Annotated in this window: 55 protein-coding genes and 1 pseudogene (2 of these 56 only partly in view); 40 read left to right on the top strand and 16 right to left on the bottom strand. The window is 66.6% G+C overall.

Annotation, left to right across the window (positions count from 1 at the left end; all coding sequences use genetic code 11):
• A protein-coding gene (locus tag ACFC0O_RS37195; RefSeq protein WP_375966652.1) for a serine hydrolase domain-containing protein crosses the window boundary here: on the bottom strand, nt 1–410 show its start. The gene continues 748 nt to the left of window position 1, outside the view; 410 of the gene's 1,158 nt are visible here — the first part of the coding sequence; its start codon is at nt 408–410; the stop codon falls past the left edge of the window.
• 148 nt (nt 411–558) lie between these two features.
• Complete coding sequence (locus ACFC0O_RS37190) at nt 559–1,884, bottom strand: DUF2786 domain-containing protein (protein WP_375966650.1); 1,326 nt, start codon at nt 1,882–1,884, stop codon at nt 559–561.
• A gap of 156 nt (nt 1,885–2,040) precedes the next feature.
• Here ACFC0O_RS37190 and ACFC0O_RS37185 point away from each other — a divergent pair, with 156 nt between their 5' ends.
• The 8 genes from ACFC0O_RS37185 (at nt 2,041) to ACFC0O_RS37150 (ending at nt 10,160) form a co-directional block, all read left to right on the top strand.
• Nucleotides 2,041–2,943: a ketopantoate reductase family protein gene (locus ACFC0O_RS37185; RefSeq protein ID WP_375966648.1), complete on the top strand. Its 903-nt coding sequence runs from the start codon at nt 2,041–2,043 to the stop codon at nt 2,941–2,943.
• A gap of 235 nt (nt 2,944–3,178) precedes the next feature.
• Nucleotides 3,179–3,394: a heavy metal-associated domain-containing protein gene (locus ACFC0O_RS37180; protein ID WP_364633053.1), complete on the top strand. Its 216-nt coding sequence runs from the start codon at nt 3,179–3,181 to the stop codon at nt 3,392–3,394.
• Nucleotides 3,395–3,443: 49 nt separating this feature from the next.
• Nucleotides 3,444–4,817, top strand: coding sequence for an MFS transporter (locus ACFC0O_RS37175; RefSeq protein WP_375966647.1), 1,374 nt, complete (start codon nt 3,444–3,446; stop codon nt 4,815–4,817).
• A 248-nt stretch (nt 4,818–5,065) separates the two neighbouring features.
• Nucleotides 5,066–5,800 (top strand): helix-turn-helix domain-containing protein, encoded by a 735-nt coding sequence (locus ACFC0O_RS37170; RefSeq protein WP_375966646.1) that lies wholly within the window; start codon nt 5,066–5,068, stop codon nt 5,798–5,800.
• Between the two features lie 88 nt (nt 5,801–5,888).
• Complete coding sequence (locus ACFC0O_RS37165) at nt 5,889–7,241, top strand: glutamine synthetase family protein (protein ID WP_375966645.1); 1,353 nt, start codon at nt 5,889–5,891, stop codon at nt 7,239–7,241.
• A complete protein-coding gene (locus ACFC0O_RS37160) occupies nt 7,222–8,025 on the top strand; it encodes a gamma-glutamyl-gamma-aminobutyrate hydrolase family protein (protein ID WP_375966644.1) in 804 nt (267 codons plus the stop codon). Before ACFC0O_RS37165 ends, ACFC0O_RS37160 begins: the two co-directional genes overlap by 20 nt.
• Complete coding sequence (locus ACFC0O_RS37155) at nt 8,022–9,386, top strand: aldehyde dehydrogenase family protein (RefSeq protein ID WP_375966642.1); 1,365 nt, start codon at nt 8,022–8,024, stop codon at nt 9,384–9,386. Before ACFC0O_RS37160 ends, ACFC0O_RS37155 begins: the two co-directional genes overlap by 4 nt.
• A gap of 9 nt (nt 9,387–9,395) precedes the next feature.
• Nucleotides 9,396–10,160 (top strand): 3-oxoacyl-ACP reductase, encoded by a 765-nt coding sequence (locus tag ACFC0O_RS37150; protein WP_364633045.1) that lies wholly within the window; start codon nt 9,396–9,398, stop codon nt 10,158–10,160.
• 7 nt (nt 10,161–10,167) lie between these two features.
• On the opposite strand, the gene ACFC0O_RS37145 is transcribed toward ACFC0O_RS37150, so the two are convergent.
• Together ACFC0O_RS37145 and ACFC0O_RS37140 are read right to left on the bottom strand one after the other, a co-directional pair.
• Entirely contained in the window at nt 10,168–11,718 is a 1,551-nt protein-coding gene (locus tag ACFC0O_RS37145) for an amino acid permease (RefSeq protein WP_375966641.1), read from the bottom strand.
• A gap of 101 nt (nt 11,719–11,819) precedes the next feature.
• The gene (locus tag ACFC0O_RS37140) at nt 11,820–12,578 is read right to left on the bottom strand and encodes an IclR family transcriptional regulator (RefSeq protein ID WP_364633041.1); all 759 of its coding nucleotides are present in this window, start codon (nt 12,576–12,578) and stop codon (nt 11,820–11,822) included.
• A 180-nt stretch (nt 12,579–12,758) separates the two neighbouring features.
• Between ACFC0O_RS37140 and ACFC0O_RS37135 the strand changes: the two genes are divergently transcribed.
• The 10 genes from ACFC0O_RS37135 (at nt 12,759) to ACFC0O_RS37090 (ending at nt 22,528) form a co-directional block, all read left to right on the top strand.
• Nucleotides 12,759–13,790 carry an NrtA/SsuA/CpmA family ABC transporter substrate-binding protein gene (locus ACFC0O_RS37135; RefSeq protein WP_375966640.1) on the top strand — a complete coding sequence of 344 codons (1,032 nt, stop codon included), beginning with the start codon at nt 12,759–12,761 and terminating at the stop codon, nt 13,788–13,790.
• Nucleotide 13,791: 1 nt separating this feature from the next.
• Nucleotides 13,792–14,643: an ABC transporter permease gene (locus ACFC0O_RS37130; RefSeq protein WP_375966638.1), complete on the top strand. Its 852-nt coding sequence runs from the start codon at nt 13,792–13,794 to the stop codon at nt 14,641–14,643.
• Nucleotides 14,640–15,350, top strand: coding sequence for an ABC transporter ATP-binding protein (locus tag ACFC0O_RS37125; protein WP_375966636.1), 711 nt, complete (start codon nt 14,640–14,642; stop codon nt 15,348–15,350). Before ACFC0O_RS37130 ends, ACFC0O_RS37125 begins: the two co-directional genes overlap by 4 nt.
• 20 nt (nt 15,351–15,370) lie before the next feature.
• A complete protein-coding gene (locus tag ACFC0O_RS37120; protein ID WP_375966634.1) occupies nt 15,371–16,396 on the top strand; it encodes an ABC transporter substrate-binding protein in 1,026 nt (341 codons plus the stop codon).
• Nucleotides 16,393–17,487: an LLM class flavin-dependent oxidoreductase gene (locus ACFC0O_RS37115; protein ID WP_375966632.1), complete on the top strand. Its 1,095-nt coding sequence runs from the start codon at nt 16,393–16,395 to the stop codon at nt 17,485–17,487. The genes ACFC0O_RS37120 and ACFC0O_RS37115 overlap by 4 nt, the downstream gene beginning before the upstream one ends.
• Nucleotides 17,484–18,653, top strand: coding sequence for an LLM class flavin-dependent oxidoreductase (locus tag ACFC0O_RS37110; RefSeq protein WP_375966631.1), 1,170 nt, complete (start codon nt 17,484–17,486; stop codon nt 18,651–18,653). The genes ACFC0O_RS37115 and ACFC0O_RS37110 overlap by 4 nt, the downstream gene beginning before the upstream one ends.
• Before the next feature lie 32 nt (nt 18,654–18,685).
• Nucleotides 18,686–19,633: an ABC transporter substrate-binding protein gene (locus tag ACFC0O_RS37105; RefSeq protein ID WP_375966629.1), complete on the top strand. Its 948-nt coding sequence runs from the start codon at nt 18,686–18,688 to the stop codon at nt 19,631–19,633.
• Nucleotides 19,634–19,750: 117 nt separating this feature from the next.
• Nucleotides 19,751–20,512 carry an ATP-binding cassette domain-containing protein gene (locus ACFC0O_RS37100; RefSeq protein WP_375966627.1) on the top strand — a complete coding sequence of 254 codons (762 nt, stop codon included), beginning with the start codon at nt 19,751–19,753 and terminating at the stop codon, nt 20,510–20,512.
• Entirely contained in the window at nt 20,509–21,528 is a 1,020-nt protein-coding gene (locus ACFC0O_RS37095) for an ABC transporter permease (protein WP_375966625.1), read from the top strand. The genes ACFC0O_RS37100 and ACFC0O_RS37095 overlap by 4 nt, the downstream gene beginning before the upstream one ends.
• A gap of 28 nt (nt 21,529–21,556) precedes the next feature.
• Complete coding sequence (locus ACFC0O_RS37090; RefSeq protein WP_375966624.1) at nt 21,557–22,528, top strand: ABC transporter substrate-binding protein; 972 nt, start codon at nt 21,557–21,559, stop codon at nt 22,526–22,528.
• Between the two features lie 21 nt (nt 22,529–22,549).
• Here ACFC0O_RS37090 and ACFC0O_RS37085 read toward each other — a convergent pair whose 3' ends face one another.
• Nucleotides 22,550–22,798, bottom strand: a complete 249-nt coding sequence (locus ACFC0O_RS37085; protein WP_375966622.1) for a hypothetical protein — start codon at nt 22,796–22,798, stop codon at nt 22,550–22,552.
• 202 nt (nt 22,799–23,000) lie between these two features.
• Between ACFC0O_RS37085 and ACFC0O_RS37080 the strand changes: the two are divergent.
• A pseudogene (locus ACFC0O_RS37080) lies at nt 23,001–23,894 on the top strand (Rieske 2Fe-2S domain-containing protein); the annotation flags it as partial.
• A 21-nt stretch (nt 23,895–23,915) separates the two neighbouring features.
• Here ACFC0O_RS37080 and ACFC0O_RS37075 read toward each other — a convergent pair.
• Nucleotides 23,916–25,013 carry an NAD(P)-dependent alcohol dehydrogenase gene (locus ACFC0O_RS37075; RefSeq protein ID WP_375966621.1) on the bottom strand — a complete coding sequence of 366 codons (1,098 nt, stop codon included), beginning with the start codon at nt 25,011–25,013 and terminating at the stop codon, nt 23,916–23,918.
• Nucleotides 25,014–25,216: 203 nt separating this feature from the next.
• Between ACFC0O_RS37075 and ACFC0O_RS37070 the strand changes: the two genes are divergently transcribed.
• On the top strand, nt 25,217–26,662 hold the full coding sequence (locus ACFC0O_RS37070; RefSeq protein WP_375966619.1) for an FAD-dependent oxidoreductase: 1,446 nt from the start codon (nt 25,217–25,219) through the stop codon (nt 26,660–26,662).
• Nucleotides 26,663–26,854: 192 nt separating this feature from the next.
• Nucleotides 26,855–27,211: a DUF4189 domain-containing protein gene (locus ACFC0O_RS37065; RefSeq protein WP_375966618.1), complete on the top strand. Its 357-nt coding sequence runs from the start codon at nt 26,855–26,857 to the stop codon at nt 27,209–27,211.
• Between the two features lie 48 nt (nt 27,212–27,259).
• On the opposite strand, the gene ACFC0O_RS37060 is transcribed toward ACFC0O_RS37065, so the two are convergent.
• Nucleotides 27,260–28,228, bottom strand: coding sequence for an MBL fold metallo-hydrolase (locus tag ACFC0O_RS37060; RefSeq protein ID WP_375966616.1), 969 nt, complete (start codon nt 28,226–28,228; stop codon nt 27,260–27,262).
• Between the two features lie 52 nt (nt 28,229–28,280).
• A complete protein-coding gene (locus ACFC0O_RS37055; RefSeq protein ID WP_375966614.1) occupies nt 28,281–29,201 on the bottom strand; it encodes a serine hydrolase in 921 nt (306 codons plus the stop codon).
• A 23-nt stretch (nt 29,202–29,224) separates the two neighbouring features.
• Here ACFC0O_RS37055 and ACFC0O_RS37050 point away from each other — a divergent pair, with 23 nt between their 5' ends.
• The gene (locus ACFC0O_RS37050) at nt 29,225–30,187 is read left to right on the top strand and encodes a LysR family transcriptional regulator (protein WP_375966612.1); all 963 of its coding nucleotides are present in this window, start codon (nt 29,225–29,227) and stop codon (nt 30,185–30,187) included.
• Here ACFC0O_RS37050 and ACFC0O_RS37045 read toward each other — a convergent pair whose 3' ends face one another.
• The gene (locus ACFC0O_RS37045; RefSeq protein WP_364633016.1) at nt 30,188–30,343 is read right to left on the bottom strand and encodes a hypothetical protein; all 156 of its coding nucleotides are present in this window, start codon (nt 30,341–30,343) and stop codon (nt 30,188–30,190) included.
• A 66-nt stretch (nt 30,344–30,409) separates the two neighbouring features.
• The gene (locus ACFC0O_RS37040) at nt 30,410–32,338 is read right to left on the bottom strand and encodes a CocE/NonD family hydrolase (RefSeq protein ID WP_375966611.1); all 1,929 of its coding nucleotides are present in this window, start codon (nt 32,336–32,338) and stop codon (nt 30,410–30,412) included.
• 222 nt (nt 32,339–32,560) lie between these two features.
• Between ACFC0O_RS37040 and ACFC0O_RS37035 the strand changes: the two genes are divergently transcribed.
• The 7 genes from ACFC0O_RS37035 to ACFC0O_RS37005 are packed head-to-tail and all read left to right on the top strand — an operon-like array spanning nt 32,561 to nt 40,587.
• Nucleotides 32,561–34,540: a dipeptide ABC transporter ATP-binding protein gene (locus ACFC0O_RS37035; RefSeq protein WP_375966609.1), complete on the top strand. Its 1,980-nt coding sequence runs from the start codon at nt 32,561–32,563 to the stop codon at nt 34,538–34,540.
• A 1-nt stretch (nt 34,541) separates the two neighbouring features.
• Nucleotides 34,542–35,408, top strand: a complete 867-nt coding sequence (locus ACFC0O_RS37030) for an ABC transporter permease (protein WP_375966608.1) — start codon at nt 34,542–34,544, stop codon at nt 35,406–35,408.
• Between the two features lies 1 nt (nt 35,409).
• The gene (locus ACFC0O_RS37025) at nt 35,410–36,408 is read left to right on the top strand and encodes an ABC transporter permease (protein WP_375966606.1); all 999 of its coding nucleotides are present in this window, start codon (nt 35,410–35,412) and stop codon (nt 36,406–36,408) included.
• A gap of 35 nt (nt 36,409–36,443) precedes the next feature.
• On the top strand, nt 36,444–38,024 hold the full coding sequence (locus tag ACFC0O_RS37020) for an ABC transporter substrate-binding protein (RefSeq protein WP_375966604.1): 1,581 nt from the start codon (nt 36,444–36,446) through the stop codon (nt 38,022–38,024).
• Between the two features lie 3 nt (nt 38,025–38,027).
• Nucleotides 38,028–38,837, top strand: coding sequence for an N-acyl homoserine lactonase family protein (locus tag ACFC0O_RS37015; RefSeq protein ID WP_375966602.1), 810 nt, complete (start codon nt 38,028–38,030; stop codon nt 38,835–38,837).
• Nucleotides 38,834–39,556: a hypothetical protein gene (locus tag ACFC0O_RS37010; RefSeq protein ID WP_375966601.1), complete on the top strand. Its 723-nt coding sequence runs from the start codon at nt 38,834–38,836 to the stop codon at nt 39,554–39,556. The genes ACFC0O_RS37015 and ACFC0O_RS37010 overlap by 4 nt, the downstream gene beginning before the upstream one ends.
• Nucleotides 39,553–40,587: an isopenicillin N synthase family dioxygenase gene (locus ACFC0O_RS37005; RefSeq protein WP_375966600.1), complete on the top strand. Its 1,035-nt coding sequence runs from the start codon at nt 39,553–39,555 to the stop codon at nt 40,585–40,587. Before ACFC0O_RS37010 ends, ACFC0O_RS37005 begins: the two co-directional genes overlap by 4 nt.
• Here ACFC0O_RS37005 and ACFC0O_RS37000 read toward each other — a convergent pair.
• From ACFC0O_RS37000 to ACFC0O_RS36980, 5 genes are all read right to left on the bottom strand, one after another.
• Nucleotides 40,575–41,768: a cation:proton antiporter gene (locus ACFC0O_RS37000; RefSeq protein ID WP_375966598.1), complete on the bottom strand. Its 1,194-nt coding sequence runs from the start codon at nt 41,766–41,768 to the stop codon at nt 40,575–40,577. The two genes, ACFC0O_RS37005 and ACFC0O_RS37000, sit on opposite strands and share 13 nt — an antisense overlap.
• A gap of 133 nt (nt 41,769–41,901) precedes the next feature.
• On the bottom strand, nt 41,902–43,005 hold the full coding sequence (locus ACFC0O_RS36995) for a hypothetical protein (RefSeq protein WP_375966596.1): 1,104 nt from the start codon (nt 43,003–43,005) through the stop codon (nt 41,902–41,904).
• Between the two features lie 118 nt (nt 43,006–43,123).
• The gene (gene rplL / locus ACFC0O_RS36990; RefSeq protein WP_375966595.1) at nt 43,124–43,510 is read right to left on the bottom strand and encodes a 50S ribosomal protein L7/L12; all 387 of its coding nucleotides are present in this window, start codon (nt 43,508–43,510) and stop codon (nt 43,124–43,126) included.
• Nucleotides 43,511–43,577: 67 nt separating this feature from the next.
• Nucleotides 43,578–43,967, bottom strand: a complete 390-nt coding sequence (locus tag ACFC0O_RS36985; protein WP_364632993.1) for a thioesterase family protein — start codon at nt 43,965–43,967, stop codon at nt 43,578–43,580.
• Nucleotides 43,967–44,350, bottom strand: a complete 384-nt coding sequence (locus ACFC0O_RS36980) for a thioesterase family protein (RefSeq protein WP_364632991.1) — start codon at nt 44,348–44,350, stop codon at nt 43,967–43,969. Before ACFC0O_RS36980 ends, ACFC0O_RS36985 begins: the two co-directional genes overlap by 1 nt.
• A 109-nt stretch (nt 44,351–44,459) precedes the next feature.
• Between ACFC0O_RS36980 and ACFC0O_RS36975 the strand changes: the two genes are divergently transcribed.
• The 4 genes from ACFC0O_RS36975 to ACFC0O_RS36960 all read left to right on the top strand — a co-directional run bounded on the left by ACFC0O_RS36975 (nt 44,460) and on the right by ACFC0O_RS36960 (nt 48,096).
• Nucleotides 44,460–45,413, top strand: a complete 954-nt coding sequence (locus ACFC0O_RS36975) for a GlxA family transcriptional regulator (protein WP_375966593.1) — start codon at nt 44,460–44,462, stop codon at nt 45,411–45,413.
• Between the two features lie 36 nt (nt 45,414–45,449).
• A complete protein-coding gene (locus ACFC0O_RS36970) occupies nt 45,450–46,181 on the top strand; it encodes a DJ-1/PfpI family protein (protein WP_375966592.1) in 732 nt (243 codons plus the stop codon).
• 63 nt (nt 46,182–46,244) lie between these two features.
• Nucleotides 46,245–47,441 carry a cytochrome P450 gene (locus ACFC0O_RS36965; protein WP_375966591.1) on the top strand — a complete coding sequence of 399 codons (1,197 nt, stop codon included), beginning with the start codon at nt 46,245–46,247 and terminating at the stop codon, nt 47,439–47,441.
• Nucleotides 47,442–47,613: 172 nt separating this feature from the next.
• Complete coding sequence (locus ACFC0O_RS36960; protein ID WP_375966590.1) at nt 47,614–48,096, top strand: helix-turn-helix domain-containing protein; 483 nt, start codon at nt 47,614–47,616, stop codon at nt 48,094–48,096.
• 53 nt (nt 48,097–48,149) lie between these two features.
• Here ACFC0O_RS36960 and ACFC0O_RS36955 read toward each other — a convergent pair whose 3' ends face one another.
• Nucleotides 48,150–48,842 (bottom strand): GntR family transcriptional regulator, encoded by a 693-nt coding sequence (locus ACFC0O_RS36955; RefSeq protein ID WP_375966588.1) that lies wholly within the window; start codon nt 48,840–48,842, stop codon nt 48,150–48,152.
• Nucleotides 48,843–48,963: 121 nt separating this feature from the next.
• On the opposite strand from ACFC0O_RS36955, the gene ACFC0O_RS36950 reads away from it, so the two are divergent.
• From ACFC0O_RS36950 to ACFC0O_RS36920, 7 genes are all read left to right on the top strand, one after another.
• The gene (locus ACFC0O_RS36950) at nt 48,964–49,884 is read left to right on the top strand and encodes an ABC transporter permease (protein ID WP_375966586.1); all 921 of its coding nucleotides are present in this window, start codon (nt 48,964–48,966) and stop codon (nt 49,882–49,884) included.
• 83 nt (nt 49,885–49,967) lie between these two features.
• Nucleotides 49,968–50,780: an ABC transporter permease gene (locus ACFC0O_RS36945; RefSeq protein WP_375966584.1), complete on the top strand. Its 813-nt coding sequence runs from the start codon at nt 49,968–49,970 to the stop codon at nt 50,778–50,780.
• On the top strand, nt 50,777–51,802 hold the full coding sequence (locus tag ACFC0O_RS36940; protein ID WP_375966582.1) for an ABC transporter ATP-binding protein: 1,026 nt from the start codon (nt 50,777–50,779) through the stop codon (nt 51,800–51,802). The genes ACFC0O_RS36945 and ACFC0O_RS36940 overlap by 4 nt, the downstream gene beginning before the upstream one ends.
• 35 nt (nt 51,803–51,837) lie before the next feature.
• Nucleotides 51,838–52,851, top strand: coding sequence for an ABC transporter ATP-binding protein (locus ACFC0O_RS36935; protein ID WP_375966581.1), 1,014 nt, complete (start codon nt 51,838–51,840; stop codon nt 52,849–52,851).
• A gap of 15 nt (nt 52,852–52,866) precedes the next feature.
• A complete protein-coding gene (locus ACFC0O_RS36930) occupies nt 52,867–54,396 on the top strand; it encodes an ABC transporter substrate-binding protein (protein WP_375966579.1) in 1,530 nt (509 codons plus the stop codon).
• A 37-nt stretch (nt 54,397–54,433) separates the two neighbouring features.
• Complete coding sequence (locus ACFC0O_RS36925) at nt 54,434–55,687, top strand: amidohydrolase family protein (RefSeq protein WP_375966578.1); 1,254 nt, start codon at nt 54,434–54,436, stop codon at nt 55,685–55,687.
• Nucleotides 55,684–56,040, top strand: partial view of a chlorohydrolase family protein gene (locus tag ACFC0O_RS36920; RefSeq protein ID WP_375966577.1) — the beginning only. Its footprint extends 1,125 nt past the window's final position; the window shows 357 of its 1,482 coding nt (coding positions 1–357); the start codon lies at nt 55,684–55,686; its stop codon lies beyond the right edge, outside the window. Before ACFC0O_RS36925 ends, ACFC0O_RS36920 begins: the two co-directional genes overlap by 4 nt.

Below are 56,040 nucleotides of genomic sequence, written 5' to 3'. Positions count from 1 at the left end.
TGATTGCCGTCGATGCCGTCGCCCTGGACTACGCCGGGGAGGTAGCGCTCGATGGGGGCGTCGAGGTCCACTTTGCCTTCGGCTACCAGTTGCATCACGACGGTGGCGACGAAAGTTTTTGTGTTGCTGCCGATTCGGACACGGGCGTCGGCGGGGAAGGGTGTGCCGGTATCGGCGTTTCCGACACCGGCGGCCGCGGTCCATTCCTGACCGTTCTCGGTCACCACGATGCGGACACCCGCTATGCCCGCGGCCACTACGGCATCGAGTGCGCGTTGCACCTCGGCTCGACTGGAGTCCGAGAGAGGTTGCGGCGCAGCGGGTTCCGCGCCTGAGGTGCATGCGGCCAGGGCGCATGCCAGGGCTACGCCGCCCACCAGGATTCGACTCGCTCGCAGCTTCGACGTCATGGATCGAGGGTCACACGGCGGGGGTGGCGGGCACATCGGCCGCAGGTCCTATGCGCACCCCGAGACTCCCCCCGACAACCCTGCCTGTCCGAGGGGATGGCTGGGTTCGGCGGGCCCTGCCGATCTAATGGTGGGGTTCGGTCGAGCCCTACCGATCCAGAGGGCGTCGAGAATCCAGGCGAGCGTGGTTTGCGGCGGCGCGGCCCGCATCCCAGCCTTCGGCGCTGCGGATGGCGATGCCGCGACTACGGGCTTGCGGGAACAGGTTGTCGAAAGCGGTGTCCACGACGATTTGATGCGAGGCCAGAACGGGCAGGAGGCGTTCCGGCGCAACGGATTCCGCGATCGTCGCGGCTGTCGCCGCGGCGAGGCGTTCGCCGATTCGGGTGGCGTAGGCGACGAGGAAGGCTTTGCGGTAGACCCGGCTGCGCGCCTCGTCGGTGGCGGCGTCGCCGCTGGCGATCATGGCGCGAGTGGCCTGCACCAGCAGCGAGGTGGACAGGAGTTCGACGGCGTCGAGGTCGGCTTCGTCGCCGACGATGGTGACGAACCCCCATTCCGCGAAGAAGATGGCGCGGCTGCGGTTGGCATTGGCCACCACGTCGATGAGCAGGGCTTTGGCGTCTGTATACGGTGTATCGAGCCAGATGCGGCGGGCTCCCGGGAGATCGGGGACGGCACTGTCCGCATCGACCAGCACGCGGTCGAGTGCATATTTGGTCATCAATTCCTGTGCTTTGGCCGAAAGCGCTTCGGCCTCTTCGGGGAATGAGGTCGATTCGGCCTTGGCGAGCAGACCTCGAACTCGGCCCAGCACTTTTTCGTCGACATGATGCGGGATGTCAGCGACCGGTCGTGCGGTGCCGGGCAGTGGCCGGATGAGTTCCATTTTCGGCAGCAAGATCAATAGGGCGAGTGCCTCGATGACCGTGGTCAGAGCCTCCACCGGGGTCAGCATGTGTTTGGCCGACCATTGCGACAGATATGACGAAGAATCGGTCCACCAGACTTCCGCATTCAATTCGCCGAGCTGAATGAGCCAGGTTTCATCGATGGTCGCGGGCGCGAATGGCCGCATATAAGCAGGCATGGCATCGGTGGTGAAACCGATCCCGAAAGTATCGAGCCGTCGTCGCGCCGCTTCTGCGACGTCTCCGGGCAGCCAGCCGTTCTCGAATACCCTGGCGATAATGCGCTGACCTGCGAGTTGTGCACCGTGCTCGACCTCGGCGGCGAGCGGCCCGGCACCGGCGAACAGCGTGCCGAAGCGTTTGGCGATCGCCGCGTCGCCGCGCGCGGTCTTGCTTTGCGCCCCGCTCTGCGCCGACTGCATGGCCGCCGTCATGATCGCATTACCGAATTCTGCGGCGGTCGGTTGCCGATCCTCGGGGACACCCAGTGCCGCCCAGAATTCGGCATCGCTCTGCTGCGCCCGCTGCTTGGCCGCGCGATGTTTGCGATTCGGTTTAGCCATGGCTTGCCCGCGCGTGGTTCCCTGTCACCCGTCGACCCTATTTCACCGGGTTCCGAGGGCGTCATGGGCCGGGCGGCCGGACCATCGGACCGGTCCGCCATACTCGGGTGGTGGCGGCCACCTTTCCGAGGGGCCGACCGGTGAAAGGAACTCGCCTTGGCGAACAATGAACTGACAGTTGCGATTCTGGGTCCGGGTGGTGTGGGCGGATTGCTCGCCGCGTTGCTCGCGCGGGCCGGTAATCGGGTGATCTGCCTGGCCGGACCGGAGACCGCGGCGAGCCTGCGCAACAATGGAATTCAGGTCCGCAGTGCGCAATTCGGAGATTTCACGGCGCGGGTCGAGACGGATACCGAGCTGCGCGAGCCGGTGGACGCCTGCCTGATCGCGGTGAAACACACGGCGTTGGATGCGGCCTTGGATCGCATTCCGGCCGAGGCGCTCGGCGATGGACTGCTCGTTCCGCTGCTGAACGGTGTCGAGCATCCGACGCTGCTGCGCGGTCGCTATCGCCCGGATCGGGTGTCCCCCGGCATAATTCGGGTCGAATCGACCCGAGTGGCCCCGGGTGTGATCGAGCATGCGAGCCCATTCGCGGAGATCGATCTGACCAGCGAGGCGGTTCCCGAGTCAGCACTGAAGTCGCTGGCCGACGCCCTCACCGAAGCGGGCCCCACGGTGCGGATTCTCGGGAACGAGGCCGCCGCGCTCTGGGCGAAGATGTCCTTCCTTGCCCCGTTCGCCCTGCTCACCACCCGATACGCCGTCCCGCTCGGCGAGATCCGAGCCGAGCACGGCGATGAGCTGGCGGCCCTGGTGGCGGAGACGGTCGCCGTCGCCCGCGCGCACGACGCGCCCATCGACGCGGCCCAGGTCCTGGCTCGCTACAACGCGTTCCCGCCGGAGGCCAAATCCTCGATGCAGCGTGACGCGGAAGCGGGCCACCCACTCGAATTGGATGCCATCGGCGGCGCACTACTGCGCGCCGCGGACAGCCGGAACATCGCGGTCCCGGTCGCCACGCGTCTCGTTCAGGAACTGCAGGCCCGCCTGCCCTGACCCGCAGCGCGCATCGAGTCCAGCGCAGAGTCGCGAGGGGGTAGTGCCGGCGGGAACTACTCACCTGTTGCCGTCGCCATTACCCCCTCGGCAACTTCGCGGATTCGTGTCGACCGACCAGCTCGAGGTGGGTGACCCAGGTCATATTGATACCCCTAGGGGGTAGGGGTTTATAGTCAGCGCGGCGGATGTTCCGCCATGACGGGCAAGCCCGTGACGTGCGAGGAGAACGGCTATGAGCAGCGACGCGAACGGCAGCAGCTACACGGTTTCCGGAATCACGTGTGGTGGATGCGTCGGGAAGGTCGAGGCCGCGGTGGGGAAACTCGCCGGGGTCGACGGCGTTCGGATCGAACTCGCCACCGGGCGGATGAATGTTCTCGGGGCGGGCGACGACGCATTGATTCAGGCCACTGTCGAGCAGCTGGGCTACCGGGTAGCCAAAGGCTGAAGTGAAGTCCGCCTCACCGGCTCGGTGACGCGGACGGGAGGACCGTTCGATGATCACCATGCTGTTCCGGAATCGCGACTATCTGAGATTGTTCACGGCGCAGGTTTCGGCGCTGTTCGGAACCGGATTGACCACCGTCGCAATGGGATTGCTCGCCTATGAGCTGGCGGGGGCGGATGCGGCGGCCGTGCTGGGCACGGCGCTGACCATCAAGATGCTCGTGTACGTCACGGTCGCGCCGGTGGTGGCGGCCTATGCCGATCGGCTGCCGCGCAGGCCGTTCCTGTTCGGGCTCAATGTGATTCGCGGGGCCGTGGTGCTGGCGCTGCCGTTCATCGATCAGGTGTGGCAGATCTACGTGCTGATCGCGGTATTGCAGACGGCTTCGGCCGCGTTCACGCCCACCTATCAGGCGGTCATCCCGGATATCCTGCCCGATGAGCGGGAGTACACCCGCGCGCTGTCGGCTGCGCAATTGGCCGCGACCATGGAAACGCTGCTCAGCCCCATGCTGGCCGCTGCGGCGCTGTTGTTGATCAGCTTCCATTGGTTGTTCATCGGCACCGCAATCGGATTCGTGATTTCGGCGGGGCTGGTGCTCGGCACCCGCATTCCGGATGCCGGAGCCACCACCGCGGGCGATTTCCGCGAGCGGCTCACCGTCGGTATGCGAATCTTCGCGGCCACCCCGAGACTGCGCGGGCTGCTTGGGCTGAATCTCGTTGTCGCGGCAGCCGGTTCGGTGATCATGGTGAATTCCGTCAACTACGTGCGCGATACGCTCGGCGGCACCCAGACCGGTGTGGCGATTCTCTTGGCCGCCAATGGTTTCGGGACGATGCTGGTCGCGCTGGCACTCCCCCGCGTGCTGGATCGGGTGGACGCGCGGCCGGTCATGCTGGCCGGTGCCGCGACGCTGATCACCGCCCTCGGCGGCGCAATCGCACTGTCCCTGGCGGATTCCGGCGACTGGCGTTGGGCCGCGGCGCTGACGGTGTGGGCCGCCACCGGCGCGGGCACCGCCGCGATACTCACCCCGACCGGGCAGGTGTTGCGCAGCTCGGCTCGGCCCGCCGATCGGCCCGCGCTGTTCGCGGCGCAGTTCTCGCTCTCGCATCTGGCCTGGCTGCTCACCTATCCGATCGCCGGATGGCTCACCACCGCAGCCGGTTTCACCATCACCTGGCTGACCCTGGCGGCACTCGCCGCGACGGGAATCACCGTGGCGATGCGGATGTGGCCACGGCACGATCCGCAGGAGATCACCCATCTGCACGAGGTCGGAACCATAGACCCGATCCGCCTGGCCGATGCCATCCGAATCACCGATCGCCTGTATGAGCACACGCACGCCTACGTCATCGACCCCGAGCACCCACGCTGGCCGAGCGCGCAGCACCGGCAGCCCGTACTGGCAGCGTGAGATGACAGTCGCACATCGGCGGCCTGGGCAATGCCCACGGCCGCCGGTGTGAACCGGCACTTCGCACGCGATTTCACCCGCCGCGTGTGAGGCAGGCGGCACCGCCACCGCGGAACGCTGAGGTGAGAGCTCCGGCCGCCGAGCTCCGGCCGCCCACCTCGACGTTCGGAGGTACTGTGCTACCCCACCATCCGCAATCGTCGGAGTCCCACGCGCTCGATCGCCCCGAGCCGCCCCGGTTCGGGGATATGTTGCGGCGGCTGCGGGAATCCCGGCGTATTTCGCGGGAATCGCTCGCTTTCACCAGTGGCGTGAGCACCAGTTATCTCTCGCATCTCGAGCGGGGGCGCAGAGATCGGCCGGGGGCGGCGGTGCTCGCCGCGTTGCTCACTTCGCTGGATCGGGTGCGGGTGGTCAGTCGGGCCGAGCGCAGGCTGTGTTTCGATCTGGCCGGGGTGAGCATGCATGGCGCTCCGTCGCCGCGTCAGTTGCGCGAGGCGATTTCCGGTGCGGCGCATCGGGGGATGATGCTGCGCGAGGGGTTGGCGGCGTATGTGGATGCCCGGCTCACCGTGCTGGCCTGCAATGCGGCGTTCGCGGCGGCGCATCCCGGTATCGGGGAATCCCGCGGTCTGCTGCACTGGTATCTGGAGACCGGTCGGTCGAAACAATCGATCGAGAACAGGGATGAGGCGTTCGCCCTCCTCGTGGGCTGGCTGCGCGGCCTGGCGGGTGGGCTGCACAGTTCGGACGCGTTCGGGGAACTGGTCGCGGATTTGGGACGGTTCCCCGAGTTCGAACGCGTCTGGGCCGAGGCCGAACCTTTCTACTTCGAGGCCCCGAAGGTGTTGCGGCTGCGCGATTCCGGCACCGGCGCGGAGTCCGCCGTCGCCATCCAGGCGTTCGGGGTGGATTCGGTGCGTTTTCCGGGTTGGATCCGGTACCTGCAGGGCAGCCCGGCGGATCCCCGCGACACGCGGTGATCTCCTTGCGGATTCGGGCACGGGCGGGGCGTCGGTTCGCTTAGCGTGAGGCGGTTGCCGTCGAGAGAGGTCACTGATGCGAGCCGGGATGCTGAGTGTTGCGGAGCTGGTGGGTCAGGTCGAGGCGGGGGCGATCGACACCGTGCTGGTGGCCATGACCGATATGCAGGGGCGATTGCAGGGGAAACGTTGTTCCGCACGGTATTTCATGGAGGAGGTGCTCGATCACGCCACCGAGGCGTGCAATTATCTGCTGGCCGTCGATGTGGAGATGAATACGGTCGACGGGTACGCCATGTCCTCCTGGGACACCGGATACGGGGATTTCGTACTGCGGCCGGATCTGTCGACGCTGCGGCTGGTGCCGTGGTGGCCGGGGACCGCGCTGGTGCTCTGCGATGTGGAGCGGGTGGATTCGGACGGGCAGCCGGTGACGGCCTCACCCCGCCAGGTGCTGCGGGCGCAGCTGGATCGACTGGCCGAACACGGGCTGTACGCCTATGCCGGGACCGAACTCGAATTCCTGGTGTTCGACGACAGTTACGAGGCGGCGTTCAAGGGCGGATACCGGCAGCTGACGCCTTCTAATCAGTACAACGTCGACTACTCGATGCTCGGGACGGCGCGGATCGAACCGCTGCTGCGCCGGATTCGCAATGAAATGTCCGGGGCCGGAATGTATGTCGAGTCCGCCAAGGGCGAATGCAATCCCGGCCAGCACGAGATCGCGTTCCGCTATGACGAAGCGCTGATCACCTGCGACAACCACAGCATCTACAAGACCGGAGCCAAGGAGATCGCCGCACAGGAGGGGCGCAGCCTCACCTTCATGGCGAAATACAATGAGCGCGAAGGCAATTCGTGCCATATCCATCTGAGTCTGCGGGATGGTTCGGGTAAGCCGGTCTTCGCCGGGGACGATGCCGACGGCGGTTCGCCGCTCATGCGCCACTTCCTGGCCGGGCAACTCGACTGCCTCCAGGAGTTCACCTATCTACTGGCACCGAATATAAACTCGTACAAGCGCTTTCAAGCGGGCAGCTTCGCGCCCACGGCGGTGGCCTGGGGCCGGGACAATCGCACCTGCGCGCTGCGCGTGGTCGGGCACGGTCCGGCGCTGCGTTTCGAGAACCGGGTGCCGGGCGGGGATGTGAATCCCTACCTCGCGGTGGCGGCCACCATCGCCGCCGGATTGCACGGCATCGAACAGCAACTACCCCTGGAACCGGAATTCCAAGGCAACGCCTACGTGTCGCAGCGGCCCCGGGTACCGCATACGCTGCGGGATGCGGCGCGCCTGTTCGGTGAGAGCAAGGTCGCGCAGCGGGCGTTCGGTGAGGATGTGGTGCGGCACTACCGGAATGCGGCACAGGTCGAATTGGACGCCTTCGACGCCGCGGTGACCGATTGGGAGCGGGTGCGTGGATTCGAACGACTCTGAGAGCGTTTCCGGGGGCAGCGGGCTGCCGAGCGACTCGGCGCGGTCGGCCAACGGTGACGCGGAGTCTCGGCGGCCGTTGATCGGCCTGCCCACCTACTCCGAGCGGACCAGGTTCGGGCATTGGGATGTCGATGCCGCGGTGCTGTCGCGGACCTATGTCGATATGACCGAGCGGGCGGGCGGCATACCGGTGTTGTTGCCGCCCAGCGGGACCGCGCGGCCCGAGGTGATCGAGCGCCTCGACGGACTGGTGCTGACCGGTGGGGCCGATATCGATCCGGAGCGGTACGACGCGGAGCCGCACGAGGCGACGCGCGGGCTGCGCACGGATCGGGACGCGTCGGAGTTCGCGCTGTTCGAGTTGGCGCGGGCGGCGGGCATGCCGGTGCTGGCGGTCTGTCGCGGACTGCAATTGGTGAATGTCGCCTTGGGCGGCACACTGCATCAGCATCTCCCCGATGTGCTCGGGCATACCGATCACGCCCGCACGCCCGGCGTTTTCGGGGTGACCACGGTGCGGACCGTGCCCGGTTCGCAGGTGGCCACGATCGCCGGAGCCGAGGTGACGGTGCACTGTCATCACCATCAGGCGATCGATGTGCTCGCCGACGGTCTCACCGCCACCGCGCACGCCGCCGACGGCACCATCGAGGCGGTCGAGACCGGCGAGGCACCGTTCCTGGTCGGCGTGCAATGGCATCCGGAGGAGAATTCCGCCGACGACCGCCTCATGCGGGCGCTGGTGGAACAGGCGACACGCTATGGAAGGGAGCGCAATCGGTGACAACGACCCAGGTGATCAACCCCGCGACCGAAACGGTCGTGGCGACGGTGGAAGCGGCCGATCTGGCCGCGACGGACGCCGCCATCGAGCGGGCGCAACGGGCGCTGCCCGGCTGGCGGGATATCGCGCCGGGTGATCGCGCGCGCCTGCTGCGCCGATTCGCCGAGGCGATCGACGCCGATCTGGAGAACCTGGCGCAGCTCGAGGTGCGCAATGCCGGTCACACCATCGGCAACGCGCGCTGGGAGGCGGGCAATGCTCGCGATGTGCTGCACTACAGCGCCGGACTGCCGGAACGCCTGCTGGGCAATCAGATTCCGGTCGCAGGCGGGGTGGACATCACCTTCCACGAACCGCTGGGCGTGGTCGGCATTATCGTGCCGTGGAATTTCCCCATGCCGATCGCGGCCTGGGGTTTCGGTCCCGCGCTCGCGGCGGGCAATACCGTGGTGCTCAAACCGGCCGAACTCACCCCGTTGACCGCCATTCGTATCGGTGAGCTGGCGACGCAGGCGGGCTTGCCGGACAACGTCTTTCAGGTGATCCCGGGTAAGGGTTCGGTGGTCGGCGCACGTTTCGTGACCCATCCCGCCGTGCGCAAGGTGGTGTTCACCGGTTCCACCGAGGTGGGCCGGGGCATCATGGCCGGTTGCGCCGAACAGGTGAAGCGGGTGACGCTCGAATTGGGCGGTAAGAGCGCCAATATCGTGTTCGCCGACGCCGATCTGGAGAAGGCCGCGGCCACCGCACCGTACGGCGTTTTCGACAATGCCGGTCAGGACTGCTGCGCACGCTCTCGGATTCTGGTGCAGCGCAGCGTCTTCGATCGATTCCTGGAACTGCTGGAACCGGCCGTACAGGGTGTGCGGGTCGGCGATCCCGCCGATGAGGCCACCGAGATGGGCCCGCTCATCTCTGCCGCGCATCGCGAGCGGGTCGCCGGATTCCTGGAGCCCTCCACCAAGATCGCCTTCACCGGTACCCGCGTCGAGGGACCCGGATTCTGGTTCCCGCCAACGGTTGTGCTGCCCTCCTCCCCCGATGACCGCCTCCTCACCGAGGAGGTATTCGGCCCGGTGGTGGCGGTACTGCCGTTCGAGGACGAGGCCGATGCCCTGCGCATAGCCAATGATTCCGAATACGGCCTGTCCGGCTCCATCTGGACCTCGAATGTGGGCCGCGCGCTGCGGGTGGCCCGGGGCGTCGAGGCCGGGAACCTGTCGGTGAATTCGCATTCCTCCGTGCGGTATTGGACGCCGTTCGGCGGATACAAGCAGTCCGGACTGGGTCGTGAGCTCGGCCCGGATGCCGCGCGCGCCTTCACCGAGATCAAGAACGTCTTCATCGCCACCGACAATTAAGGAGATACGTTGCAGCGCTTACAGGATCGCGTCGCGGTCGTCACGGGCGGCGGCAGTGGCATCGGGCTCGCCACGGTCAAGCGGTTCGCCCAGGAGGGCGCGAAAGTCGTTGTCGCGGATATCGATGCCACCTCGGGGCAGGCCGCGGCGACCGAGGTCGACGGGCTGTACGTGAAGGTCGACGTCACCGATGAGGAGCAGGTGCGGGCGCTGTTCCAGACGGCGGTCGACACCTACGGCGGGCTGGATATCGCCTTCAACAACGCGGGAATCTCACCGCCGGAGGATGATTCGATCCTCACCACCGGGCTGGAGGCGTGGAAGCGGGTGCAGGAGGTCAATCTGACCTCGGTGTACCTGTGCAGCAAGTACGCCATTCAGCACATGCTGGAGCGCGGTAAGGGTTCGGTGATCAATACCGCCTCGTTCGTCGCGGTCATGGGTGCGGCGACCTCGCAGATCTCGTACACCGCCTCCAAGGGCGGCGTGCTGTCGATGAGCCGTGAACTCGGAGTTCAGTTCGCGCGCGACAACATTCGCGTCAACGCCCTGTGCCCGGGACCGGTGAACACCCCGCTGCTGCAGGAATTGTTCGCCAAGGATCCCGAGCGCGCGGCCCGCCGCCTGGTACATATTCCGGCCGGGCGTTTCGCCGAGCCGGAGGAAATCGCCGCCGCCGTGGCATTTCTCGCCAGCGACGATTCCTCCTTCATCACCGCATCCCAGTTCCTGGTCGACGGTGGTATCTCCGGTGCGTACGTGACCCCGCTGTAGCGAGGGTTCAGGAGCCGACGGGGGCCTGTTCCCCCGGCGGTTCATCCACGGTGCGCTTCGGCCCGGTGAACCAGCGCCGGGCCGAGGCGAACCACCAGATGGCGATCGCGCCCACCACACCGACCAGCGCGATGGGTGCGTAATTGACCGAGTTCCAGGTGAATTCGGAATTCCAGGGATAGCCGCGATCATCCATCGGCAGGATGAACAGCAGGCTGATGAACACGATCCAGATCAGCGCGATGATGCCGACCGGCCGATACCAGCGCCCGAGTTGCCAAGGGCCGGTACGGAATCGGCTTCCGTTCATGAGCCGCAGCAGAATCGGTATGCCGTAGGCGATATAGAGCCCGATGGTGGCGACCGAGGTGGCTGCCGCGTACGCGGTGGGAGCGTTCTCCGCGGGCACCAGCATCGACGGAATCAGCAGGATGAACGCGAACACCGAGACGAACAGCACCGCGTTGACCGGCACCTTGCGCGCCGACAGCTTGGACCACAGCGCCGAACCCGGCACCGCGCCGTCCCGCGAGAACGCGAACAGCATGCGCGAGGCCGCCGTCACCGAGGCGTAGCCGCAGAACAATTGGGCGATGGCGGCGATGATCAGCAGCAGTCCGGACCAGAACGAGCTGAGCGAGTTCTCCAGAATGTAGATCACCGGATAACCGCTGTTCTTGGTCGGATCCAGCGCGTCGTCCAGGTTCGGGATCGCGAAGGTCACCGCCATGATCAGCAGATAACCGGCGACCGCCGACACGATGATGGTGTTGATGATCCCCTTGGCGGCCATCCGCGAGGCGTCGTGCGTCTCCTCGGACATATGCGCCGAGGCATCGTACCCGGTGAAGGTGTACTGCGCGTGCAGCAGGCCGAGCAGGAAGCTGAACGCGACCCCGCCGAATCCGACCGAACTGTTGTCCACGGTCTGGGTGAAGACGAACCCCACGCTCTGGTGGTGTTCCGCGCCGATGCCGAGCACCAGCACGAAGATCGCCACACCGCCGACATGCCACCAGGCGGAGATATTGTTGATGACCGCGGACAGATGCGGGCCGATGGCATTCAGTACCGCGTGCAGCACCAGAATTCCGGCGAACACCAAAAAGATTGCGGTGCGGTCGGTTCCGATATCGAGCCCGATCACATTGAGCACCACGGTGGTGAAAATCGCGGCGCCGTAATCGATTGCGGCCGTGACCGCGATTTGGCCGATGAGGTTGAACCATCCGGTGAACCAGCCCCAGATCGGCCCGCCCAACTCCGAGGCCCACCAGTACAGACCGCCCGAAGTCGGGTAGGCCGAGGCCAATTCGGCCATGGCCAGCCCCACGAACAGCACCATCACCGAGACCAGCGGCCAGCCCCATGCCATGGTGATGGGTCCGCCGTTGGAGAGTCCGATGCCGTAGCTGGCGAGCCCGCCGGTCAGGATCGAGACAATGGTGAAACTGATGGCGAAGTTCGAGAAGCCCGACCACGATCGGGCCAGTTCCTGTTTATAGCCGAGTTCGGCCAGCCGTCGTTCGTCATCGGACTGGGACTGATTAACGCTCATGCAGACTCCCGCGTGAAAACGCCGCCCTCACACGGCGTTTGCCAGGAGCTCAGTGTGAAGTAAACATGCGTCAACCACACCGCGAATGTGTAAATCGACAGTTACCCATCGATTCGGCCGGCCGCGAACTTGGCGGCGATATCCTGTGCGGTCACCCTGGCGAGTTCGATGAAGAACGGCACGCGTTCGGGAATCATGAGCGCGGTGGGTCCGCGCAGGCCCAGGGCGAATCGGCAGCGATCGTTCGTGTCGAGGATGGGCAGGCCGATGGTGCGGAAGCCCGGATCGAGTTCCTCATCGTTGTAGGCGTAGCCGCGCTCGCGGGTGACGGTGAGTTCGCGGCGGAGTTCGGCCGGGCCGGAGACGGATCGGTCGGTGCCCTCTTCATAAGGCAGGCCGTGCAATTCGTCATCGGTGGCGTCGGACCACGCCAGCAGCGCCTTGCCCAGGGCGCTGGCATGCAGGGGCAGGCGCACACCCTGGAGTTCGTGGCCGTCGGATTCACGCCAGCGGCTGGTGCCAAGCAGGACGGCGTGGATGCCGTGCCGGGTGGCGACCGACGCACTCGCCCCGGTGGTGTTGGCGAGCTGTTCCAGCGCGGGCTCCGCGAGGTAGATGCGGTGCTGGCGGTATGCGATCTGACCGTATTCGGCGAGCGCGCCGCCCATGCGATAGCGGCTCGATTCCGGATCCTTCTCCAGGAATCCGGCCTGCACCAGCGCGGTGAGCAGGCGATGCGTGGTGCTGACCGCCAGCCCCTGCTGCCGTGCGACATCGGAGACGCCGCGCTCCTCACCACCCCGGAAGCAGTCCAGGACGGATAGGGCGCGGGCGACGGTCTGAACGCCGGAAGCTTCCACGGTGCGACGCTAACACAGCCGCACGAGTGGAGCTTTCCGCTATGCGGAAAGGATTTCCGTAGCAGTCGAACTCGATCTGTCAAGCTTTCCGATCCACGGAAAGCATTACCTGGTCGCGGGCCGCTCCCCTCCCTACTGTCCGGAGGCATTGATCGACAATCCGGAACAGGAGTCTCCACGATGTCCCGTAGGCGAGCCCTCATGCGTATCGCACTCGCGATCGTTCCCATCGCCGCACTCGTCGCAGGATGCGGTTCCGACTCCGGCGGCGGTGACACACCGTCGATCGTGCTCAAGGTGGTCGACCCGGGCAATGAGGGGCCGATCGCGATCGGCAAGCGCGACGGCACCTTCGACGCGGCGCTGGCACCACTCGGCGCGAAGATCGAATGGGTCAACACCACACCGGGTTTCAGCTCCATGCTGAAGCTGTTCAACACCAAGGAACTCGACGTATCGGGCGCGGCGTTCAGCCCGGTGGTGGGTGCGCTGTCCAAGGACGTCGGCGTGCGGATCGTGGCGGTGCAGGATCCGGCCGGTAAGGATCAGAGCGGCATCATCGCCTCCCCCGGCTCGGGTATCCACTCGGTCGCGGACCTGGTGGGCAAGCGCGTCGCGGTGAACCCCGCCGCGAAGGGTGAGTACATCCTGCTCAAAGCCCTTGCGCAGGCGGGTATTCCGGCCGACAAGGTGACTCGGGTGCCGTTGCAGCAGAAGGATGCCGCCTCGGCGTTCGCCACCGGCAAGGTCGACGCCTGGGCCTCGTTCCTGATTCCGTACCAGGAGGCCAAGGCCAACGGCGGTATCGAGATCGCGACCGAACAGAGCATCGGCTCCAAGGACAATAGCGTCGTCGTGTTCCGCACCGAGGTGCTGGACAAGCATCCCGCGATCGCGGCCAAGTACCTCGAAGTGCTCCAGGGGCTGACGGCCAAGCAGCACGCCGCTCCCGCCGATTTCGAGAATGTCTTCGAAACCACCGGTCCGCGTGCGCTTTCCGGTGCCCGGCTGAGCGATGCCATCCGCGTCGGCGGTGAGGCCACGGTGCCGCGTCTGCCGTCCGCGACCGATGCGACCGATCTCGCCGATGTGGTGAATGTGTTCTTCGACAATGGCGTGATCACCCGCAAGATCACCGCGGCCGATATTTTCTACGACCTGAAGTCCAAGCTCAACCAGGATCAGTTGACGGCCATCAAGGCGGGCAGCTGATATGGCGGTGATCACCGCGGCTCCGGCCGCAGCGGTCCGGCAGGAGCCGGTGCTCGCCCCACCGCGCAGCCGGGTCGAACGGCGCAGGCCCGCTTGGCTTTCAGTGCCGCTGCGATTCCTGCTGCCCGCCCTGATCTTCGCCGCCTGGTGGATCGGGTCCGCGACCGGGGCGATCGAGCCGCAGGTCATCGCCGGACCGCCGAAGGTGTGGAGCGCGTTCACCGAACTCGCGTCGAGCGGTCAGCTGGCGGACTTCGCCTGGGCCTCGTTCGTGCGCGCCGCGGCCGGGGTCGGGCTCGGCGTGGGTGCGGGGTTGATCCTCGGCCTGGCCGCCGGATTGTCCAGTCTCGGTGAGGAAGTGGTCGATTCGACCATGCAGATCGTGCGGGCGGTGCCGTTCCTGGCGCTGGCTCCGCTGTTCATCGCCTGGTTCGGCATCGACGAGCTGTACAAGGTGCTGTTGATCGCGGTGGCCACCGTCGCGCCGATGTACGCCTACACCTATCTCGGGGTCCGCAATGTGGATCGCAAAATGGTCGAGGCGGCACGGAGTTTCGGATTGCGCGGGCCGCGGCTGGTGCTCGAGGTGATCCTGCCGTCGGCGCTGCCGGGCATTCTGATGGCATTGCGAGTGTGCCTGTCCATCAGCATCACCGGACTCATCGCGGCCGAACAGGTCGGCACGCGTGAGGGTGTCGGATATCTGGTGTCGCTCGCGCAGGAGTACAACCGCACCGACTACATGGTGTTGTGCGTGGTGCTGTACGCGGTGCTGGGCCTGGTATTCGACGGTGCGGTGCGGATCGTGGAGAAGGTCGCCATGCCGTGGCGCAAGCAGGTGGCGATCCGATGAGCACCGCGGTATCGATCACCGGACTGCGGAAGTCGTTCGGCGACAAGACCGTTCTCGACGGCGTGGATCTCACCATCGAACGCGGTGAGTTCACCGTGCTGCTCGGGCCGAGCGGTACCGGTAAGACCACGCTGCTGCGCTTGCTCACCGGGCTCGAAGCGCCCGATGCCGGACAGGTGCTGGTGCCATCGCGCCGCACCACCGTCTATCAGGAGCCGCGGCTCATTCCGTCCAAGCGGGTGCTGGCCAATGTGATTGTCGGGCAGCGGCGTTCGCGGGAGAACCGGGAAGCCGGGCTGCGCGCGCTGGCCGAGGTGAACCTGGACGGTAAGGCCCGGCAGTGGCCCGCCACGCTCTCCGGCGGTGAGGCGCAGCGGGCCGCGCTGGCCCGTGCGCTGGTGCGCGAACCCGAATTGCTGTTGCTGGACGAGCCATTCGCGGCGCTGGACGCGCTCACCCGGTTGCAGATGCAGGATCTGGTGGGCGACCTGGTGGCCCGGCATCGTCCAGCGGTGCTCATGGTGACCCATGACGTCGACGAGGCCATCCGGCTCGCCGACCGGGTGCTCATTCTCGATCGGGGCCGGTTCGCCGTCGACACCGTCATCGACCTGCCGCGTCCCCGCGATCGCGCGGATGCCGAAACCCTGCGGCTGCGTGCCGAATTCCTCGATCACCTCGGTGTGCGGCCGACCGCCGCGCACTGACCCTCTCTTCAGGAGCGATCATGACCGAAACCCTCTGGTACACCCGCTGCCCGGTCCCGACCGCCAGCGGCCTCGCGCACAGCCTGGGCTGGCTCGGTGACACCGCCGCCGCCTCCGGACTGGAATTCGGCGTATTGCAGGACGCCGGGCCGGAATTGGCCGGGCATCACTTCCTGCACGATCTGTCCGGACTGGTGCGCGAGGGCGGCAATGTGCCCGCCATCGCGGCGCGGGCGCAAGGGTCGCCGACCCGATTGATCGGGCTGACCTGGATCGATGAGGCGCAGGCCATTCTCGTCGGACCCGATTCCGACGTGGCCGGACCCGCGCAATTGGCGGGGCTGCGGCTCGGGGTTCCGGCCTGGGCGCAGGATCAGGCACGCAGTTTTCCGCGGGCCATGGCATTGCACGGCTTCTCCAGTGCGTTGCGACTGGCCGGGCTGACCCTGGCGGACGCGACGGTCACCGAGGTGACCGTCGAGCGGAATCCGCAGGTGCGCACCGCGGTTCGCGGCGGCGGGCGCGATATCACCTGGGGCGTCGAGGAACTGCTGCGCGGTGAGGTGGACGCCATCTACGTCAAGGGTGCGCGGGCGCAGGAGGTCGCGCGGGAACACGGTTTGCGGGTCGCGGTCGATCTGGACGCCACCGAGAGCAAGCGGTTGCGGGTCAACAATGGCACGCCGCGACCCATCACCGTGCACGCGGACCTGCTGGAATCGCGGCCGGAAGTGGTGATCGGATTCCTGGCGCAGAGTCTGCGCGCGGCCGATTGGGCGGCCGGGAATCTGGATGGCGTGCGCGAGGTGCTACAGCGCGAAACCCTGTCCGGGCCGCTGGGTGTCGTCGCGGCGTACGGCGAGGATTTCCATCGCGGACTGCATCCGTCGCTCTCGGATGAGCGCTTGGACCTGATCGGGATACAGAAGCAATTCCTGTACACGCACGGGTTCCTGGCGGCGGACTTCGATCTCGACAGCTGGGTCGCGCATGAGCCGCTGGAGCGGGCGCGGGAACTGGTGGCCTCGGGGCAGGTGCCCGCATGACCGAATTCCTGTGGCGGCTGCCCAGTCGGGGTGATGGCAGGCATGTGCGGCCGGAGACCCGGCATCGCGGGGGTTTCGGCGGTCCGCCGCCCCGCACCCCGGCCACCGATGTGCGCCCGGGCAAGTTCGGGCCGTTCGACGATCTGCATCAGATCATCGATGCCGCCGAGCTTTCCGGGCTGGACGGGGTGCTCGCGCCCTACGATCCGGCCGGTGAGGAGTCGTGGATCGTGGCGGGCGGCGCATTGCGCGCCACCCGGTACGGCCGCGTCGTGGTCGAATTCCAGCCCGCGTTCGGAACTCCGGTGTACGCGGCGAAGATATCGGCCACGCTGCAACAGCTTTCGCACGGCCGGCTGGGATGGCGGCTCGCGGTCGATACCGACGCGGACGAGGCTCGCACGCGGGGCGATCGGGTGGCGGGCGATGATCGCTACGCCCGGGCGGCCGAATTCCTGACCGTCGCGCGTGGAGTCTGGAATGAAACACCGGTTCCGGGTGCGGGATTCAAGGGCACCGGGTTCGAATTCGACGGCGAGTACTACGACGTGATCGACGGCGGATTCCGGGGCATTCTCTCCGGACTGCCGTTCCCCACCGTCTACCTGTCCGGGACTTCCGCACCCGCACTGGAACTCTCGGCGCGGCACGGTGATGTGCACCTGTTCACCGAGACCGCCGACGGCCTCGACGCCGCACTCGCCGAGTTGGGCGAGCGGGCGGCCGCCGCCGGGCGAAGCGTACGCGCGGGACTCGAGCTACCGATCATCGCTCGGGAGACCGAGGCGGAGGCGTGGGCGCGAGTACACCGGCAGTGGCATGAGGTGCACGACGAAACACCTTCCGGCGCTTTGACTCTCAGCGACAACCGGTGGGCCGGGTTCGGCGAGCTGGGTTATTCACAGCCGATCGGCCTGGTCGGCAGTTATGAGCAGGTGGCCGAACGACTTTCGGCGTATCGCGACGCCGGGATCGACAGTTTCGTTCTCGTCGGCCATCCGCAGATCGAGGAAGTGCATCGCACCGGCGAACACCTGCTGCATCTGGTGGATCCGGCCGGGCGCACGCTGGCTCAGGAGGCCACGGTATGACCATCGACACCTACTGGCGGATCGGCATGGAGGGCGATCACGCGTCGCTGCGCACGCCGCGCCGCTACAACCGCGGGCATGCGGGCGGATACGGTCCGGGCAATATCGCGCCCGGTATTCGCGGCGGGGAGCTCGACGGGTACGCCTACATCGACCATATCGCCGCTGTCGCAAAGGCTTCCGAGGCCGCCGGGTTCCTGGGTGGGCTGCTGCCCTCGTTCCCGGTCACCGATGATCCGTGGGCGGTGGCGGCCGCGCTGGCGCGGGAGACCACCACCTATCGGTTCATGGTGGCGTTCCAGCCGGGCTTCCTGCATCCGGTGCAGGCGGCGCGCATGTCGGCGTGCCTGCAACGCGCGACCGGCGGGCGGCTGGTCTACAACATCATCAGTGGCGGCGGCGGACCCGCCCAATTGTGGTGGGGCGATAAGGTGTCGCACGACGATCGATACGCGCGCACCAGCGAATTCCTGGACGTGCTGCGCGGGGTGTGGGACGGTGCGCCCTTCGACTACGACGGGCAGTTCTTCCAGACCGAAAGCGCCTCGCTGGCACCGGGATTGGCGGGTCAACCCTTCCCCGAGGTGTACTTCTCCGGTTCTTCGGGCGCGGCCGTGCAGGCCGCGGGACGGCATGCGGACTACTACCTGTCCTGGCTCGAACCGTACGCCGATCTGCGCGCCAAATTCGACGGCGTGCGCGCGCATTCCGAAATCACAGGCCGCACACCGAAGTTCGCGGTGCGCATCGATATCGTCGCCCGGCATACCGAGGAAGCCGCCTGGGCCGAGATCGAGAAGGGCTGGGCCTTCGTCGATCGCGATGCCGCGAACCGCGCCGCCCAGGGTGATTCCGTCGGCGCGGCCCGAATCAAGGGCTGGGTGCCCGAAACCATCACCGGCTACCGCGATCTCGAAGTACAACCGAATGTCTGGTGCGGTTTCAGCCTCATCCGCGGCGGTCCGGCCTTCGGCCTGGTCGGCAGCTACGAACAGGTCGCCGAGCGTCTCGACGAACTGGTCGACCTCGGCGTCGACGCCTTCATCCTCGCCGGCAATCCGCATCTGGAAGAGGCGTACCGCGTCGGCGAGGAAGTCCTGCCCCTACTGGGCCGATCCCGCCTCACCACACCTGATTCCACCCCCGCACTCTCGCTCGCGCACTGATCCCGGTCGCGACCCCTACCCGAGGAGTATTCATGTCTCTGCGTGTCGGTTACTTCCCGCACAACAACTCGCTGTTCGTACTGCGGCATCGCGGCATTCTGGAAACCCGGCTGCCCGATGTGGAATGGGTGGATCTGCGCACCCTGCCGCGTTCGGAGCGGGTCGATCCGAAGACTGGATTGCCGTCGCTGCATTCGGATTGGCTGTTCACCGAGGGTGGTTACGACTTCATCGGCACCGGTTTCACCCCGCCGGTCACCGGTCTGGCCAATGGCCGCGACCTGGTCTATGTAGGCATCTCGGGGCCGCGCATCGAGAACGGCCGCCTGGTCACCAAGGCCGACAGCGGAATTCGCACCGTCGCGGATCTGAAGGGTAAGCGCGTCGGCATCGCGCACGGGTCGTGGCAGACCACTCTGCTGCTGTTCGCCCTGGAGAAGGCGGGCCTGTCCTGGTCCGATATCGAACCCGTCGACACCGATGTGCGCGACGGTGGCGACGCGTTGCTCGCCGGTGAGCTCGATGCCTGGACCGGTGCGTACCCCGGCCTGACCGCGGTCGAAGCCGCGGTGGAGCTGCACACCCTGGTGGACACCGAATCCGTGTTCAGCCACCCGTCCCTGTGGTTCACCCGCCGCGATATCGCCGAGAACCACCGCGCGGAACTGGAGGCGATCATCGCCTCGCTCCAGGAATCCGACGCCTGGATCACCGCCAATCCCCGTGCGGCAGCGCAGTACTTCGTCGACGATATCGTCGCCGCGGGCGGCACCGCCGACCTCGATGCCTGGGAAGCCGCCCTGCGCGGCCGCCCCTTCGGCGTCAACGCGGTCACCGAGGAATTCCTCGACGAGCAGCAGCACGCCGCGGACCTGCTGGCCGCCAACGGCCTACTCCCTCGCACCGTCCAGGTTCGCGATGCGGTGGTGCCGTGGATCAGCCAGGCGGTCGAGGAGACCAAGTCCGGCACGACTGTCTGAGTCCACGGCGTGGCATAGGCGATCTTCGCCGTATCCACCCCGGCGCGCGTCCGCCGATCGTACGATCGGCGGACGGACCGGACGTCCGTTCAGGTCAATGTTGCCGGGGTGATCGCCATGCCTGCCGTGGTATTGGAAGCCGAAGGGCTGGTCAAGCGGTACGGCGGCGTGGAAGCGTTGCGGGGGGCCAATTTTCAGGTGTCCGCCGGGGAGGTCGTGGCGCTCATCGGGGATAACGGGGCCGGGAAATCGACCCTGGTGAAATGTCTTTCGGGGGCGGAGCAGCCCGATGGCGGGCGAATTCTGCTCGACGGCGAGCCGGTGCGGATGGCATCCCCGACGGCCGCGCGGCGGCTCGGGGTGGAGACCGTGTATCAGGATCTCGCGGTCGCGCCCGATCTGGATCCGGCGGCGAATCTCTTTCTGGGGCGGGAACTCCTGCGGCGCGGGCTGCCGGGCAGGCTCGGGATGCTCGATCGCAAGCGGATGAGAAGTCAAGCGGCGGAGCACTTTCAGCGGCTCGGCGTGGTGCTGCCGCGCGCGGATGTACCGATCGGCTCACTGTCGGGCGGGCAGCGGCAGACCGTGGCGGTGGCGCGGGCGGTGCTGTGGGCCAGCAAGGTCGTCTTCATGGATGAGCCGACCGCCGCGCTCGGGGTGGTGCAGCGCGAGCGGGTGCTCGAAGTCATTCGGCGCGTGCGAGATCAAGGTATCGCCGTGGTGCTGATCAGCCACAATATGCCCGAGGTGCGGGCGGTCGCGGATCGCGTCGAGGTATTGCGGCTGGGGCGGCGGGTGGCGCGCTTCGGTTCCGATGCCACCCTGGAGCAATTGGTCGGGGCCATGACCGGTGCCCTGTCGCCCGAGGACGCGGCATGAGCGAGGAGACCGCCGAAATGCCCGCGCCGACCCGGTGGCAGCGGCTGGCCGGGGCGAGCACACTGTGGATCGGGATCGTGCTGGTCGGGCTGTACATCGCGTTCAGCATCACCAGTCCGAACGCGTTTCCGACGCGATTCACCCTGCAGACGCTGCTCATCGAAACCAGTGTGCTGCTGGTGCTTTCGATCGGTATGACCTTCGTGATCGTCACGGCCGGAATCGATCTGTCCGTCGGCATGGTGCTGATCTTCTCCGGGGTGCTCGCCGCGAAGACCATGGAGCGACTGAGCCCGGGCGGGGACGCCACCCATGCCGGATGGGGTCTCATCCTGCTCGGCCTGCTGATATCCATTGCGGGCGGAGCGCTTTGGGGACTGATCAACGGGTTCCTGGTGGCCAAGGCCAAGATTCCGCCCCTGATCGTCACTCTCGGATCTTTCGGCGCGGCGCTCGGGTCGGCACAGCTGATCACCGGCGGGGTGGACACCCGCACCGTGCCCGAAAAGCTGCGCAATTCACTGGGTTTCGGCACCGTACTGGGCGGCATTCCGGATCTGGTGCTGGTCGCCGCGGTGGTGACACTGCTGGGTGCGTGGCTGCTGCACACCACCCGCTTCGGGCGGCACACCTATGCGATCGGCTCCAACGCCGAGGCGGCCCGGCGCTCGGGCATCAATGTCACAAGGCATCTGATCCTGGTGTACCTCATGGCCGGAATGCTCTCGGGGCTGGCCGGTTTCATGAATCTCGCATACTTCGGCACCACCACCATCGCGGGCCACGGCACCGACAATCTCGACGCCATAGCGGGTGTCGTGATCGGCGGCACCAGCCTGTTCGGCGGGGTGGGATCGGTACTCGGCACCGTGATCGGGGTCTTCATCCCCTCGGTGCTGCGCAAAGGCTTCGTCATCGCGGGTGTGCCGGTGTTCTGGCAGCCCATCGCGGTGAGCGTCGTGCTCGTGGCGGCGGTGTGGTTCGACCAGTACCGCAGGCGGTCACGAGACCGGTAGAAATCAACTCGAAGGTGAGGGCCCGATGATGAGGACCGGACGAGCGGCCGTACTGGCCGGCGTAATGGTGACGGTGGCGGCGCTGGTGACGGGTTGCGGTGGCTCGGTGAGCAATTCGGGCAGCGGGGATGCGAAGAAGCTGGTGCTCATCCCCGGCGTCGCCAACGAACCCTTCTACATCTCCATGCAGTGCGGTGCGCAAGCCGAGGCGAAGCAACTCGGCTACACCCTGGACACCCAGGCCCCCACCCAATTCGACGCCGCCCAGCAAACGCCCATAGTCACCGGCGTCATCGCCAATAAACCCGGCGCGATCCTCATCGCACCCACCCACGCCCAAGCCATGGCCAGCCCGATCAAACAGGCCAAGGACGCGGGCATCAAGGTCATCGAGGTCGACACCGCCCTGGAAGACACCTCCGTGGCCCTGTCCTCCATCGCCTCCGACAATGTCAAAGGTGGCCAGCTCGCCGCCCAGACCCTGGCAAAACTGGTGGGCGACAAGGGTTCCGTCCTGGTGATCAACACCAAGGCGGGCACCTCCACCACCGATCAGCGCGCCCAGGGCTTCGAAGCCGAACTGAAGTCCCACCCCGGCATGTCCTCCCTGGGCGTCCAGTACAACAACAACGAAGCCGCCACCGCCGCTTCGATAGTCACCGCGACCTTGGCCGCCCACCCCGACCTGGCGGGCATCTTCGCCACCAACCTCAGCTCCGCCGAGGGCGCGGCCACCGGCCTGCGCAACGCCGGAAAACTGGGCCAGGTCAAGGTGGTCGGCTTCGACGCCAGCCCCAAACAGGTCCAGGACCTCAAAGACGGCACCGTCCAAGCCCTCATCGCCCAAAACCCGGGCGATATCGGCAAACAGGGCGTCGACCAGGCCGCCGCCGCCCTCGAGGGCAAACCCGTCACCCGCAACATCCAAACCGGCATGATCGCCCTGACCCAGGACAACATGTCCAGCAACGACCAGTACTTCTACAAGGCCAAGTGCTGAGCGCTGGCTGGTGACCGGCGGTCACCACAGGTCGTCGAAGAGGTCGCCCGCTACATCGCCGATGAGGTCGGCGGCGAGAATGCCGCCGCCGACACCGAGGGCGATTTCGGCTGCGCCGGTGAGGAAGTCGCCGGGGCCGGAGGAGCGTTGGGACTGCTGCGGGCGCTGGGCAGCGGACAGTTGCTGCTGGAGGTACAGGACCTGCTGCTGGAGTTGGGCGTTGCGGTGCTGGAGCGATTCGATCAGGTGCTGGGCCTGGGTGGCGTTCACGGTGTTCTCCTTGTGTGGCGGGCTCTTTCGGCCCGATGGGGAGAACGATGCCGGGCGGCGCTGACGAGGGGCTGACAGTCGGCTGACAGGGCGGGTTCATCGAGTTGTAACAGGTTCTAGTTATGGTTTCGGGGTGATCTTCCGACGTGATCGTTCCGGACTGTCCACGCTGCCGCGCGATGTGCGCGCGGATCAGTATCCGATGCCGACCGTGCCGCAGGGGTGGTACGCGGTGCTGCGGAGTTCGCGGCTGAAAAGCGGGGAGGTGGTGAGCCTGCACTACTTCGGGCGGGCGCTGGTCGCGTTCCGGGGGCGGGATGGGGCGGCCACCGTGCGGGATGCGCACTGTCCGCATTACGGGGCGCATCTGGGTGCGGGCGGGAAGGTGGTGGACGGGCGGCTGGAGTGCCCGTTCCACGGGTGGCAGTTCGAGAGTGACGGGTCCTGTGCCGCAGCGCCTTTCGCGGCTCGGCCGCCCCGGGTGACACTCACGGGGTTACCGGTGCGGGAGCACAGCAGGCTGATTTTCGTCTATACCGGCGCGGACGAACCGGCGTGGGAGGTACCGGAGATTCCAGAGGCCGTCGATCGCGGGTACGCGCGGCCGATCGATGACATGTTGACGGCGCGGATTCACGTGCAGGAGATGCGCGAGAACATCGTCGACGAATCGCATTTCCACCACATCCACGGGCAGAGCGAGCCGCCGGTGCAGGAGCTCATCCCGGATGGTCCGTTCGCCGAAATACACAGCAGGTTCCGGAAATCCGTCCTGGGTTACTGGGTGGACAACAGTTTCGACGTGTTCATGTACGGGCCGGGTGTCATGGTGGTGCGGACGGGCGGGCCGCTGATCACCATGACCGCCATCGCTCTCACCACGCCCATCGACGACACCAGCAGCGAATTGCGGATGCTGTACTTCATTCGCCGCCCGCGAATCCCCTTCGCCACAACGGTATTGAAGCTCGCCTTCCGGATGGTGGCGCTCGGCGAAGTACGGGAGGAGCTCGACATCTGGGATCACAAGATCCATCGAGCCCGTCCCGTACTGCTACCGCACGAGAAGGGCATCAAGGCGCTGCGCCGCTGGTACGCGCAGTTCTATCCGGAGGCGTCAGACGCCGGGCAGCACCAGGATCGGCTTGATGGTCACGCCGGTCTCGGCATCGTGCATGGCGGTGTTCACCTCGGCGAAGGGGTAGTGCCGGGAGATGCGCTCGATGGGGAACCTGCCCGCGCGATGCCATTCGATGAGCTGGGGGATGAACTGCTGCGGGTCGGCTCCGCCTTCGATACAACCGCGGACGGCCTTGCCATTGCCGGTGAGATGACCGATCTCGAAATCCATGCTGGCCTCGCCCAGGCCGACCACGACCAGGGTGCCGCGCGGAGCCAGCGCCAGTAGCGCATTGGCGATGACCGGATTGGCGGCGGTGGTGTCCAGGGCGAAGGTCGCGCCGCCGCCGGTGGCGGCGTGCACCTGGGCCACCACATCCTCGGCCGCGCCGTCGATCAGCGTGGTCGCACCGAGTTCCTTTGCCAGCGTGAGCCTTTCGGACGACAGGTCGATGGCGACGATATTCTCCACGCCCAGGGCGCGCGCGGCCAGCAGTGCGGACATGCCGACACCACCCACGCCGAAGATGGCGATCGACTCGTGCGGGGCCGGGCGCATCACATTGGCGACCGCGCCCGCACCGGTCTGCACACCGCAGCCGAACGGTGCGCATGCCACCAGATCCACCTCGTCATCGACCACGACCACGCTGGTACGAAGAACCAGCGCGTGCGTGGCGAAGCTGGACTGGCCGAAGAACGCGCCCATGACCCGCTCACCGTTGACGCTCAGCGGCGAGGTGAAGTCCGAGCGGCCACCGGAGGTGTTCAGGATGATGAAGTTCTCGCAGTAGCACGGCGCGCCGGTGGTGCACTGGCGACACGTGCCGCAGCTGCTGTAGGTCAGCAGCACGTGATCGCCGGGCTTCACATCGGTGACCTCGGAACCGACCTGCTCGACAATGCCCGAACCCTCGTGTCCGAGCACGATGGGCAACTCCGCCGGGAAGACACTCTTGGTGACCAGGTCGGTGTGGCAGACGCCGGTGGCGACGATGCGCACCAGCACCTCATTCGCGCGGGGCTCCTCCAGCGTGAGGGCTTCGAGCGACAGGGGCGCCTGCGCTCCGCGCGCGACCGCGGCAGTGATGTCCATCCGGACAACTCCTTCCCAAGTTCGGCGAAGGGAATCTCACGCCGATCCCCGCCACCCTAGGGCCCGGCGGCACACAAATCTAGAACAGGTTCCACTGACAGGGGCGGGGGCTTGCCCTGCGGGTTCCCACCGGACCGGTGATACGCGGACGCGCTATACCGCATACTCGTCTCACCCCCTGCGTCGCATCTGAAGGAATCCCGATGGATCTCGCGGCTCCCATCTGCATCGTCGGCGCGGGACAGAGCGGCATCATGGCGGCCGCCGAACTCCGCGATCTCGGATACACGAATATCGATATCCTGGAGGCCGGAGCACAGCTCGGCGGTTACTGTCAGACCGCCGAAATCGACGGTGCGACATACGATTTCCAGGCGCACCTGGTGATCCAGCAGGATTTCGGCGCGGATTTCGCCGATACCGCCATCCATCGGCTGCTCACCCGCCATCCGGTCGAAATGCAGACCGAGGCGCTGTTTTTCGTCGGCCGGGACGAATCCGGTAAGCCGCGCTCGGCGGTGCCGCCGCATTTCATCCCGCTGTTCGGACTGCTGACCCCGGATCAGGCGGCCGATCAGCTGGCTGAAGCCTGGACCATTATCGAGCGAGCGGCACGCGACAAGCACGGGCCGGGGATAGCCGGGCTCAATTTCGACAGGATTCCGGGCGAGACCTGGGAGACCTATCGGGCACGGCATGCTCCGCTGGTCGGCGAACTGCTGCAGGGCATCACGCTGTACGCCAATATGCGGCGGCCGCGGCAGCCCGCGGAGACCATCATCAATATCAATGCGCACATCTCCGGGCATGTCTCGCAACTGGCGAAGCTGATCCTGTCGCTGTATCCGGAGCAGCGGGCGGCGCTGCTGGCCAAGATGCCGGAATCATTGCTCGCACAGATGAGTTCACGACTGCCGGTGACCCTGAGCATGCGCCACGGATTCATCAGCCTGCTGCACCGCATGGTCGCCGACCTCGACCTGCCGGTCCGAGTGAACACACCCGTGATCGCCATCGAACCCCTTGCCCCGGAGCGGATTCGAGTGACCACTCGGGCGGACGGCGAACCACAGGAGAGCGTCTACTCCCGCGTCATCGTCACCGCGCGGCCCGCACAGATTCGAGAGATCTTCCCCGCCGGGGAGATTCATCAGGTGTTCGCCGAGCGCAACTGTCCCCGCACCTGGACCCGCAGCTATCTCATCAAGGTCGCTGACGAGATCATCGAATTCCCGCGTAAGCCGAATTCGCCCGAACCCCTGGGCTTCTGGGTGATCGAACCCTACGGCAGCTATACCGATACCGATCCGGAGCAGGCCACCCACCGCATCACGGCGGTCAACAAACAGCATCCCGGCCCGTACTGGGTCTGCTTCAGCAATTCCGACACCTCGATCTCCGATACGGCAGCCTGGGCTTTGGCCAAGGAAGGGCTCTACCTGTTCCACGATCCGGAACTGATCACCGAAACCATCGCGGAATGGCCCGCGTACCCCAGCGCCGCGGCGATCAGGGACGGCTGGTTCGACCGCATCGCGAATCTGCAAGGGCGCGACGGCATCTACTTCACCGGAGAGATCCTGTCCGGCCCCACCGCCGAATGCATCAGCGCCTTCGCCCGCGATGTGATCCCGGTTTGGTTCGCCTAGCACCGCGCTGACCTCGAACCAGCCTCGCCCTCCCCCGATCAGATTCCGCTCCGGAACACCCGGAAAGCCTTTCTACCAGGCATTTCTACCCCTTTCCGATGCGTTCGCGATGGTGATCTGCACGCCCCGATTTCTACCGTGGATTCACTCCATTCGGAGCGATTCAGTTCTCATCTCGGACGAGGGAATCCCATGCGTAAGATCATTTCCCGGCTCATCGTCGGCATCGCAGTCATCGCGGGCTCTTCGGTGGCGGTGCTGCCGACAGCCAATGCCACCACCTACTACGGCGCTATCGCGGTCTCTTCCGACGGATCCATCGGCAAGGCATGGGATTACCCATGGTCCTCCGATGCCAGGAATGCCGCACTGTCCTCGTGTGGCCGCAGCGATTGCAGTGTGCTGGCCTCGTTCAGCGACTGTGGCGCCGTTGGCTATTCGCCGGGCGCCGGAATGTACAACGGCGGCACCGGATCCACCCGATCTGTCGCCGAATCCAATGCCCGCCGCTATACCGACTCCTACATCGTCGCATCGGTGTGCAATTGATCGAATACGACACCGTGCGCCGCCGGGCTCCTCCGGCGGCGCACCGCGTCAGGAGAAGCGGTAGGGAGTCAGGTATTCCGGGATCACGACCTTGGTATCGGGGCTGGCGGAGTGGATCGCGTCGACGAAGGCGTTGCGGCGGGCAAGGTCCTTTTCGCCTATGGGGGGCGGGTTTTGGAGGGGGGATTCGAAGTCGTCCCAGTGGACCGGAATCACCGTGGGCGGGTTGCCCAGGGTTGCGAGGAGTCGCGGTAGGTAGGCGTGGGTGGTGTCGGCGGAGTTGACGGCGATCATGGCGATGTCGGGATGGACGCCTTCGAGGTTGTGCGCGGCGAAATCGCTTGCGCCCATGAAGAACACGCTGGGGCCGTCCTTGACCGACAGGTGGAAGGTGAGGGTGTCGCCTTCGGGGAGATCGGCGATGGTGGCCGGGCGTTCGGGTGGGGTGGGGCGGACGCCCGGGAAGGTGATGCCGTAGGAGGCGGTGCGGCTGTGCAGCGAGCTGATGACTTCCATTGTGTGCGTGCCGAAGTCGAAGACCTCACCGCCCTTGACGGTGCTCAGCTGAGCGGCGGGGACGCCCATGGACTGGGCGATATTGCAGGTGGTGAGGGTGCCGTGCACGCGAGCCCCGGTACTCGTGGCGATATGCGGGACGTCGTTGAAATGGTCCCAGTGCGTATGGGTTACGAAAATGCGCTTCGGTGTGCCGATATGCGGATCGATCGCGGCCGGATCCACCCGCAGCGGGGTCGCGGAATCGAATGCGCCGGTGGCGAGCCCGACCGGGTAGCGGGTCAGGTACGGGTCGATCAGCAGGGTTTCACCGGCCAGGTCGATACGCCAGCCGGAGACGCCCAGCCATTGCAATTCGATTGCGGCACCGGCTTTTCGCCGATCCGGTGCGGTGTCGTGCCGGGTCAGGGCGAACGCGCCCGCGGTTCCGGCGGCGGCGATGCCGACTCCGGCGGTGGCCGCGCCGCGCAGGAACCGGCGGCGGTCGATACGGGATGTCATATCGATGACGAAAGCAGCCCGCACCCGCCGGTGTCCAAGATCAAAAGCCGAATCAGGTGATAGGTGAACGGATATCAGAGCTGGTACGCAGCATTTCCACGGACGTACGGGCCGCGCGACTCATGGCCAGATCGACGTCGAGGCGGCGGCTGCCGAGCTCCTCGGTGCGCGCGAAGATCGCCACCGCGTACCGGCCGCCGTCCGGATATTCGATGACACCCGCCTCCATATGCAGTCCGGGCAGGGTGCCGGTCTTCGATGCCACCCGCACCTCATCCGGGAAGCCCGCGGCCAGGCGGGTCCAGAACAGTTGCCGCCCGAGCAGATCCCGGGTCGCGGCGCAGGCGGCGGGCGAACCCGCACGGTCCTGCCAGATCAGCGTCAGCAACCGGGTGATATCGCGGGGCGTGCTGGAGGTGGTGTGCGCCGGATCGAAGACCCGCATCGCCGCGACCTCGGCGCGCGTCAAAGTCGGGTAGACGCGCGCGAATTCGGCCCCGTCGGCCGCACCGGCATCGGCCAGCATGGATTCCAGCAGCTGCCGGGGTCCGCCGATCACCCGCGTGTGGTCCAGGCCGAGTTCGGCGGCGAGCAGGCCGGGCGTATCCGCGCCGATGCGGCGCAGCAGCAGATCGGCCGCGGTGTTATCGCTCACCGACATGGCGAAGTGGGCCAGATCGCGCAGCGACAGTTCGATATCGTCCGCGCATCCGGCGGTGCCCCAGCCGCCGAGTCGATCCTCGGCCCGCACCCGCACCCGTTCGGTGGCATCCACCTGGCCCGCGTCGACTTGGCGGCAGAATTCCAGCGCCAGCAGGATCTTGAAGATCGAGGCGATCACCACCCGCTCGTCGGCGCGCACCCCGACCTCACGACCGGTATCGATATCGATGGTGTGCGACCAGCCCCGCACCGGGACGGCCGCGAAGATCTCTTCCAGCACCGGACCACGGTAGCCGGGTTCCGAACTCATATCCGATGGCATATCGTTGCCGGGTGGATCTGGCCCGGCACCTGCGCTATTTCCTGGTCGTGGCGCAGGAACTGCATTTCGGCCGGGCCGCCGAACTGCTCGGCATGGCGCAGCCGCCGCTGAGCCAATCGGTGCAGCGATTGGAACGCGAACTCGGCGTGACACTGTTCGATCGCTCCCGCCGGCAGGTCGAACTCACCGCCGCGGGCACCCTGCTGATCGATCAGGCGCGGCGCATGCTGGCCGCCGAGGAACGACTGCGCACCGTGATGCGCAAGGCGGGCGACGGCGACCTCGGCACCTTGCGCGCCGGGGTACCGCCGGATCTGCCCGCCACCCTGCTGCATGCACTGCTGTCCCGAATCGAGGCCGAAATACCCGGTCTCACAGTCGATTTGCTGGAACTCACCACCGCCGAACAACTCCGGGTGCTCGATACCGCGAACCTGGATGTGGGTCTGGTGGATCATCCGGCGGCGCTGCCCGACCTGGCGCACGGCCCGATCGTCGACCTCGAACTCGGCGTGGTGCTGCCGCGCACCGACGCTCTGGCCCGGTCATCGGAGCTCGAGCTCGCGGAGCTGACCGGACACGATCTGGTGCTGTTCCCCCGCGCCGCCGCACCCGATTGGCACGATCGGCTGCTCGAGCATTGCCGGGCGCGGGGATTCGTGCCCGCCCGCATTCGGCATGCCCGCAATCCGGAATTCCTGCTGGGGTTGGTGCTGGCGGGGCACGGAATCGCCCTGGAACTGGAGAGCACCGCGCGGCGCGAACCGCGGGTGGCCTGGCGTCCGATCACCGGACGGCCGCTGCGCCGCCGGCTCGCGGCGGTCTGGCCGGGCACCGGCGCTCACCCGGCCGCACCCCGTTTCGCCCAGCTCACCGCCGAGGTCATTACCGCCGACGGCGCCCGATCGGCCTTGGCCACACCGGGCGGGGCCGGGCCGTGGTCGGTCGTCTACACGCCGCGACCACGTGAGTGATCACTGCCGGGAGAACAGGCCCCGGCTGCCGCCGCCCGGGTTCGCGCACGAGCAGCGCTGTGCGACAGGCACATCGCCGAGTACTTCCTCGACATGCTCGCCGCAGCCCTGGAAGGAGGGCTTACCGCAGGCCTGACAGACGATTCGCTGGCACACATGATCTCCTATGGCGTCGTGAAATGGCTGAAATACCTACAAGGGGTATTCCCTGGCAGTCTACGGTCAGTGCCCGACAGGAAATCGGGTGCTCCCGGTATCGCTGCCCGGAATGACCGGTAGTACAAGGGCCGATGGGTGCTGGGCATCGTGATAGACGGTCTGCGTGGCGAGCTGTGAATTCGCGCTCAGGCCGAAGGGTTCCCCGGTGTTCGGATTCGGCGCGTACTGCGGAAAGTCACTGCTGGAAACCTCGACCCTGATCCGATAACCGGCTTTGACCAGGTACGACGTCGGCCAGATGGCGATCTTGTACTCGTAGGCGCGGCCGGGCTCGATGGGTGACGGATGCTCCAGCGAATCCCGGAAGGCGGCCCGGATGATGCCGTTGTTGAGGTTCATCGTGCTGCCGTCCGGGGCGAGCGCGACCAGCTTGGCGGTGAAGTCGGTATCGGGAGCGGTGGACGAAGCCCACAGTTTCAGCTGGATCGGACCGGTGATCTCGGTATCGACGGTCATCGGATCGGTGGTGTAGGTGAGCACGTCGGCGCGCTGCTCCACCACGAACTGATCGACCGGCCCCTGCGGGCCGGTGCCCGCACCGCAGCAGGAGTGTCCGCCCGCGCTGGGCACCGGATTGGCCGGGTCGTAATCGTAGATATCCGGGGGCTGTGGATCTTTGGGCGCATCGGTCCCCAAATGCCCGGCCCGGCCCTGTATTCCATTGCCGCCGACGCCCGACAAGTAGTAGGTGGTCCAGCGGGTATCGGGGAGCGGCCAGGCGGTGGCGCTCTTCCAGCGGTTCGCGCCCATCAGGAAGTAGTCCACGATCGGGTGTCCGGATACGTTGCCGCCCTTGCCCTTCAGGAATTGATCGAACCAGGCGAGCATGAGTTCGTTGACGGGACTGTCCCCGGCCGCACCGGCGGCGGTCATCATGGGCGTGCCGATGCCGGAACCCGTTCTGCCCCAGCCGACATGGTCCCAGGGGCCGATCACCAGACGCTGATTCGCCCGCGCCTCGGGGGTGCCGCCGTTGGCGACCATACCGGTGAAGTTCTCCACCCCGCCCGCGAGGAAGGCGTCGTACCAGCCCTCCATGTCGAGCACGGGCACCTTCACCCGCGCATAGCGGTCGCGAATGCTCCACTGTTTCCAGTAGTCGTCACGGGTGGCGTGCCGGAGCCAATCGAAGTACCAGGGCGCGACCGCGGGATTCTCCGGATGCATGGGCGGGAACTGCTGATACGGCCGGAATCCCAGCCAGCGCGTGTAATTCGCCACGTCCGAGCGCAATTGCTTGGCGGTGCCGGTATCACCGCGATTGAGTGCCGAGCTCGCGGCGATCGTCCCCATCGCCCACGGTTCGACGAAGCCGAGCCGGAACGCGCCGCCCTCGTAGTTCCAGCCGTCGTAGTAGTCGGAGGAGGTGTTGGCGGGCACGATGGTGGTCAGATGCGGTGGCGCGCCGACGGCCGCGAGCCATTGGGTGGCACCGACATACGAGGACCCGTACATCCCGACCTTGCCATTGGATCCGGCGAGCCCGGCCGCCCATTCCACCGAGTCGTATCCATCGTCGAGGTCGTTCCCGAATTCGGTGAACGTGCCCGCGGACGCACCCTGGCCCCGAATATCCTGTACGACAACGAGATAGCACTGCGAGGCGAACCAGTCCGGCGACTGATAGCGGAACGGCTGAATCTGCGCCTCCGCCTTGCCGTACTGGGTCCGCATGAGGATCACCGGCACCTGCTCGGCGGTCCGGGGCCGGTACACATCGGCTTTCAACACCACGCCATCGCGCATGGCGGCGGGGACGTTCTCCTGTTTGTCGACCGCGCAGGAGCCGCGACCGCTCACCGGCGGCCACTGCGCCGCCGGTGCGGCCTCCCCGGCGGACCCGCCATCGCATCCGGCGGCGATCAGGGCCGCCGCCGATAGCAGCGCGCCCCAGCGGGCAATGCGAAAACGACCGGGGCGGTTCCGCGTCATCGCTCGACCGTACACCCGGACCTCGATCGCGAATCCGGGTTTGCGCAGTTCAGGACGAGAAACGGCACGGGCGCAAGCGAATTGGGCGGTTCCTGTCACTCGACAGAAACGTCCGGCAATCCAGAAGTTACCAGGGGCAGCACAAGCGATACGCGCACGTCATCGAAACGGTCGGCGACACCTAAAAACTATCGATTGACAGGTTGATCGGTAGGAGCGTTCATGGGCACTGCATTGCTGGACACCGAGGTGTCCGAGGTCGGCACTGTCGAGGAGCTGCGCGTGACGTTCCGTCGCGGCGGGCGTGAGGTATTCGCGCTGCGCGGGGTGTCGCTGGGCGTGCGGCGCGGCGAGATCCTGGGACTCGTCGGCGAATCCGGTTCCGGGAAAAGCGTTCTCGGCTATTCGCTGCTGGGGCTGCTGCCCGCCGGAACCCGCGTGGAAGGTTCGATCACGGTCGCCGGGGCCGATATGGTCGCCGGTGACGAGCGAACACTGCGCAAGGTGCGGCGACTGGATCTCGGTGCGGTATTCCAGGATCCGATGACCTCGCTGAATCCGACCATGCGCATCGGCGCACAGGTCGTCGAGGCCGCCGGGAGCGAAGCCGAAGCGATACGACTGCTCACCGCGGTGGGGATCCCCGAACCCGCGCGGCGGATGCGCAGCTATCCCCATGAATTGTCCGGCGGTTTGCGCCAGCGCGTCATGATCGCCATGGCGATCGCGGGCAACCCGGAATTGATCATCGCCGACGAGCCGACGACCGCGCTGGACGTCACCGTGCAGGCGCAAGTACTGGCGCTGCTGCGCGGCATTCGCGAGGAGCTCGGCTGCGGCATTCTGCTGATCACCCACGATCTCGGGGTGGCGGCGCAGATCTCGGACCGCCTCGCGGTGCTGTACGCCGGACGCATCGCCGAAATCGGCCCCACCGCACAGGTGCTCGGCGACCCGGCGCACCCCTACACTCGCGGCCTGCTCCGGTCCCGCCTCACCCTGACCACCCCGCTCGGCGAACGTCTCGCGGCGCTGCCCGGCGAAGTGCCGAGCCCCGCCGCACCCCTGCCCGGCTGCGCCTTCGCGCCCCGCTGCGAGCAGGCCGTCGTGCGATGCTCCAGCACTCCCCCGGAGCCGGCCGAGATCGCGGTCGAACGGGTATCGGCATGCATTGTGCCCGTGGACAAGGACCACGGAGAGAGCACCGCGGCAAAGGCGCGATCGGCCGACGCATCAACGAATGACGCTGTACCGCAGTCGATAACGAAAGGCGAGGCCGAGGCCGCACCGGCCGTGGTGCTGCGTGACGTGACCAAGACGTTCAGCGTCGGCGGGCTGCGCAATCGCGCGACATTGCATGCGCTGCGGCGGGTTTCGCTGACCGTCGAACGCGGTGAGGCGGTGGCGCTGGTCGGGGAGAGCGGATGCGGAAAGTCCACGCTGCTGCGCGTGATCGCGGGTTTGGAGCAGGCGAGCGGCGGGACCGTACAGACCGGGGCGAACTCCGATGAGCGGCCGCAGATGGTGTTCCAGGACGCGGGGGCCTCGCTGACGCCGTGGATGTCGGTGGGCGAGTTGATTTCCGAGCGACTGTTGCGGTCGGGGTTGTCGCGGGGCGAGCGCAAGGCCGCGGTCGAGACGGCGCTGGGGCGGGTCGGGCTGGTGCCCGAGATCGCGAAGGCGCGGGCGCGGCAGCTGTCCGGCGGTCAGCGGCAACGGGTTTCGCTGGCGCGGGCAACCGTGGTGCCGCCGTCGATCCTGCTCTGTGATGAGCCGACCAGCGCGCTGGATGTCTCGCTCGCGGCGTCGGTGATCAACCTCATCGGTGAGCTGCGCCGGAGCCTGGGTATGTCGGTCGTCTTCGTCACGCACGATCTGGCGGTCGCCCGGGTGGTGGCCGATCGGATCGCGGTCATGTACCTGGGGCGCATCGTCGAAATCGGCACCGCCGATGAGGTTCTCGGCAATCCGGTGCATCCCTATACCCGCGCGCTCATCGATGCCATTCCGGATCCCGCGCGCGCACCCGTCGCACCCCGGGGTGAGCCCGCGAGCCCGCTGGCTCCCCCATCGGGGTGTGCGTTCCATCCGCGCTGCCCGGTGGCGGTGGACGCCTGCGCCGATACGCGGCTCGATGTCCGGCTCGAGGGCATTCCCGGCGGTACGCATCAGGTGGCGTGTATCGAACAGAAGGTGAGCTGATATGACCGTCGCCCTGCCCGCGCTCACTCGATTGCGCGGTACCCGAATCACGGTGGCGCCGCGCGCTTTTCCCGGCGGCTGGAATGGCGTCGGGGTGGCGCTGCTCGGTGTGGTGACACTCGTCGCGCTCGCCGTGCCGGTGCTCGCGCCGTACGATCCGCTGCTGCCGGTGGGCATGCCGCTGCAATCGCCCGGACACGGCGGATTCCTGCTCGGCACCGACAATATCGGCCGCGATCTGCTGAGCCGGGTGCTCTACGGTATGCGGGCCAGCTGGTTCGCCGCACTAGCGGTGGTGGCGAGCGGCCTGGCCATAGGCGGTCTGATCGGCCTGATCGCGGGCACGGTCGGTGGCTGGATCGACAACCTGCTGATGCGCGTCACCGATGCGTTCCTGGCGCTGCCCGCGCCGGTGCTGGCCATTGCCGTGGTCGCCGCGCTCGGTCCCGGCTTCACCCACACCCTGATCGCGGTCTCCATCGTGTGGTGGCCGTTCTACGCCCGGCTGGTGCGCGGTGAGATCGCCGCGCTGGCCGCCCGGCCGCACGTGGAGGCCGCGAAACTCAGTGGGGTGCGGCCGATTCGGCTGGCGCTGCGGCATCTGCTGCCCGGTGCGACACCGGGTGCGCTGGTCGCGGCCAGCCTGGATCTGGGCACGCTCATCCTCACCCTGGCCTCGCTGTCCTTCCTGGGACTCGGGCAGCCCGCGCCCGCACCGGAACTCGGCGCGGACGCGGCCCGCAATCTCAGTTACTTCCTGCAGCAGTGGTGGATTCCGGTCATGCCGGGACTCGGCGTCGCGGTGCTGGCGCTGATCGGCACCGTCGCCGGTGACTGCCTGCGCAATCTCACGAGTAGGGACCGCTGATATGCGTGGATTCATCATCTCCCGGCTCGCCGCCATGGTGGCCATCCTCATCGCGCTCACCGGCGTCATGTTCGTGCTGCAACGCATTTCGCCACTGGACCCGGTGCACGCACAGCTGGGCAGTTCGGCCTCGCAGGCCGCCATCGCGGCGCGACGGCATGAGCTCGGCCTGGATCAGCCGGTGCCGGTGCAGTTCTGGCACTATCTGACCGCGGCGGCGCACGGCGATTTCGGCACCTCGTATCGCACCCGCCGACCGGTGAGCACCGATCTACTGCATTTCGTGCCCGCGACACTGGAACTCGCGCTGTGCGCCCTGGTGATCGCGCTCGCGCTGGCGGCGCTGCTGGCCTTTGCCACCACGCTGCGCTGGCCCGGTGCGGGCGTACTGCGGGCGGTGCTGTTCGCCGGTGCGTCGGTGCCGATGTTCCTGCTCGGCATTCTCGGGCTGATCGTGTTCTATCAGCGCCTGGGCTGGGTGCCCGCCAATGGCCGGTCGTCCATCTCCGGAGCACCAACGGGCCCAACGGGTTTGCTCACCGTGGACGGTCTGCTGGCCGGGCGGTTCGATGTGGTCACCGACGCGTTCAGCCATCTCATCCTGCCCGCCACCGTCATCGCGCTCGGTCCGGCGGTGGCGATCGGCCGGGTGCTGCGGTCGAGTCTGCTGACTGACATCGACAGCGATTACGCGCGCACCGCCAAGGCCAAGGGCCTGAGCCCGGCCCGCATCCTGCTGCGGCATGTGCTGCGCAATTGCGTCGGCGCGGCCCTGTCCATGACGGGATTGCAAGTGGGACTGATGTTCTCGGGCGTGCTCGTGGTCGAGCAGGTCTTCGGCTGGCCCGGTATCGGCCAGTACGTCGCCCAGAGCATTCCGGTCGCCGACTTCCCCGCCATCGCCGGGGTGACGCTACTGCTCGGCGCGGTCTACGTCGTCATCAATACGGTCGTCGACCTGCTCCAGGCCGCCGCCGATCCGCGCCTAGTCACCGCCTGACCTTCCCCTGAAGTTCGATTCGAAGGAACCGCCCTATGCTCCACACCGCCCGAAGGCTCCTGGCCGCAACCGCTTTCGCCTCCGCCACACTGCTCGCGCTCACCGCGTGCGGTTCCGCCGACCAAACGCCCAATGCCGCACCGACCGATAAGGTGCTGCACCTGTCCTTCCTCCAGGATCCGGGTCAGCCGCCGGACCCGGACGTGTACTACGCCGGACAGGGATTGCTGCTGACCACGAATCTGTACGAGGGACTGCTGCAATACGCCCCGGGCACCGAGAAGGCCGAGCTGCAACCGCTGCTGGCCACCGCGTGGACGGCGTCACCGGATAACAAGGTGTTCACCTTCACGCTGCGCCAGGGCGTGAAATTCCATGACGGGACACCCTTCACCTCGGCCGCCATCAAGACCTCGTTCGATCGCCGGCTGGCGGTGAATCAGGGCCCGGCGTACATGGTGTCGGACATCGAATCGGTTACCACACAGGGCGATTACGCCGCGACGATCACGCTGAAGGCGCCCAACGCGGTGTTCCTGGACTATCTCGCCTCGCCGTACGGGCCGCGCATGCTCAGCCCCACCGGACTGGCCGCCAATGCCGGGACCGATAACACCCAGACCTATCTGACCACCCACGATCTCGGCACCGGCCCGTACACCCTCACCGACGCACAGGTCGGATCCCATTACGCGCTGGCCGCTTTCGGCGATTACTGGGGCAGCAAGCCGTACTTCACCACCGTCGATCTGCCGGTGATCACCGATACCTCCTCGCAGCAGCTGCAATTCAACAACGGCCAGTTGGCGGCGGTGCTGCACGATCTGCCGTCCTCGGCGGTCTCGTCGTACATCGGCAATTCCAAGTTCGCGAATTACTCACTGCCGACCATGATGTCGAACTACTTCTACGTGAACCCGCACAAGGGGATGTTCACCTCGCAGCCGGCGCGCGCGGCGTTGAACCAGGCCATCGATCTACAGCAGATCGTGCAGCAGACCTACTTCGGGCGCGGCAAGGTCGGCGCTCAGGTGTATCCGCCGAATATGATGGCCGCCGACTACGCGAAACAGACTGTCACACATGACACTTCGGCGCTACAGAAGATCGTGGCGGGTCTGCCCGCCGATCAGAAGACCGTGACCGTCGGCTACGACTCCAGCAACCCCGACAATCAGCTGGTCGGCAATCTGATCCAGACGCAGCTGGCCACGGTCGGCATCACCGCCAAGGTGCAGGGCTATCCCACCTCGCAGATCTACGGCTGGGTCGGCACCACCCCGGCCGACGCGCCGGAAATGCTGTTGCTCGCGGGCTGGCCGGACGCGCCGTCGCCGTACACCTGGGGACATATCAATTTCGATCCCGACGGTGGCCTGAACTACCTGAACTGCTCCTCCTCCGATGTCACCTCCTCGCTGGCCGCCGGACGCGAATCCGGTGCGGCGGACGTGTTCTCGCGCGCCGCAGCACAGGCGTCGGCCACCGGCTGCTGGCTCAATATCGCCGACGTCAACGACTTCATGGTCGCGCAGCCCTGGCTCAAGGGCATTGCCGAATCCCATGCGGTGACCGAGCCGAATTCGCTACGCCTGGCCGGATTGTCGGTGGGGTGAACCATGACGGGTGTACGCCGCATCGTCCTGCTCACCCTGGGCTGGGAGGAATTGCCCAAAGCCATTTCGGTACACGGGGCTCCGGCGCATGAGCGGCTCCGGGAACCCACACCTGGTGTGCTGCTCCAGACCGATGGCGGCTGGGTGCTGCTCGATACCGGATTCAATACCGCGCTGATTCGCGATCCGGCGCTGTACCGGCGGTTCTATCCGAGCGTGGAATACATTCCGGTGCTGCCGGGTCCGGGTGAGCCGATCGAGGAATCGTTGCACGACATCGGAATCGATATCGATGACATCCACGCGGTCGCGGTCAGCCATCTGCATCACGATCACGCGGGCGGGTTGAAACTGTTCGCGGGCCGGGTGCCGGTGCACGCCCAGCGGATCGAGCTGGAGTACGGGCTGTCCAATCATCCGGAGCCCGAACACCATGCGATGGCGCGGGTCGATTTCGACGATCCGCGTATCGACTGGCAGCTCGCGGACGGTGAGGCGGTGATCGCCCCCGGCATCACCGCGATACCGACCTACGGACATACGCCCGGACATCAGAGTTTCATGGTCGAACTGGATCGGACCGTGGGCGGCGGCGGATTCGTATTCGCCTTCGACGCGGCCGATCTCACCGAGAACATCGACCATGAACTCGCCATCGGCGGCTTCGTCGGGGTCGATCCGGAGGACACCATCGAGCCGATCCGGCGGCTCAAGAAACTCGCCTACGAGAAGAACTATCCGCTCATCCCCGGGCACGATCCGCATGCCTGGCCGCACTGGACCCAGCACTTCCACGAACGGTTCCCGGCATGAACGCGCATGAGACCGATACACCGGTGCGGATGGCGGACTGCGCCGGACTCTGGGAGCGCACGCTGCTGGTCGATCCCGACGGGTCACAGGACATCACCACCGATGTGCGCTGGTTACAAGGCATTACGCGATTCGTCGACCTGCGCAGGCCGATGCCCCGGCCCGATTTCACCGGCGTGCGCTGTGCGGCGGATCTCACCGATCAGCAGCGCGCCTGGATGCGCATGCAGGACGGATTCGCCGGACAGCTCACCCAGTACGCCGATGTCTTCCATTGGCGGCGCAGCATCGAATTGCAGCCGCCCGGACCGCATCCGGATGAGGGCCGGATGAGCTACGCGGCGGATGTGCTGGTCGAAGTGGGCGTGCACGCGGACTACTTCGAGCACTGGATACGGGACAGGCCCGGACAGGACTGCTGGGCAATGGAATTGCGGTCCGGCGACGGCGGACGGGCGCTACTGGTGCGGGTCGACCGATTGTTCGGCTGGGCGATGCGAACCACCGCCGGGACCGTGGAACTCTCACTCGGATCTATCGAGGGCCGCGAATGGATCATCACCGATTCCGCGCTGCCCTATCGCGAATCACAGCGACTGGCCCCGCGCTGGGTCGGTGATTCCCGAATTCACCTGCACACCAATGACATCGACGATCACGGCGCGCTCCGCACCCGGGAGTGGCTGATCGGCCATACGGAAGGAAATGTGACGCTATGAGCAAGGTCACCTCGTTCACCTCGGTTCCGGTCATCGATGTGGCCGGACTGCGTTCGGCCGATCCGGCCGAACGGCGGGCGGTCGCCGATGAGATCGGCCGGGCCGCACGCGAAGTCGGGTTCTTCTATATCAGCGGTTCGGGGGTCGACCCGGCGCTGTTCGAGGGGTTGCTCGCCGCCACCGAACAGTTCTTCGCGCTACCGCTCGAGGAGAAGATGCGCTCCTATATCGGGCTGTCGGACTGCCATCGCGGCTATGTCCCCACCGGCGAGGAGGGATTCGACGGTGGCACACCGGATTTGAAGGAAGCCTTCGACACCGCGCTCGATCTGCCCGCGGACGATCCCGATCATCTGGCGGGCAATCCCATGCTCGGACCCAATGTCTGGCCCGCGCTACCGGGTTTCGCCGATACCGTCACCACCTACTATCAGGCCGTCCTGGATCTGGGCAGGCAGCTGCTGTGGGCGTTCGCGGTCACCCTCGGCGAGGATCCGGATACCTTCCTGCGCTATGCCACCAAGACGCCCAGTCAGCTGCGCCTGATCCACTATCCCTATGACGAGGGGGCCGAGGATGCCATGGGTATCGGCGCGCACAGCGATTTCGAATGCTTCACCCTGCTCAAGCCGACCGCTCCCGGACTGGAGGTGATGAACGGTGCGGGCGATTGGATCGATGTGCCGCCGATTCCGGATACCTTCGTCATCAATATCGGTGACATGCTCGAACTCTGGACCAATGGCGAATTCGTCGCCACCACGCATCGGGTGCGCAAGGTGAAGCAGGAGCGGTATTCGTTCCCGCTGTTCTTCAATGTCGACTATCACACCGTCGTAGAACCGCTGCCGCAATTCACCTCGCCCGATCGGCCGCAACGCGCACCGCTCCGGGCGGGTGAACATCTCTTCGCGCAGACCGCACAGCTGTTCCGCTATCTGCGCATCCGGTTGGAATCCGGGGATCTGGTGCTGCCCGACGGTTCGCTGCCGGTGGGCTCGTTCGGGCAGGAGGCGCGTCAGCGGGCCTGACCGTGGCGGCGGGCGGCCAGCGGGACGCCCGCCCCGTGCAGCAGAATGCTGCCGAGCACCGTGAACACCAGGGTCAGCAGGACCAGATCGGCTGCCTCGCCACTCAATCCATTGAAGGCGAGCAGGCCGAACACGATCGAGGTGGTGCCGCGCGGGCCCAGCGCGGCGAGCAGCCAGCGGTCCCGCATCGAGAAATGCGAGCCGATCATGGCCAGATAGGTGGGCACGATGCGCACCACGGTCAGGGCGGCGACCGCGAAAAGCACGGCGCGCCATTCATGTCCCTCGGAGAGGGAGAAGACCGCGACGCTGCCGAAGACGAACCACATGGCGGTGGTCAGCAGGAAGCCGATATCGTCGATCAATTCCAATTCGCGATGGAAGCTCGTCGAATGCCGGAAGAAATTGAGTGTCAGACCGCAGACGAAGGCGGCGACGAAACCATTGCCGCCGAAGCCGACCGCCACCGCATAGGTGAGGATCGGCGCGGCCACCATGGCCATGCGCTTGGATTGATGGCTCATCAGATCGTGCTGTTCGGCCGCCTTGGTCGCCGCGGACAGCGCCCAGCCCACCGCGACGCCGACCGCGATGGCCTTCACCGCCGAGGGCAGCGCATCGCCGAGCGCGCCCATCGGGGTGGTGGCGTGCGAGGCGTCACCGGCCAGCGCGAGCGCGAAAATGAAGATGGGCGAGACGATTCCGTCGTTGTAGCCGCCCTCGACATTGAGCACCTCGCGCACCCGCAGCGGAATCCGCCTGTCTCGCAGAATGAACGCCGCGGGTGCGAAATCGATGGGCACCACGACGCAGGCAATGACCAGCAATACCGCCCAGGACAGTCCCGGCAGCAGCCAGGCCCCGAATAGCACCGATAGCCCCAGCCCCAGCGGCAGGCCTATCAGCAGCATGCGGAACACCGCGCGCGGCTGCGGGCCGAACAGTCCGCCGCGCACCTCGGTGGCATCGACGAACAGCAGCACCGCCAGCACGATCTCGGCCGCGTGCTGTGCGACCTTGGTATTGAGCGTCTCACCGAGCGTGTTCCGGGTCCCGAACCCCACCACGATCCCGGCCACCACCATTGCCAGCGGCGCGGTGATCTGCCACCGCTCCAACCGCGCGGCCAGCAGCGACCACAGCGCCACCGCCCCCGCCATAACGATCAGCGCCTGCGTCACCCGCGCATCCTCCCAGCCCGCCAGCCATTCGCCACCGCAATACCCTAGCAACGCAAACTGGACAGTTTGCGCACGCGCAATGACGCGGGCGTGCACGGGGTTCACCCGCGCCGGAAACCGCCCGCCGAGGGAATCAGGGATGTGAGCGGAGCCAGAGGCGGCTGGCGTTGTCCTCGATGGTCGACAGCAGGAGTCCGGCTGGGAGCGCTGCCATTTGGACTCGGGTCGCGGGAATCGGGAGTGGAATGTCCTGCCAGTCGGCGCAATTCGGATCGACGGACAGCAGGTGCGCCGCGCCGTCGAGCCGGACCATCGCCAGGGTTCGGGAGTCCTCGGCGATGACCTTCAGGGTGTCGATGATTCCGGCGGCCGGACCGGGGACGGCCGGGGTGGCGTCGTTCGGCCAGCACAGCAGGGTGGGCGAGGCGGCGGTGGACTGGCCGAAAACGGTGCAGCGGTCCGGATTACAGCCCGCGCGGGTGGCGAGGGCGGCGGTGCCCGGGAGTGAGACGCGCCGCCAGGTGAAGCCGTCCGGGGAAGTCCATTCCAGCGGCAGCTGGGTGCGATCGCGCTGGGTCTGGCCGACGATCACGAAACCGGGCGGACCGGTGGTGATCGCGGCAGCCCCGGTCAATTCACCGGGAGCCGAGGACAGGACGGGATCGTCCGCATGCCGTTCCCAGTTCGCGCCGTCGACCGAGGTCCAGGTGGCAGCGCCGTAACGGCCGTCGGGACCGTCCCATCCGCCGATCAGCACGGTGACACCGGCGAGCCCCGCGGCGGCCGTCACCGCTAACGCGTGCGGACCGCCGAACAATTCGAAAACCTGCGGATGCTCGACCAGCTCGGCGGGGTGGTCCACCGACTCGGGGTGGTCGGCGCTCCAGACCGTCATGCGCGGATTCCCGTGCGCGCCACCGAAAGCCTGACCCAGTACGACGGTCCGCTCCCCCGCGCCCGCCGAAATCAGTTCCGCCAGAAACCCGTACGGACTCTGCGGTCGCACCGGGATCGATGACCACCGGGTGCCGTCGGCCGAGAGCCAGGCGGCCGGAGCCCGATCCGCACCGGAGGGCACCGACCCGAGCGCCAGTACCCCGTCACGGACCGGGATCAGTTCCAGCACCCGCGCGCCCGCCGCCGGTGGGGTCAGCTCTCGCCACTCCGAATACGTTGCGGCACTGCTACATCCGGCAATCAGCGCGAGAACCACCAGCAGGGCGAACGACCACCTCATCAGCACACTCTGGCAGACCGGGGCGAGTGCGGCGCGAAATTCGACGCACGCCGAGGGTGTGAATCCCGGCCAAAAGCATGCCGGGATGACGGGGGGCCGCTGTAATGCGCGCCGGCGCTCAGCGGAGGGCGGCGCGGGCGCCTGCGGCCTCGAGTTTGACGCGGGCGGTTTCGGCGGCGTCGCGGGAGACGCCTTCCAGGACCGGTTTCGGGGCGGATTCGACCAGATCCTTGGCCTCCTTGAGGCCCAGGCCGGAGACGATTTCGCGGACCGCCTTGATCACCTGGATCTTCTTGTCGCCGAAGGATTCCAGGATGAGATCGAATTCGGTTTGCTCCTCGGCGGTTTCGGGTTCGGCGACCGCGCCGTTCGGTGGCGGGGCGTAGGCCGGGGCGGCGGCGGTGACGCCGAATTCGTCTTCGAAGGCTTTGACGAAACCGGAGAGTTCCAGCAGCGTCATACCTTTGAAGACTTCGAGCAGTTCGTCGACGGTCATCTTGGCCATGATGGACCCCCTTGCAGCGCTGACCAGGCGATACATCCATCATATGCGCGGCGTCCGCGCGGGGCGATCAGTTTCGCGGTGCCGCGAACCTCGCGAGGAAGTCACGTTCGGCCGCGGTGAGCGCGCGGGTGGCGCCGTCCGACACCGTCACGAGCGTGGAAGTCGCTGTGAGATAAAGGGATTCGGCATCGCGCACCTCGTGCGCCAGGGTGAACGAACTGGTCCCGATTCGATCCACCACGGTGGTGACGGTGACCGGATCGGTACGAAAGACCAGCGGGGTGCGATAGCTCAGGCGCTGCCCCGCGACCACGACTCGCCATGGCGTATCCGGGGAGTGGTGACCGTCGAGCAGATCGGTGCGCGCCTCGTCCAGGTACTGGGCGAAGATGACGTTATTGACGTGCTGCAGCGCGTCCATATCGGTGCGCCGCAATTGAATGGCGTAGCTGTGCATCACAGACTCAACTCCTCGAGCATGCCGCGTTCGGTGTCGCCGAGTTTGCGCGAGCGCTGCGACTCGCTGTCGAAGGCGACCATCGTGCAGATCGCGGTGGAGTACACCACCTCGTCATCGCGGATCTCCTGCGCCAGGGTGAAGGAGGAGCCGCCCACCTTGGTCACCCAGGTTTCCACCCGCACCGGATGCGAGCGGTACCGCAGCGGCGTCAGATAGTCGATATCCATCTGCGCGACCACGCTCGATCCGCTGAATCCGCGCGTCCCGAACAGGTCGATGCGGGTTTCCTCCAGATAGCGCAGATGCGCGGCATTGCTGACGTGCCCGTCGGCGTCCATATCGGACCAGCGCAGGGGGCAGAGGAACTGGTGTCGGGCCACCCGCCATTCATATCAAGCCGCCGCGGCAGCGCTCCGACCGGCAGTCGATGGCCGAATTTGCAAGAGTCGTGTCATTGACGCCATCGGGCGCACACCGCAGGCTGAAGGCATGCGGGTGGTGCTGATCGTGGTGTACGACGGGTTCGCGCTGCTGGATCTGGCCGGACCCGCCGATGTGTTCAGCGGTGCGGCCGCGCTCGTGGCCGACGGATACCGCGTGGAGGTCGCCGCGGTGCGGCCGGGACCGGTGCGCTCGAGCAGCGGGGTCACGGTGACCGCGGACCATGCGCTCGCCGACTGGTCGGAACCGATCGACACACTGATCGTCGCCGGTGGGCTCGGCTTCTGGAATGCGAGCGCGGACGCCGAACTCATCGCGGGGATCGCGCACGCGGCCGGGTACGCCGAGCGGATCTCCTCGGTGTGCTCGGGGGCGTTCCCGCTCGCGCGCACCGGACTGCTGGACGGCCGCCGGGTCACCACGCACTGGGCGGCGGGCGAATTGCTCGGACGCGAATTCCCCGCTGTGACAACCGAACCCGATCTCATCTATGTACGCGACGGGCCGATCTGGACCTCGGCGGGCGTCACCGCGGGAATCGATCTCGCACTCGCCATCGTGACCGCCGACCACGGGCCCGAAGTGGCGCGCGAGGTGGCGCGCTGGCTGGTGGTGTACCTGCATCGTCCCGGCGGGCAGAGCCAGTTCAGCACGCCCGTGGCCGCCGATCCGCCCAAGCGCAATTCGCTTCGGCTGCTTCAGGTGTGGCTGGAGGAGAATCTGGGATCGGATCTGTCGCTGCCCGTGCTGGCCGAGCGCGCGGGTATGAGCACCCGGCATTTCTCCCGGGTGTTCGCCGTCGAGACCGGCACCACCCCGGCGCGATATGTCGAACAGGTGCGTATCGGGGCGGCGCGACGGCTGCTGGAGAACACCGATCAGCCCATGGACCGGGTGGCGGCCGCCGTCGGGCTGGGCAGTCCCGAAACGCTGTATCGAATCTTCCACCGGCACTTGGGCATACCGCCGGGCGAATACCGCGCCCGCTTCACCCGCGTGTGACAGCACTTCACAGAACACCGAAAGTGAGAGTCCCCCATGACCTTCCAGATCGCCATCGTGCTGTACCCGGGCATGACCGTGCTCGACGCCATCGGCCCGTACGAGGTGCTGCGCTCCCTGCCCGACAGCGAATTGCGTTTCGTCTCCAATGAAGTCGGCCCGATCATCTCGGACTCCGGGGTGCTGGTGCTGGGCGCGACGCACACCTTCGCCGAGACGCCCGCCCCGGATCTGGTGCTGATCGGCGGTTCCGAGGCCGCGACCACCGAGGCCATGGCCAATCGCGAACTCATCGACTGGCTGCGCGCGGTGCATCCGAACACCCAATGGACGACCTCGGTGTGCACCGGATCAATGGTGCTGGCCGCCGCCGATATCCTGCGCGGGCATCCCGCGACCACACACTGGTCGGCCCAGCCCATGCTGGCCGCCTTCGGCGCGGAATCGCGACCGCACGATCGCATCGTGCGCAGCGGCAAGATCGTCACCGCCGCCGGCGTCTCGGCCGGAATCGATCTGGGGCTGTGGCTGGTCGGCGAGATCGCGGGCACCGAAGCGGCGCAGATGGTCCAGCTCGGTATCGAATACGATCCGCACCCGCCCTTCGACACCGGCCACCCGGACAAGGCCCCCGCCGACCTGCTCCGCAAGACCCGCCTCGAAATGACCAAACGCGCCGCCAAGCCCCGCATCCCCCTCGACCTGGCCAGCACCTTCTGGCACCTGACCCTGAACCGAGTACGCGAGCGCAGCGCCGCCAAGCGCTGAACCCGGTGCCGCGCTCCGCCGGATTGCCATGGCGCTCGGTGGAATTGGCGTAGCGTCGGAGTGATGAGCGAGCTGCTCGACGATAAGTTCTTCGCTGATCCGCACGAGCATTACCGGCGGTGGCGCGAGGCCGGGCCGGTGCATCGGGTCGACTTCGGGGATGGGCTGGATCGGTGGCTCATTCTCGGATACGAGCAGGGGCGCGCGGCGCTGGCGGATCCGCGACTGCGCAAGGACATCGATCTGTTCGAACAGGTGCTGGCGCGCAAACGCGGTGTGCCACGGGTGAATCCGCGGCCCCGGGAGGCGCTGCGGCATATGCTCAATTCCGATCCGCCGGACCACACCCGGCTGCGCAAGGCGGTGGCGCGGGCGTTCACCACGCGGCGGGTGGCACTGCTGGAACCGGTCATCGAGCGGACCACGCGTGAACTCGTCGACGCCATGGACGAATTCGAGCGGGTCGATCTGCTCGACGCCTTCGCGGTGCCGCTGCCGGTGACGGTGATCTGCCATCTGCTCGGAGTGTCCATCGACGATCGCGATACCTTCCGGGCGTGGACCAGAGCGCTGGTGGGCACCGACGATCCGGCGACCGATCGCGCCCGGGCCCACCACGATATGGTGCGGTTCCTGCGAAATATGCTGCGGGACAAGCGGGTACATCCGGGTGAGGATCTACTCTCGCTGCTGATCGTCGACGACGAGGCGCGACTGGACGATCAGGAATTGGTGGGCATGGCGCTGCTGCTCCTGGTCGCCGGACATGAGACCACCGTCAATCTCATCGGCAACGGCGCGCTCGCCCTGCTGCGCGACCGTCCCTGGCTGGAGCGGCTGCACGCCGATCCCGGCTTGATCCCCGGCGCGGTGGAGGAGTTTCTGCGCCTGGACGGCCCGGTCGATCTGGCCACGCCGCGCTTCACCGTGGAGCCGATCACGGTCGGCGATACCGTGATTCCGGCGGGCGAGGTCGTGTACGTGGCGCTCGCGGCGGGCAATCGCGATCCGGCGCACTACCCCGACCCCGATCAGCTGCACCCCGCCGATGAGCACAGTGCCCATCTCGCCTTCGGGCACGGCATGCATTTCTGCGTCGGCGCTCCGCTGGCTCGCCTGGAAGCCAAATCGGCGTTCACCGCGCTGCTGCGGAGCTTTCCGAATATGCGCCTGGCCGTCCCCGAATCGGAGCTGCGCTGGTATCCGAATCCGGTCATTCGGGGCCTCACCGAACTCCCGGTCCGATTGCGCCCCGAATGACTTCGAAATCGGAGCCATCCGGACCCCGGGTCGGCTCCGAAGAGGGGTAGCCAGCGGTTCGCGGCACGCCGAGCTTCCGCTCATGCCCGGGGGTCACGCGCAGTCGTGGCAGTCTTCCCCATGCTCCGACGACCGTGGGCATCGACAGATCAGGGAGGGTTTTATGGCAAAGATGGGTAGGCGAAAGCGCTCGCGGCTCAACACACAGGCTTTCCTGGCCAGTGGCGGCGTATCGAAGAAGCAGCAGGAAGCGGCAGAGCGCGCGATGCGAGGTGAGAGCGCCGCAGCCGTTTCGGCAGAGTCGGCCGCACCGGCCGCGAAGGCCGCCGCGCCACAGCCCGCCGCCGCGAAACCGGCCACGGATGCTGCGGCGAAGCCCGCACCGGCCGCGGCCGAGCCCGTCGCGCAGCCCGGCGACGGCCCGGACATCAACGCCCTCGCCGATCGAGTCAAGGCCCGCCGCAAGGAAATGGGCTGGACCCAGGGCGATGTCGCCAAGAAGGGCGGACCGGCCGCCGGCATGATCAGCCAGATCGAGCGCAGCCTGGTCGAATCCCCGGCCGCCGATGTGCTGAGCAAACTCGACGCCGGACTGGAGTGGCCCGCGAACACCGCCGAGGCCATCCTCGCGGGTCGCGTACCCGTCGGCGCGTAGTCCGCGCGACCTTCGTCATCCCGGCCAAAAGCGCGCCGGGATGACGGGAAGGGTCAGGCGTCGTTCGTGCGGCGCAGCTCGGCCAGGATTTTGAGGGTTGGAATGCGGCCCGCCTCGGTATGACTGAGCATGGCGTATTCGGCCAGACGTTCGTCTCCCGAGGTGATGGCACTGATGAGATGACGATGATCGTCTAGTTGTTCGGCCACATCACGTTCGGTGGTGATGAAGAACAGCCATGCCATGCGTGCCAGGATCGCCCGCATCAGTTGCGTGAGCAGCGTGTTGCCCGCCAGTTCGACAATGGCGCCGTGCAGATCCGCATTGGTCTCCGCGATGCGCAGTGGATCACCGGAGGCGATGGCCGCCTGCGAATTCGACAGCGCGGTCTGTAGCGGCGCGCTGTCCGCGCCCTGCCGGATGCGAGCGGCGGCGAGCCGGGCGGCCAACGGCTCCAAGCCGATTCGCACATCGAACAGCTCCTCGACCGCGGTGTGGTCCCAGGATTGCACCACGGCGCTGCGGCGCGGCTGGGCGGTGACGATCCCGTCGAATTCCAAGAGCGTCAACGCCTCCCGCACCGGCAGGCGCGAAACGCCGAGCAGTTCGGCCAGTCTGGCCTCGGGCAGCTTCTGCCCTTCGGAGTAGACCCCGGTGATGATGCTGCGCCGCAGGTCGTCGTAGATGCGGCGGGTCTGGGAGGTGTCATCGACGATCAACTCTGACGTACTCGCGTTTCGAGGCACCCGCCCAGTCTACGAACTGGTTTCGGTATACCGATATATCTCTTACGAAACATGAACAACACTCTCAGGAAACCGAGGTCGGCGATTCTGTATACCGAACACCGGATCCGAGGAGAAACGCTTGGCCGCCTACCTGCTGCGCCGCCTGCTTCAGGCGGTGATCACCGTCTTCGTCGTCATCACCCTGGCCTTCGGGCTCGGACGGCTCACCGGCAGTCCGGCGGCGACGCTGCTGCCGGAGACCGCGAGCCAGGCCGATGTGGCGGCGCTCAATGCGAAACTCGGCTTCGACAAACCACTGCTCACCCAGTACCTGGACTATCTGGGCGGTGTGCTCACCGGGGATTTCGGTGACTCCTATCGCCAGGACGGCACTTCGTCCATGACGATCGTGCTGCAAAGACTGCCCGCCTCACTGCAATTGGGCACCGCCGGTTTCCTGCTCGGCGTCGCGCTGGCGTTGTTCGCGGTGCTGGCCGTGCATCTGAGCGGGTTCTGGTCGTTGCGCGGGGTACTGCTCGGCGTGGGCGCGGGCCGACTCGCGGTGCCGGACTTCCTGTTCGGACTGCTGCTGGTGTTGGTGTTCTCGGTGACACTGGGCTGGCTGCCCTCGCTGGCGGGGGCGAATCCGCTCTCGATCGTCATGCCCGCGGTGACCATCGCGACCGCGCAGTTCGTGGTTTACACACGGCTGCTGGACAATTCGCTGACCACCGAGAGTTCACAGGACTACGTGCGCACCGCGTATGCCCGCGGGGAACGCCGCTCGACGGTTATCGTGCGCGAGATCCTGCCCAATGCGCTGCTGCCGGTGCTCACCGTCTCCGGTATCAATTTCGGCACCCTGCTCGGCGGTCTGGTGATCGTCGAAACCGTGTTCGCCTGGCCGGGTTTGGGCCAGCTGATGCTCGGTTCGGTGTTCAGTCGCGACTTCCCGGTGGTCCAGTCCGGACTCATCGTGATCGCTGCCATCTTCGTCCTGGTCAATCTGGCCGTCGACCTGCTGTACGGCTTCGTCGATCCGAGAGCGAGAGTTCGATGATCCCTGTTCTGCCGCGCCCGTCCCGTGCGTCCTCGACGCGCGGATATTCGGCGCGAAATATATTGGCGCTCACGGGAATAGCCATGATTCTCGCGGTCGTGCTGTTCTCCCTGCTGTATCCGCTGACCCCGGGATACAGCCCCTACGCCCAGGAACTCTCGGCCTCGTTCACCCGGCCGTTCACCACCGGGCACTATCCGCTCGGCACCGATTCGCTGGGCCGGGATCTGGCCAGCAGGCTCGCGCTGGCCGGGCGGATCACCCTCGCGCTGGTGGTGGTGATCGTGCTCGTGAACGCCTTGATCGGCGTGGTGATCGGCACGGTCTCGGGTTACTTCCGGGGCCCGCTGGACAGCCTGCTCATGGGTTACGCCGATGTGCAGCTGGCGGTTCCGATGTCCCTGGTGATCATGGCGCTGTCCGCGGTACGCGGGCCGAGCGTCATGCTCATGGCCACGATTCTGGGGCTGACGTTCTGGGTCGGGTACGCCCGGGTCAGCCGATCGGTCGCATTGGGTTTGTCCACACGGGATTTCGTCATCGCGCCGCGATTGCTCGGCGCGCGCTCGAGCTGGGTCATGCGCAAACACATTGTGCCGCATGTACTCACGCCCGTCGGGATTCTGGCCACCGCCGACCTCGGCAATGTGATGATCATGATCTCGTCGTTCGACTACCTCGGGCTCGGTGTGCAACCGCCGACGCCGAGCTGGGGTCTGATGATCACCGACGGGCAGAAGTATGTGCGGCAGGCGCCGTACCTGACCATTGTCCCGGCCGTCGCGCTGCTGCTGGTGATCGGCGGAACCCTGCTGGTGAGTCAGCGTTTCACCGGCGATGGGCAGGGGCTGCGCCGCACCGTGCGGGCCGGACGCCGGCAGGCGGTGGCGGCATGACCTCCACTCCACTGCTCGAGGTCACCGATCTGACGGTCGGATACGTGACCCCGGAGGGCGAGCGCATCGTGCTCGTCGATTCGGTATCGCTGCGCCTGGAACCGGGCGAAGTCCTCTGTCTGGTGGGCGAATCCGGCTCCGGGAAGTCGGTCACCATGCTCGCCGTTCTCGGCCTGCTCACGCCACCGCTGACGGTGTTCTCCGGCAGCGTCCGATTCCGCGGCCGCGAATTGGTCGGCGCGGATGACGAGACCCTGCGTCGGTTGCGCGGGGCGGAACTCGGCATGATCTTCCAGGATCCGATGACCTCGCTCAATCCGGTGCGCCGGGTCGGCGTGCAGATCGAGCGCGCGCTCGCCGTCCACCAGCGCCTGGATCGCCGGGCTCGGCGGCAGCGTGTCGTGGAACTGCTTGCGGCGGTGGGCATTCCGCAGCCCGAGGAGCGGTCCCGCGCCTATCCGCACGAATGGTCCGGCGGTATGCGCCAGCGCGCGGTGATCGCCATGGCGATGGCGAACGATCCGGCGGTGCTCATCGCCGACGAACCGACCACCGCGCTCGATGTCACGGTGCAGGCCCAGCTCATGCAGGTGCTCGCCGAGGCCCGCGCGCGCACCGGCGCGGCCATGGTGCTCATCACCCACGATCTCGGCCTGGTCGCCCAGCACGCGGACCGCGTGGCGCTCATGTACGCGGGACGGGTCGTCGAAACCGGCACGGTCTGGCAGATATTCGATGATCCGGCACATCCGTACACCCGGGGGCTGCAACGCAGTCTGCTCGGCGGTGACGGCGAACCGGACGGCCGCGCCTACGCCATCCCCGGATCACCGCCCGCACCGGCACAGCGACCCACCGGCTGCGGCTTCGCACCGCGCTGCGAATTCCCCGGCAAGACAGCGGAGTGCGATACCAGCCCGCCCGCGTTGATCGCACTCGACACCGATCACGCGCTCGCCTGCCCGCCCGCGCGGGAGGCGATGCGCACCACCGCACCGAGCGGACGGCAGGCAGCCTCATGAATCCGATCGCCCTTCCCGGTAGCCCTGTCCGAGCGATGAGCAGGGAGAGTTCCACCGAGACCGACTCCGCCGCAACGGAAGTCACCGAGTCACATGAGGACGTCATTCGCGTGGAGGACCTGCGGGTGTCCTTCACCAGCCGCCGCGGCCTGCGCGCCAAGCGCACGCTGCGGGCGCTGGACGGGATCTCGTTCAGCGTGCGACGCGGTGAGACCTTCGGGCTGGTGGGCGAATCCGGCGGCGGGAAGTCGACGCTGGTGCGCACCCTGTTCGGGATCAATACGCCGGATTCGGGGAGTATTCGCATCCTCGGCGAGGATCTGGGCGCACTGCGGCCGAAAGCGCGGCGGGCGCTGCGCAATCGGGTGCAGCTGGTATTCCAGGATCCGTATTCGTCGCTGGATCCGCGTATGACCGCGCACGACATCATCGCCGAACCACTGCGCATCGCGGGCGTCTATCGCCGCGAACGCGTCCTGGAACTGCTGGCCCAGGTCGGCCTGGGCGCGGATGCGCTGGATCGGCGTCCGGCCGCGTTCTCCGGCGGGCAGCGTCAACGCCTGGGCATCGCCCGGGCATTGGCGCTCGACCCCGAGGTGCTGGTGCTGGACGAACCGGTGTCGGCACTGGACGCCTCGGTGCAGGCCCAGGTCATCAACCTGCTGCAGGATCTGCAGGAACGGCTCGGACTGTCGTATCTGTTCATCGCGCACGACCTTTCGGTGGTGCGGCATCTGGCGGATCGGGTGGCCGTCATGCATCTGGGCAAGCTCGTCGAGATCGGCGCGACCGAGGACGTTTTCACCGCACCCCGGCATCCGTACACCCGCGCGCTCATTGCCGCCGCCCCGGTGCCAGATCCACGCGCTCGCGGGCGCGGGACCGCGGCGCTGCTGCGCGGTGAACTGCCCGATGCGGCGAACCCGCCCAGCGGCTGCACCTTCCGCACTCGCTGCCCGATCGCGAAACCAGCATGCGCGCAACATATTCCACCCCTCGAATTCCGAGATCCGAACGGCCATGCGGTGGCCTGTCTCTTCCCCCTGTGAAAATGAAGGAAATCAATGAGATCCAACCTCTCCACCGTGCTGGCCGGGCTGACCGTGCTGGCCGCCGGTTCGCTCGTCCTGAGCGGCTGCTCCCCCGCCGGTGTCTCCGGTAATTCGTCGAACGCCATCGTCGTCGGCGCGGTCGCCGAACCCGAGCATGTGCCCGACCCGATCATGGACGGCTCGCTCGCGGGCTACAACTACTACTTCGCCGAATTCGAGCAGCTGGCCCGCTTCGACGCCGACGGCAAGATCAATCCGCTGCTGGCCACCAAATGGGAGCACAACGCCGATTTCACGCAGTGGACCTTCACCATTCGCGAGGACGCCAAATTCCAGAACGGCGCACCGGTGAAAGCCTCGGACGTGGCGTTCACCTACAACACCATAAAGGCGAATCCGACCGGTGATCCGGCCTCCTACATGGAGATGTTCGAGCACGCCGTCGTCGGACCGCAGAACACCGTGGTATTCACCCTCAACGCCGCGTATTCGGCCTGGCCGACCATTGTCACCGGTGTGTCGATCGTGCCCGAGGACGTCTACACCAAACTCGGTTCCGCCGGATTCGCCGCGGCCCCGGTGGGTTCCGGGCCGTTCATGTTCGATCACTACACGCGCGGCGTGGAATATGTGCTCAAACGCAATCCGAACTACTGGGGTAAGGCCACCGAGGTCGAGAAGATCACCTTCAAGACCGTCGGCGATGCCGATGCCCGCCTCAATGGCGTGCAGTCCGGCAGCCTCGATGTCGCGCTCATCGCGCCGAATCAGGTGTCGGCGGTCTCGGGTTCGGCCAATGTGACCGTCAAGGCCAATGTGTCGAACGGCGTGACCTTCCTGGGTATGAACTCCTCCGCCGGGCCGCTGGCCGATCAGAAGGTGCGCGCGGCGATCGCGCTGGCCATCGACCGCACCGCCATTGTGAAGAATGTGCTCGCCGGTAAGGCGACCGTGGACAATCAGCTGATCGCCAAGAATGTCGGCGGCTTCGATCCCGCCTATCCGCAGGCGGTTTACGATCCGGTCAAGGCCAAACAGCTGCTCGCGGAATCCGGGTACAAGGGTCAGGCCATTCCCTTCCAGTACGCCACCAACGGGCGCATTCCGCTGAGTTCGGAAATCGCGCAGGCGATTCAGGGCGATCTGGCCAAGGTCGGCATCAATGTCACGCTGAACGGCACCGATCAGGGCAGCTTCTCGCAGATCATCTACGGCACCAAATCCGCGACCGGGCTGTATCTGAACACCTATGCGCCCTCCACCATGGACGGCGACGCGCCGGTGTCGTCCATGTTCGGCGGACAGCAGAATGATTACGCCATGCAGCCGGTCACCAAGGCGCTGGTCGCCAAGACCCGGACGGTCGGCGGACAGGATCGCATCAATGCCTACAGCGAATTGTTCCGGCATAACGACGGTCAGGCGCTGCTGATCGGGCTGTACACGCCCGACACCAGCTATGCGGTGCGGCCGGGCCTGAATTGGACGCCGCGCGCCGACGGCATGATCACCCTGGACGCGGTCACCTTCCCGAAGAGCTGACCACCTCTCACCCGATGACGAGCGAGAAGAAGGAAGTATGAGCGGCAACCTCCACATCACCAACGTGCGCCCGTGGGGCGGCGAACCCGTCGACGTCACGATCGAGAAAGGTGCGATAGCAACGGTTTCCGCCGTGGGAACGGTCGACGCCCCGATGGGTCCGGTGCTGGACGGCGGCGGCCGGCTCATACTTCCCGCGCTCTCGGATGTGCATCTGCATCTCGACTCCAGCTGTCTCGGTTTGCCTTTCCGCGCCTACACCGGTGAACCGGGACGCTGGGGCCGCATCATGAACGACCGGGCGAACTGGCGATCGGCCGAGCGTTCGGTCGCCGAACGCGCGACGTTCACCCTAGCTACGGCGATCGCCAATGGCGCCACCAGAATTCGGACGCATGCACAGGTGGACGCCGATTCGAAACTGACCAAATTCGAAGGCGTGCTGGCGGCGCGGGAACGCTACGCCGACGCCGCCGATGTGCAGATCGTGGCCTTCCCCCAGGTCGGAATCCTGCTCGAGCCGGGGGTTTTCGATCTGCTCGACGCGGCGCTGCGGGGCGGCGCGGATCTCATCGGCGGTATCGATCCGTGCGAGATCGACCGTGATCCCGTGCGGCATCTGGACGCGGTATTCGAGCTCGCCGAACGGCATCAGGTCGGGGCGGATATCCATCTGCACGAGGCCGGTGAGCTCGGCTTGTTCACCCTGTCACTGATCCTGGAACGGGTCGAGGCGCTCGGAATGCAAGGGCGCGTCACGATTTCACACGCCCGCGCGCTGGCGAGCGGACTGCGGGGCGTACCCGCGACCATCGAACGACTGGCCGCGAATCGGGTGGATATCACCCATGCCGCCGGGGGTAGCGGCTGGGAGTTGCCACTGCTCGACCTGGCCGCCGCCGGGGTGCGCGTCGGGGTCGGGATGGACGGCCAGCGCGACTACTGGTCGCCGTACGGCAATGGCGACATGCTGGATCGCGCTTGGCAATTGGCGTTCGTCCAGGGGTATTCCAGCGATCCGCAGGTCGAACACGCGCTGGCGGTGGCGACCTGGGGCGGTGCGAGCATTCTGGATCACGATCTGCCGGTACTGGATCGGCTCGGATTGCATCCGGGTTTCGCATCGGGCGATCCCGCCGAATTCGTGCTCATGGACGCGGTGAGCCCCACGGCCGCGGTGATGGATCGGCCCGCCGAACGCACCGTCATCCATCAGGGCGCGGTGGTCTCGGTGGACACCGCGCTGGACGGCTTCGAGATCCCCGGACGCTGGGGACGGGCGGGACAGTGACTGTGCGCCAATGCATTCGGGCGAGATATCTACTCGCTCACGAAGAAGGCTCGCACGTGCTGATCGAGCACGGCGAGGTCGTCGTGGACGGCTCACGAATCGTCTTCGCCGGGCCGCGCGCGACCGGACCGGCCGCCGAGACGGTCATCGAACTCGGTGACGCGCTACTCATGCCCGGGCTCATCGACCTCGACGCGCTCACCGATATCGACCACACCATTATCGATTCCTGGCAGTCCCGCGAACTCGGCTTAGGACTGCAATGGTCACGCGACTACGCCGAACACCGGCGGCGGGCCGTATTCGATGCCGAGGAGCGCGCTTTCATTCGCGAATACGGCTTCGCGCAACTG

Origin of the sequence: Nocardia sp. NPDC056100 (genome assembly GCF_042266325.1) — a bacterium.
GTDB lineage: Bacteria > Actinomycetota > Actinomycetes > Mycobacteriales > Mycobacteriaceae > Nocardia.
The sequence above is the reverse complement of the archived record's forward strand: the minus strand, read 5'-3'. Positions and strand labels throughout refer to the sequence as shown.

What these genes read in the sequence shown, in the direction of transcription:
- ACFC0O_RS37190 (WP_375966650.1), bottom strand. Translation starts at nt 1,884, where the DNA reads ATGGCTAAACCGAATCGCAAACATCGCGCGGCCAAGCAGCGGGCGCAG.
- ACFC0O_RS37180 (WP_364633053.1), top strand. Translation starts at nt 3,179, where the DNA reads ATGAGCAGCGACGCGAACGGCAGCAGCTACACGGTTTCCGGAATCACG.
- ACFC0O_RS37175 (WP_375966647.1), top strand. Translation starts at nt 3,444, where the DNA reads ATGATCACCATGCTGTTCCGGAATCGCGACTATCTGAGATTGTTCACG.
- ACFC0O_RS37170 (WP_375966646.1), top strand. Translation starts at nt 5,066, where the DNA reads ATGTTGCGGCGGCTGCGGGAATCCCGGCGTATTTCGCGGGAATCGCTC.
- ACFC0O_RS37165 (WP_375966645.1), top strand. Translation starts at nt 5,889, where the DNA reads ATGCTGAGTGTTGCGGAGCTGGTGGGTCAGGTCGAGGCGGGGGCGATC.
- ACFC0O_RS37145 (WP_375966641.1), bottom strand. Translation starts at nt 11,718, where the DNA reads ATGAGCGTTAATCAGTCCCAGTCCGATGACGAACGACGGCTGGCCGAA.
- ACFC0O_RS37135 (WP_375966640.1), top strand. Translation starts at nt 12,759, where the DNA reads ATGTCCCGTAGGCGAGCCCTCATGCGTATCGCACTCGCGATCGTTCCC.
- ACFC0O_RS37130 (WP_375966638.1), top strand. Translation starts at nt 13,792, where the DNA reads ATGGCGGTGATCACCGCGGCTCCGGCCGCAGCGGTCCGGCAGGAGCCG.
- ACFC0O_RS37125 (WP_375966636.1), top strand. Translation starts at nt 14,640, where the DNA reads ATGAGCACCGCGGTATCGATCACCGGACTGCGGAAGTCGTTCGGCGAC.
- ACFC0O_RS37120 (WP_375966634.1), top strand. Translation starts at nt 15,371, where the DNA reads ATGACCGAAACCCTCTGGTACACCCGCTGCCCGGTCCCGACCGCCAGC.
- ACFC0O_RS37115 (WP_375966632.1), top strand. Translation starts at nt 16,393, where the DNA reads ATGACCGAATTCCTGTGGCGGCTGCCCAGTCGGGGTGATGGCAGGCAT.
- ACFC0O_RS37110 (WP_375966631.1), top strand. Translation starts at nt 17,484, where the DNA reads ATGACCATCGACACCTACTGGCGGATCGGCATGGAGGGCGATCACGCG.
- ACFC0O_RS37105 (WP_375966629.1), top strand. Translation starts at nt 18,686, where the DNA reads ATGTCTCTGCGTGTCGGTTACTTCCCGCACAACAACTCGCTGTTCGTA.
- ACFC0O_RS37100 (WP_375966627.1), top strand. Translation starts at nt 19,751, where the DNA reads ATGCCTGCCGTGGTATTGGAAGCCGAAGGGCTGGTCAAGCGGTACGGC.
- ACFC0O_RS37095 (WP_375966625.1), top strand. Translation starts at nt 20,509, where the DNA reads ATGAGCGAGGAGACCGCCGAAATGCCCGCGCCGACCCGGTGGCAGCGG.
- ACFC0O_RS37090 (WP_375966624.1), top strand. Translation starts at nt 21,557, where the DNA reads ATGAGGACCGGACGAGCGGCCGTACTGGCCGGCGTAATGGTGACGGTG.
- ACFC0O_RS37075 (WP_375966621.1), bottom strand. Translation starts at nt 25,013, where the DNA reads ATGGACATCACTGCCGCGGTCGCGCGCGGAGCGCAGGCGCCCCTGTCG.
- ACFC0O_RS37070 (WP_375966619.1), top strand. Translation starts at nt 25,217, where the DNA reads ATGGATCTCGCGGCTCCCATCTGCATCGTCGGCGCGGGACAGAGCGGC.
- ACFC0O_RS37065 (WP_375966618.1), top strand. Translation starts at nt 26,855, where the DNA reads ATGCGTAAGATCATTTCCCGGCTCATCGTCGGCATCGCAGTCATCGCG.
- ACFC0O_RS37060 (WP_375966616.1), bottom strand. Translation starts at nt 28,228, where the DNA reads ATGACATCCCGTATCGACCGCCGCCGGTTCCTGCGCGGCGCGGCCACC.
- ACFC0O_RS37055 (WP_375966614.1), bottom strand. Translation starts at nt 29,201, where the DNA reads ATGAGTTCGGAACCCGGCTACCGTGGTCCGGTGCTGGAAGAGATCTTC.
- ACFC0O_RS37040 (WP_375966611.1), bottom strand. Translation starts at nt 32,338, where the DNA reads ATGACGCGGAACCGCCCCGGTCGTTTTCGCATTGCCCGCTGGGGCGCG.
- ACFC0O_RS37035 (WP_375966609.1), top strand. Translation starts at nt 32,561, where the DNA reads ATGGGCACTGCATTGCTGGACACCGAGGTGTCCGAGGTCGGCACTGTC.
- ACFC0O_RS37030 (WP_375966608.1), top strand. Translation starts at nt 34,542, where the DNA reads ATGACCGTCGCCCTGCCCGCGCTCACTCGATTGCGCGGTACCCGAATC.
- ACFC0O_RS37025 (WP_375966606.1), top strand. Translation starts at nt 35,410, where the DNA reads ATGCGTGGATTCATCATCTCCCGGCTCGCCGCCATGGTGGCCATCCTC.
- ACFC0O_RS37020 (WP_375966604.1), top strand. Translation starts at nt 36,444, where the DNA reads ATGCTCCACACCGCCCGAAGGCTCCTGGCCGCAACCGCTTTCGCCTCC.
- ACFC0O_RS37015 (WP_375966602.1), top strand. Translation starts at nt 38,028, where the DNA reads ATGACGGGTGTACGCCGCATCGTCCTGCTCACCCTGGGCTGGGAGGAA.
- ACFC0O_RS37010 (WP_375966601.1), top strand. Translation starts at nt 38,834, where the DNA reads ATGAACGCGCATGAGACCGATACACCGGTGCGGATGGCGGACTGCGCC.
- ACFC0O_RS37005 (WP_375966600.1), top strand. Translation starts at nt 39,553, where the DNA reads ATGAGCAAGGTCACCTCGTTCACCTCGGTTCCGGTCATCGATGTGGCC.
- ACFC0O_RS36995 (WP_375966596.1), bottom strand. Translation starts at nt 43,005, where the DNA reads ATGAGGTGGTCGTTCGCCCTGCTGGTGGTTCTCGCGCTGATTGCCGGA.
- rplL (WP_375966595.1), bottom strand. Translation starts at nt 43,510, where the DNA reads ATGGCCAAGATGACCGTCGACGAACTGCTCGAAGTCTTCAAAGGTATG.
- ACFC0O_RS36985 (WP_364632993.1), bottom strand. Translation starts at nt 43,967, where the DNA reads ATGCACAGCTACGCCATTCAATTGCGGCGCACCGATATGGACGCGCTG.
- ACFC0O_RS36975 (WP_375966593.1), top strand. Translation starts at nt 44,460, where the DNA reads ATGCGGGTGGTGCTGATCGTGGTGTACGACGGGTTCGCGCTGCTGGAT.
- ACFC0O_RS36970 (WP_375966592.1), top strand. Translation starts at nt 45,450, where the DNA reads ATGACCTTCCAGATCGCCATCGTGCTGTACCCGGGCATGACCGTGCTC.
- ACFC0O_RS36965 (WP_375966591.1), top strand. Translation starts at nt 46,245, where the DNA reads ATGAGCGAGCTGCTCGACGATAAGTTCTTCGCTGATCCGCACGAGCAT.
- ACFC0O_RS36960 (WP_375966590.1), top strand. Translation starts at nt 47,614, where the DNA reads ATGGGTAGGCGAAAGCGCTCGCGGCTCAACACACAGGCTTTCCTGGCC.
- ACFC0O_RS36945 (WP_375966584.1), top strand. Translation starts at nt 49,968, where the DNA reads ATGATTCTCGCGGTCGTGCTGTTCTCCCTGCTGTATCCGCTGACCCCG.
- ACFC0O_RS36940 (WP_375966582.1), top strand. Translation starts at nt 50,777, where the DNA reads ATGACCTCCACTCCACTGCTCGAGGTCACCGATCTGACGGTCGGATAC.
- ACFC0O_RS36935 (WP_375966581.1), top strand. Translation starts at nt 51,838, where the DNA reads ATGAGCAGGGAGAGTTCCACCGAGACCGACTCCGCCGCAACGGAAGTC.
- ACFC0O_RS36930 (WP_375966579.1), top strand. Translation starts at nt 52,867, where the DNA reads ATGAGATCCAACCTCTCCACCGTGCTGGCCGGGCTGACCGTGCTGGCC.
- ACFC0O_RS36925 (WP_375966578.1), top strand. Translation starts at nt 54,434, where the DNA reads ATGAGCGGCAACCTCCACATCACCAACGTGCGCCCGTGGGGCGGCGAA.